This is a genomic window from Rhizobium sp. BK251, assembly GCF_004345245.1.
Classification (GTDB): Bacteria; Pseudomonadota; Alphaproteobacteria; order Rhizobiales; family Rhizobiaceae; genus Rhizobium.
Genome location: NZ_SLUQ01000001.1, coordinates 168,454 through 225,848, shown reverse-complemented (window position 1 = coordinate 225,848; position 57,395 = coordinate 168,454). Strand labels below are relative to the sequence as shown.

The following is a 57,395-nucleotide window of genomic DNA, read 5'->3' as shown; positions in this document are numbered from 1 at the left end:
CTTCAGGAGGTTCTCGGCGAAGTTCAGTTCGGCGTCCGGGAAGAACCGTGCCCGCAGCATATTGTCGCCGTCGACGAGGACGCGCTCGCCCCTGCTTCCCTTGACGCCGCAGAAATCCCAGAGCGCCACCCAGAAGGCCTCACGATCGGCGATCGACCAATGATGCAGATCCTCGTAGCCGGACAGACCAAGTCCCAGTTTCTGATTGCATTGCTGCATGAACGCAAACATCGGACTATGACTGCGAAGCTCTTGCGAGGGCACCCAGAGCGGCTCGTTATCCTGCATTCCATTCCTCCACCAATTCGGCCCTATATACCATGCTGCAACGCATTATAAAGTGACCTGGAAGACGCGCTGTCCCGCCGGCGGCATTTGCATATGTTCGCCATTTCAGATATCCGGGCAAGCAGGAAAAAAGTGCAGCGCGGCCGGTTCAAAACCCGGTGGAGGTCATGACGGCGTCAAGGAAAAGAAGATGGCCGCGGTCGGTGAGAGGAGCGTCGCGCTGGCTCGCCCCGCTCACTCGGATTTCGGTAATCACCCTGCTAGTCCTGCTGGGGCTGTTCGCCGCGTTTCGCATCGCCTCTCCTTTCCTGATCTCGACCGGTCTCGTCCGTGGCGGCATAGAGGATGCGCTGTCCAACTGGACTGGCTACACCGCCGAGATCGAGGGCACGCCGGTCCTCGAATTCTGGCCCACGCCGCGCATAACGTTGAACCAGGTGACCATCCGCAGGCGTCTTCCCGGGCCGGACAAGGTGCTCGGGCATGTGGACAGCCTGGCGGCCGACTTTAGCCTTCTTGCAGCCCTGCGCGGCCAGGTCGTGTTCCACGAATTTCATTTCACGCGCCCCAGCCTGCATCTTGTCCGGGACGAGAATGGCCTGATCGACTGGACGAACGAAGGCCTTTTGGCGCGCGCCATCGCCGGAGCCCGGGCAGGATCAGGCGGCGGCGAGACGCTGGACGCCGGCCTGGATGCAGAAATCGGCTCTCTGACTGTCGAGGACGGGACGCTCGACGTAACCGACCAGGTTACCGGCAAGGTCTATCGCTTCGACAGCGTCGCTGCAGACATCAACTGGCCAAGGCTTTCCGGAACGCTCGGCGCTGTCATCATTGCGCGCGTGAACGGCCTTGATCTGAAACTCGATTTCAGCTCGATGCAGCCGCTCCTTCTCTTTGCCGGAAAGAATGCCGACGTCAGGACTTCGCTCTCCTCCAACCTCGTCACGACCCATTTTGATGGAGTTGCGAACGTCTCGAGCGTCTCCTCCTTGGCCGGACATGTCGAGTTGAGCGTACCCGACGTGCCCGCCCTCCTTTCCTGGAGCGGCAAGCAGCTGCCGGTGGCGCAGAGCATTCGAAACGTCTCGCTGAGCGCGGACGTGTCGAGCATCGAGATGGGGCAGCGCTTCAGCAATCTCACCTTCGCAGTCAATGACGCGACCGCCACCGGCATCATGGATTTCACCTACACTTCAGCCGGCAAGCCAAAGATCGGTGCGACCCTGGCCTTCAACCAGATGAATCTGAGCCCATTCCTGGCGGCCTTCTCCCTGCGGCTCGCCGCCGATGGTGAACAGCCGGGTCTGCTGAACGGCGACCTGCTGAAGAGCCTGGAACTGGACCTGCGCCTTTCTGCCCGGCGCGCCGTGCTGGAGCCCTTCTCGCTCGACGATGTCGGAGCGAGCGTCCTGGTCACCGCCGGCAAGGCAACCTTCGACATAGGAGACAGCCAGTTCGAGAACGGCGAGCTCACGGCGCGGCTCGAAGTGACCGAACGGGATTTTGACGGCGGCGGAAAGCTGCAGCTTTCGGTGCACGATGCCGATTTCACCGCATTGATCGACCGGCTGGGGCTTGCAGGGCCGCTGCCGCGGGCAAACGGCTCGCTCGACCTTTCGCTCAGCACTTCAAAGCCGATCTGGAATGCCGGCATGAGCGACGTTTCCGGCAGGGTGCGCTTTTCCTCCGGTCCGGGCTTCATCCGCCAGCTGGATATCGGGATGTTTCGCACGCTTGCGGCCGAGAAGGCGTTCTTTTCGCTCAGCGATGCTGCAAGCGCATCCTTCGACTTCAACAGCATGAGCATCGACGCAAGCTTTGCCAACGGTTCGGCCGAGGTCCGCAAACTCGCCGTCAACGGGCCGGTTCAGAGCCTGACGCTTTCGGGTGTCGTTCCCTATCGAACGAACGGTCTTGCGCTTTCAGGCTCGCTCGAGGCAACCGACGTATCGCGCGCGGACGACCTGCCGATGCTGCCCTTCTTCGTGGGAGGCTCGTGGCCGGATCCGGTCATTTCCTCCCTCTCCGTCATGATGCAGCGGCCGGCTCAATAGGCAAACTCATTCAAGGTGCGGCCTCGGCTGCACGCTCGTCCCTCTCGCGCTGGACCTCGCGCCGCTTGGTGATAACAGAGGCACAGACTACGCCGACCGCCACGATCGCAATCAGGATGGTGCAGACCGCGTTGATCTCGGGCGTGACGCCAAGGCGGACCTGACTGTAGATCTTCATCGGCAGCGTCGTCGCCCCCGGTCCCGAGGTGAAGCTTGCGATCACGAGATCGTCGAGCGAGAGCGTGAACGCCAGTATCCAGCCGGAAAGCACAGCCGGTGCGATGATCGGCAGCGTGATCTCGAAGAAGGTGCGGATTGGCGGCGCGCCGAGGTCCATTGCCGCCTCCTCGATCGAGTGATCGAAGCTCAGCAGTCTGGACTGCACGACGACCGCGACGAAGCACATCGTCAGCGTGGTATGCGCGAGAGTGATCGTCCAGAAGCCGCGATCGAAGCCGATCGCAACGAAGAGCAGCAGCAGAGACAGCCCGGTTATGACCTCAGGCATCACAAGCGGTGCATAGACCATGCCCGAAAACAGCACGCGGCCACGGAAACGAGTGTAGCGCACCAGTGTCAGGGCCGCGAGCGTCCCGAGCACGGTCGCAAGCGTCGCGGAGATCACGCCGACACGGAGCGTCACCCAGCCCGCGTCGAGGAGGGCCTGATTGTTGAGAAGCTCCACATACCATTTGGTCGAGAAACCCGCCCAGACGGTCACCAGCCTCGATTCATTGAACGAGAAGACCACCAGCAGCACGATCGGCAGATAAAGGAAGGCAAAGCCGAGCGCCACGGAAACAACATTGAAGCGCGTCCATCTCAACATGGCCTATCTCCCCTGCTCGTCGGCTTTGGCCTGCACGTTCTGGAAGAAGACGATCGGGATCACCAGAATGAGAAGCAGGATGGTCGCCACCGCCGAGGAAACCGGCCAGTCGCGGTTGGCATTGAACTCGTTCCACAACGTCCTGCCGATCATCAGCGTCTGCGAGCCACCAAGCAGGTCCGGTATGACGAACTCACCGACGGCGGGAATGAAGACGAGCATGCAGCCGGCGATAACTCCCGGGATCGAAAGCGGGAACGTGACCTTCCAGAAGGCGGTGACCGGAGGGCAACCGAGATCCTGTGCCGCCTCGATCAACGTGCCGTCCATTTTCTCCAACGAGGAATAGAGGGGCAGCACCATGAATGGCAGGTAGGAATACACGATGCCGATATAGACCGCGATGTTGGTGTTCAGGATGACGAGCGGCGTGTCGATGATACCGAGCGACAGGAGCAACTGGTTGAGGAGCCCCTCCGGCTTCAGGATGGCAATCCACGAGTAGACGCGGATCAGGAAGCTCGTCCAGAACGGCAGGATCACCAGCATCAACAGCGTCGGCCGGATGGTGCGTGGCGCCTGCGCCATGCCGTAGGCGATCGGATACCCGATCAGCAGGGTCAGAAACGTGGAAATCGCCGCAATAACGACACTCGAGACATAGGCATTGAAATAGAGCGGGTCGTCGAGGAGCCAGGCATAGTTATCGAAGGAGAGCTGCTGCAGCTTCTCGACAAAGCCGCCCCAGCCATCCGCCAGCGCAAAGACCGGCTCATAGGGCGGCATCGCAATCGCCGTCGTGGACATGGAAATGCGGAAGACGATGAAGAAAGGCGCCAGGAAGAAGGCCAGCAGCCAAGCATAGGGAATGATGATGACGAGGCGGCTATAGAAGAAGGATGCGAGCTTTGCCATCGCCTCAATCCTTCAACAATACGCCGGCATCCTCGTCGAAGGACACCCAGACTTCCTGGTCATAGGTGAAAGGGTCCTCCACGGCGCGCTGTGCATTCAACGACGATGCCTTGATGACATTGCCACCCGCAAGCTTGACATGGAAAACCGTCATGTCGCCGAGATAGGCAATGTCCCATAGCTCGCCCCTGGCGGCGTTGACGGAGGCATTTGCCGGCGCTGCGCGCGTCACCCGGATCTTTTCCGGACGGATCGCGAAGCCGACGGAGCTCCCGGAAGCCGGCGTGTCGGAGGTTGCAGTCCTCAATGTCGGACCGCCTTCCACCGCGATTTCCACGACGCCGTTGCCGCCAGCCTTTACCTTGCCGTCAAAGATATTCACGTCGCCGATGAAGTCGGCGACGAAGCGGCAATTGGGCGCCTCGTAGATTTCGGCTGGCGTCGCTACCTGCACGACCTTGCCGTGGCTCATGACCGCGATGCGATCCGCCATGGTCATCGCCTCCTCCTGGTCGTGGGTCACGACCACGAAGGTGAGGCCCAGGTTCTGCTGCAGGTCCATGAGCTCGAACTGAGTCTCCTCGCGCAGCTTCTTGTCGAGAGCGCCGAGCGGCTCGTCGAGCAGCAGCACCTTCGGCCGCTTGGCGAGCGAACGCGCCAGTGCGACGCGCTGGCGCTGGCCACCTGACAGCTGGTTGGGCCTGCGTGTGGCGAACTTCTCCAACTTGACGAGCTTCAGCAGTTGGCCGACGCGATCGGCGATCTCGTCCTTCGGCATGCCGTCCTGCTTGAGGCCGAAGGCGATGTTCTTTTCCACCGTCATATGCGGGAAGAGCGCATAGGACTGGAACATCATGTTGACCGGGCGCCGGTAGGGCGGCATCCCAGTCATATCAGCGCCGTCGAGCACGATCTCGCCCGACGTCGGCTGTTCGAAGCCGGCCAGCATGCGCAAAAGTGTCGACTTGCCGCAGCCCGACGCGCCAAGCAGCGCGAAGAACTCGCGGTGGTAGATGTCGAGCGAGAGATCGTCGACTGCGGTAAAATCACCAAACTTCTTAGTGACATTCCTGAAGGAAATAAAAGGCTTGGAGGCCGGGTCCGCCCAAGGAGCGAAGGAACGCCGGATATTGCCGAGAGACTTCATCTTTGACCCCGAGATATGCGATACGCGCCGGCCTCTTCCCCAAAATCCGGCACCCCATCAAAGAAAAGCCCGAACATTGAAGTCCGGGCTGTTCTACCGTCTTACTGGCCGGTCACGACCTTTGTCCAAAGTCGCGTCACCAGCCGCTGCGTCTTCGAATCCCACGGCTTCACCGTAAACAGCTTCTGCATCACGTCTTCCGTCGGATAGATCGCCGGGTCTTCCAGGATCTCCTTGCTGACGAACTGCTGCGAGGCCTTGTTCCCATTGGCGTAGAACACATAGTCGGTCGCCTTGGCGATGACCTCCGGCTTCATCAGATAGTTCAGCAGTTCATGCGCCTCCGCCACATGCGGCGCATCGGCCGGGATCGCCATCATGTCGAACCACATCTGAGCGCCCTGGGAGGGGATGGAGTAGTCGACCTCAACGCCGTTGTTGGCTTCCGACGCCCGATCGCGAGCCTGGAGCAGGTCGCCGGAGTAGCCGAAGGCGATGCAGATATCACCGTTCGCAAGCGCATTGATGTATTCGGAGGAGTGGAACTTGCGGATATAGGGCCGGATGGACGTCAACAGTTCCTGGGCCTTCTGCAAGTCCTCCGCCGACGTCGAGTTCGGATCGAGCCCGAGATAGTGAAGCGCGGTCGGGATCACGTCCTTCGGCGCGTCGAGCATGTAGATGCCACAATCCTTGAACTTCTCGGCAACCTTCGGGTCGAAGATGACTTCCAGGCCGGGTCGTGCATCAGTACCGAGGATTTCCTTCACCTTGGCGACGTTGTAGCCGATACCGTCGGTACCCCACATGTAGTCGACCGCATATTCATTGCCCGGATCGTATTCCGCAGTGCGCTGCTGGATCACGTCCCACATGTTGGAAAGGTTCGGCAGCTTCGACTTGTCCAGCTTCTGGAAGACGCCGGCCTGGATCTGGCGCTGCAGGAAGTCCGCCGTCGGCACGACGACGTCATATCCGGTGCCACCCGCCAGGAGCTTGGTCTCCAACGTCTCATTGGAATCAAAGGTATCGTAAACGACCTTGATGCCGGTTTCCTTGGTGAATTCAGTCAGGATGGAATCGTCGATATAGTCGGACCAATTGTAGACGTTTACGACGCGCTCCTGCGCCGAGGCGGATGCGGCTATGCAGACGGCAGCGAGAGCCGTGGCTGCAAGACGAGCGATAGTGGATTTCATTTTATCTCCTGTTCCATTCGAGACCTGGCGGTCCCGACATGCCATTCCCTTTTTATTTTTCGTGAGATTAGAAAGGATTCGAGGTGCCGACAAGCGCAAAATCCCGCGCCGTCATCGACTTTTCGGCGATCACTGAAAATCGAAAACGCTGAGGCCCGTGGCCATCTCGTCGAGCCCGAGCGGTCGCGTCACCGGCGGCTCTGCCCGCGACAGACAACCCTGCCGGCCGCAGAGGCGACAGGAAGGACCGACTTCGACGCGCGAGCCGGCCGTATCGCCGTAGACCACGTCGCCGGCGACGGAGATGTCGCAGCCGAGCAGCAGCGCCGTTCGCCGAACCCTCTCGCCAAACCCGCCTTGCAGGCCTTCGATCGTGCGGGAGATGGTGAGGAAGCCTGCGCTATCAGGCATCTCCACCCGCTCGGCCAGGATCTGACCGGGCTGGGCGAACGCCGCGTGGATGCTGAGCTTGGGACAGTTGCCGCCGAAGCGCGACTGCGGGAAGCCTTGTGCCCCGGCCTTGCGAAGTCTGTTGCCCGCGAGATCGATCTCCATGAGGAAGAAGGGCACACCCGTCGCACCCGGCCTTTGCAGCATGGTCAGGCGATTTGCCGCCGCTTCGTATGAGACGCCGAACCGGGATCGAAGCAGATCGACGTCGAACCGCGTCCGTTGCGCGACCTGCAGGAAGGGACCGTAGGGCATGGTCAAGGCATGGGCGGCATAGCGCGCCAGCTCGAAACGCGCGATCCGCCTTGCCTCGGGCGTCGACAGGGCAAGGGCGTCAAGCTCGGCCGTGATCTCCTTACCAAGAGCAAGCAGGCAAACCTCGACTGCGATTTCATGCGACTGGCCGACCGGCGAAAGTCGCTCGGACAAAAAGAGCCGCATGGAGTGACGGTCGAAGCGGCGGCGAAGATGCGGCATGACGTGCACCGGCAGGGTGCGCACCGCAATTCCGTGCTCGCCGCGCAGCCAGCTCTTCAGCGCCGCGGGCATCTCATCCGCCGCATCGAGCTTCCCGGCGAAGGCTTCGGCCGCGTCCTCGATCAAGGCAAAGAAGTTCGGACGGTGCTCGAACTTCTCGCGGACCTCGTCCATCGGCAGCCGCGTGCCCGAAAGCGCGGGCGCCCGCCCCTCGCGCGCCAAAAGCTCGGCAAGATCGGCGAGCCTGGTAGCCTGTTCGCGATAGGCACGATAGAGCTTGACGACGCCATTGGCGGCATTCGGCGCCGCTTCCGCTATCTCCAGCAACTCTGTCTCGCCGGGCAACTCGCCGGCAAGAAGCGGATCGGCAAAGACTTCGCGCAGTTGGCTCGCCCCACCCGTTTCCGCTTGCAGTTCGTCGAGATCGACCTTGTAGACGGCCGAAAGCTTGAGCAGTAGCTGCACCGTCAGTGGCCGCTGGTTGCGCTCGATCAGGTTGAGGTAGGAGGGCGAGATCTCCAATGCTGCGGCCATTGCAGTCTGGGTCAGGCCCAACCCCATGCGAATGCGCCTCACCCGAGCCCCGGCAAAGATCTTGCGTTCCTGCATTTGTCATTTCCTTTACAGAGACCCAAGCGATCTGACTTTGACATCTTTTACAGATTTACAAGACGCGCAGTAAATTTCGCGACATCATAACCCTTTTAACTGCCTATTTCTACAGGATCTTCTTCGCCTTCTCGGCAGCGCAATGTAAATTCTGTCATAGCTCGGACGCACAGAATTGCACCGGATAGATCGAGGAGGACGCATATGACCGATTTTTACAATCTTGTTCCCGCCGCGCCGAGAGGCCGGTTCGACGGCATCGACCGGCCATACACGGCAGCGGACGTAAAGCGCCTGCGCGGCTCGCTGGAAATCCGCCATACCCTTGCCGAATTGGGTGCAAACCGTCTCTGGCAGCTGATACACGAAGAGAATTTCGTCAATGCGCTGGGTGCGCTCTCCGGCAACCAGGCGATGCAGATGGTGCGAGCCGGCCTGAAGGCGATCTACCTTTCCGGTTGGCAGGTGGCAGCGGACGCCAATACCGCGTCGGCGATGTATCCCGACCAGTCGCTCTACCCCGCCAATGCCGGGCCGGAGCTTGCAAAGCGGATCAACCGCACGCTCCAGCGCGCCGACCAGATCGAGACGGCGGAGGGCAACGGCCTTTCGGTCGAGACATGGTTTGCACCGATTGTCGCGGATGCCGAGGCAGGCTTCGGCGGGCCGCTCAACGCCTTCGAGATCATGAAGGCCTATATCGAGGCGGGTGCGGCAGGCGTGCACTTCGAGGACCAGCTTGCTTCGGAGAAGAAGTGCGGACATCTCGGCGGCAAGGTGCTCATCCCGACGGCGGCCCATATCCGCAACCTGAATGCCGCCCGCCTCGCAGCCGATGTCATGGGCGTGCCGACGCTCGTCGTCGCCCGTACAGACGCGGAGGCCGCGAAGCTCTTGACCTCTGACATCGACGAGCGCGACCAGCCTTTCGTCGACTATGAAGCAGGCCGAACGGTCGAGGGCTTCTACCAGGTGCGAAACGGTATCGAGCCCTGCATCGCCCGCGCTGTTGCGTACGCACCTTACTGCGACCTCATCTGGTGCGAGACATCGAAGCCGGATCTGCAACAGGCGCGGAGATTCGCCGAAGGCGTCCATCGGGCGCATCCCGGCAAGCTGCTCGCTTACAACTGCTCGCCTTCCTTTAATTGGAAGAAGAACCTGGACGATGCGACGATCGCGAAGTTCCAGCGCGAACTGGGCGCCATGGGCTACAAGTTCCAGTTCATAACGCTCGCAGGCTTCCACCAGCTGAATTACGGCATGTTCGAGCTGGCGCGCCGCTATCGGGACCGGCAGATGTCGGCTTACTCCGAGCTGCAGGAGGCCGAGTTCGCCTCCGAGCGCAACGGCTACACGGCCACCAAGCACCAAAGGGAAGTCGGAACCGGCTATTTCGACGCGGTTTCCCTCGCCATCACCGGCGGCGCCTCATCGACCACCGCCATGAAGGAATCGACGGAGCATGCGCAGTTCAAGCCGGCTGCGGAATGAAGATCAGAACGGAGGAACAGGACAATGGCTTCCATTGCACGCGTAAAGGAAAGAGCAGAACAACAGTCATCCGCGATGACGGCGGAGCAGCAGGCGACGATCCGGATGCTTGCGAACGACCTGCATCGTCTCAACCAGTCCGTCATGAAGGCGGTCGAAGTCGGCGTTTCGGTCGAGCTTGTCCGCTCCGCACGCCATCACGGCGGCGGCGGCAACTGGGGTGACCTGCTGATACCAGTCATCGTCACGAATGCGCCCGTGAACCTCTCCCCGCCGGATGCGAGTTGAGCTGAAACGACTATCCAGGCCCGGAGTGATACGAAAACGCCACTTCGGGCCTCGAATTGTTTGACACGACGCGGCAAGGGCGTCCCGAGATTGTAAATTCCAGCCCCGGCGGATATGGTAGCGTTGTCTGCAGATGGGACGACCCATGCCTACCCCGATAGACAAGCAGCTCGAGCCGTTGACGGATCTCGTCTATGGTGCCCTCCTTGGCGAGACGACGTGGCAGCATTTTCTCGATGCACTCAACGAGACGATGCCGGAAGGGCGTTCGACGCTTTTCTTCCACGATTCGGTGGCCAAGGCTGGCGCCGTGTGCCTTACTTCAGGGCTCACCCAGAAAGACAGCGAAGACTACAACAGCCATTACAGCAAGATTAATCCCTGGATGCCGCGCGCGGCTGTTCGCCCGGTCGGCCTCGGCGTCGTTGCCGAGCAGATGCTCGATCGCAAGCAGCTTCTGAAGACCGAGTTCTACCATGGTTTCGTCCAAGGCATCGGCTGCGAAAGCAGCGTGGGCGTGACGATCATGCGCGAGCACGGGCGCTCGTTCAATCTGTCGACTCTCACAGCCTCCCGCGATGTCGAGCTCAATCGCATCGGCGCCGACCGGCTGACCGCGCTCGCACCGCATCTGAAGCGGGCTTTCGAGTTTGTGCGGCGCCATCAAGCCTTGGGTCACGACCGGGCGGCGGCCGGGCAATCCTTGTTCGATGCGGTGGATGTGGGCCTTGTCTACGTTACCGAAAACCAGAAGGTCCGCTCGCTGAACAAGGTAGCCGAGCGGATCCTCGCTGCCTCCGGCGGGATAACCGTCAACCCCTCGAACCGTATCGTCTTCGAAAGCATGCCGACGAACGATCTGCTGGCAAGCCTGACACAGCGGATGCCGCCCGAGGCAGCGATGCCGCACAGCACGGTGGTGAAGGGACCATGCGGCACGCTGAAATGCACCTTCGTGCGGCTACAGTCGGATTTCATCACGGAGTTCCTCGACGGACCGACGGTTGCGCTCATCATCGAGCAGCTCGGCACCGCCGCCGAGCATGCATGGATAGGGGACGAACTTGTGCGGCGCTATCGCCTGACGAGCGCGGAGATGCGTATCGCGTCCGGCATCGTCGCCGGCATGCCGTTGCGCGAAGTGGCTCTCGCAAGCGACGTCAGCTACGAAACCGCCCGCTCGCAGCTCAAGAGCGTCTTCTCGAAACTCGGCGTCAACAGCCAGGTCGGGCTCGTTCGCCTGCTGATGCCCTGATCCTCAGATGCTGCTCGGCCGCTTGCCGGCAAAGACATCGCCCCCGCCCCGTTCCCCAAAATGAAAGGAGACCGGGCGGCATCCACCCGGTCTCCTCGCAATGATTGCCTGGAGGGCGATCCTCAGGCGGCGACACGCACAGTCCGCTGACGGGACGCCGATGCTGCCGCCTCGAGACGAAACTGCCGCACGAGCGACATCAGCATATCGGCCTCTCCCGAGAGCCTGCGGCTCGCCTGGGTCGTCTGCTCGACCATGGAGGCGTTCTTCTGGGTCATCTGGTCCATGGCATTGACCGAGCTGTTCACCTCCTGCAGGGCAACGGACTGATCGCGGCTTGCGATTGCGATGGTCTCGACATGCTTGCTGACCGCGACAATCTCCTGGCTGATCGACGCAAGCACAGCACCCGTTTCCTTGACGAGCTGGGAGCCTGCCGCGACCTCGCGGCTGGAACTCGTGATGAGATCCTTGATCTCTCTCGCCGCTTCGGCAGAACGCTGCGCCAGCTCGCGCACCTCCTGCGCAACGACTGCGAAGCCCTTGCCTGCATCGCCCGCACGTGCCGCCTCGATGCCGGCGTTCAACGCGAGAAGGTTCGTCTGGAAGGCGATGTCATCAATCACCTCGATGATCTGCTCGATCTTCTGCGAGGCCTGTTCGATGCGGCTCATGGCGCCGATCGCATTGTTTACCACGGTTCCAGAGCTATCCGCCGTCCTGCGCGTTGCATCCACGGCAGTATTTGCCTCGCGGGCGCGCTCGGCCGAAGAGCGAACCGTGACGGTGATTTCTTCGACGGCGGCGGCGGTTTCCTCGAGGCTTGCCGCCTGGGTCTCGGTGCGCTTGGAAAGCTCGTCGGCCGATTGCAACATCTGGCTGCCATTGCGCTGGATCGACTCGGCATTCTCGCGGATGCTGAAAAGCGTGTCCTGCAGTCGCGTCAGCGAGCCGTTGAAATCGACGCGGAGCTGTTCCAGTCGGCCGACGAAGGGCGTTTCAATGGTCTCGGAGACGTCGCCCTGCGCCAGTCGGCCAAGGCCGGCGGCAAGCTGGCTGACGGCAAAATCGATCTGATTATCGAGCGCCCGCTTCTCGGCGTCGTTGTGCGCGCGTTCTGCGTCGGCCTGGGCGCGATGTTCGGCGCTGTTCGCCTCGATCTCCTGCTTGGCGCGGGCATTGTCGCGAAAGAGGGAGAGCGCGCGGGCGATGTCGCCGAATTCGTTCTTCTTCTCCACGCAGGGAACGGCGCTCGAAAGGTCGCCCGCGGAAAGCCGGTCAATCGTTCCCGTCAAAGCCTGCAGCGGCCGGACGGACGCGCGAATGGCGATGAAGGCAAGAAGGCCGATCAGGAGCATGACGACGGCGCCTGCGCCGAGGACGAGGGCCTGAAGATGGTTCAGCCGCTCGAAGTAGACTTCCATCGGGATACCGATGAACATGATGCCGGTGTTGGCACCCGTGCTGCTCTTGATCGGGAAATAGCCGGTCATGAACTGGTGGCCGAAGAGTGCTGCCGGACCGTAATAGGCCTCGCCTTTTGCCAGAACGGGCTGGGCCGGATGGTCGGCCGCAAGCTTGGTGCCGACCGCGCGCTCTCCGTTTTCCTTCTTCACATTGGTCGAGACGCGGACATAGTCGCTGCCCTGCCTCTCGAAAACCGTTGCGACACCGGCAATCGACTGCGCAGTGCGGTCGACAAGCGCATGATCGGCGAGGGCCGGGATCTTTTCCTCGGTGATTGCCAGGAGCTCGTTGTCACGGATATCGACCTTCGCCTCCGCGTCGCCGACAGCGTAGAGGACAGCCATGGCTCGGCTCGCGTCCCTCGCTTCGCCGACCGCGCTCTCCATGACATAGTTGCCAAGGTTATAATAGGTCACCCCGACGATTGCTGCCGTGCTGACGAAAAGCAGTCCGAGAGTAATCGCAACGATCTGGCGGACAATGGATGTCGAGAACAGGCGAAGCATATCTTTCCCTTTTTAGATACAACCACTTGATTGTATGCGGAAAGAGTTAAGGAAGGCTTCTCCCGGCTCCGCCTTCTCGTGGCAAAGGCCCACGGCACAAGGATATTGGGCTGTGCTCTTGCCGGCAAGCCACCACTTCTAGAAGTTTCTCCAGTATCCGGTTTGATTTCCAGACGTGCAACCTGTGATTTCGCAGATGACGCGCTCACGAACTGAAATGGCCCCGATTTGACCGGGGCCATTTTTCATCGCGAGGATGGCGCGTTGATGCGATCAGGCTGCTCTGTGCAGCGCATAGTCGTGCGCATCGCTGTCGATCTTGAACTGGTGGATCAGGCGCAGCAATGAATCGGCCTCTTCGGCGAGTTCGCGGCTCGCGGCAGTGGTTTCCTCCACCATGGCCGCGTTCTTCTGCGTCATCTGGTCCATCTGGTTGACCGTGGAGTTCACCTCCTGAAGCGCGGTCGACTGGTCGTGGCTGGCGCGGGCAATCATTTCCACGTGCTGGCTGATCGTGACGATCTGCGAGCTGATCTTCGCCAGGACAGTTCCCGTCTCCTGTACGAACTGCGAGCCGGAGTTCACTTCCTGCGTCGACTTGTTTATCAGGCCCTTGATCTCCTGGGCGGCAGCGGCGGAGCGCTGTGCCAGTTCACGGACCTCCTGGGCGACGACGGCGAAGCCCTTGCCCGCATCGCCCGCGCGCGCCGCCTCGATACCGGCGTTGAGCGCAAGCAGGTTCGTCTGGAAAGCGATCTCGTCGATGACGCCGATGATCTGCTCGATCTGGCGCGATGCAGTCTCGATGCGGGCCATGGCGTCGATTGCATTGCCCACGACCACGGAGGAGTCGTCGGCGCTTCGCTTGGCTTCGCGAACGATGGTGTCGGCGTCCTTGGCGCGTTCGGCCGACGAGCGAACGGTGACGGTGATCTCGTCGACAGCAGCAGCCGTTTCTTCCAGCGAGGCAGCCTGTTGCTCGGTTCGCTTCGACAGGTCCTCTGCCGACTGCGCCATCTGGTTGCCGTTGCCCTGGATCAGTTCGACGTTGTCGCGGATCTGGCTGATGGTGCCGTGCAGGCGCGAGAGCGAGCTGTTGAAATCCTGGCGCAGCTGCTCGAGGCGGCCGATGAACGGCGTTTCGATTGCAGTCGAGATGTCGCCTTGCGCAAGACGCTCCAAGCCGGCGGCCAGCTGGTTGACGGCAAAGTCGATCTGTCGGTCGAGTTCCCGCTTCTCGACGTCGTTGCGCTGACGCTCGTCTTCGGCAGCGGCGCGTTCCGCCTCGCTCTGCTCCTCGATGCGAATCTTGGAGAGAGCGTTTTCCTTGAAGACGCCGAGCGCGCGGGCCATGTCGCCGATTTCGTCGATACGTTGCTCGCCGGAAATGCTGGTCTCCAGGAAGCCGTCGGCGATGCGGCGCATCGCGGCCGTGATCTGGCCGATCGGACGCTGAAGCGTGAGCACAAGCGCAATGCCGCCGACGATCGACAGCAGAATACCAAAGCCGGTCGTCAGCACCGAGATGCTGTTGGCTTCCTGGCGCTCGCTGCCGGCAGTCTGTTTCTGAAGCTCGGCGAAGTCGGTAAGCTTGCTCCAGATGCTGTCAAGCTCCTGGCGGGCGGCGGCATAGTCGCTTACGCGCTGGTTGATCGTCTCGACGATCTTGTCGCTGCTCGAGCCAATCTGATCGATCGCGGGCTTTATCGCATCCGTTATGCCTTCGGCGAAGCCCATGCCCTTGGCGCTCGTGACCATGATGGTCATGTCCTGGCCAACGGTCGTGACCGCCTGCTTCAGCCTTGCCAGGTTTTCCTTGCTGGCCTTGGCGAGGAAGTCGGAAAGAACGATCTGCAGCGAATAGACGGAGTTTTCCAGCCGGCGGGTATCTTCAAGCACCGAGTTGGCCTGCGCGACGCGTGAATCGAGCTGCGAGAAGATCTGCGTCGCCTCGCGCATCTTCTGGGTCGCCGTCAGCTGGGTGTAGGTCGAGGTCTGGCGGAAGCGGGAAAGCAGCCGGTTCAGGTCGGTGACCGTCTGGTCCGAGGGCTGCGCCGTCTCGGCGAGCGCCTTCAGGTCCTTGATGGTGGCTGCGAGGGATTCCACGACGCTCTTCTGATTGTCCGGCACCGAGATGCCGATGAGACGCTGCGACTTGATGACCTCCGGAAGCTGCTTCTTGATGAAGTTGAGCTTCTCCTCCGGCGTCGGCGCCTTCAGGAAGTCGCTTGCGACGCTGGCGAGGAAATCGCCGCCCTTCAGCAGGCGATCGGCGCTGCGAAGAATGCTGGTTGCCGCGTTCTCGTCGTTGCGGACGGATTCCTGCAACTGCTGGGCCTCGTAGGAAACGTTGAAACGGGCGCTGATCAGGACTTTCTGTGCTTCATTGATCTTGCCCTCGAGCGCCACCTCCTGCTCATGGAGCGTCCAGAGCTTGCTGACGACGTTGGAGATCGCCTTGGTTCTGGTGGCCGCTTCGGCGAGGCTCTCGCGGCCGGCGGCGTCTTCGCCGATCTGGCCGAGCGTTGCGCCGAGGACACCTTCTTGCGTCGAAAGATCGGCGAGAAGCTTGTCCCTCGCCTCCTCGTTGGTGTTGCTCAGGAAGTCGTCCATTGAGGAGTAGAGGTCTTTGAAGCCGCTCAACGATTGCAGGACGCTGTTGGAGATCTCCATGCGGCCCTGGAGCATGCCTGAGGCATAGAGCCCGGTCAGGCCGACGGCGGAAATGCTGACCACGAAGGGAAGGACGAAAATGACGACCTTCGTCTTGATCTTGAACCGGGATAGAATCTTGTCAATCAACATCGTGCCTCTGGCCCCTCGTGCACCACTCCCCCACCGGCGCAGTCATAGCGTCGGCCGAGTGCATCTTCTCAAAGCAATGGATTTTCAGACGGGAGCCTGAGTGCGTTGCAGGTGGCAATCATTGCCTGCGTTTTCCAGCATGCGCGTGGAAATGTCCCGAATTTACCGAGGCGGATTCTGGCTGGTATATCTTAATTTTCGGATAAGGCTTGCCTATGAGATGCCGGCGTAAGAGGCCGGTCGTTTGCGTCGCATGGTTGCGAGGCAAGTGACAGTGAACGGGCCCGTTCACGTCACGCGGGCCGCGAGGTGCGCGGCCGGAAAGCTGCGAAGACTGATTAGAAACTGCGAAGGACGATAAGAGCGATGCAAGCGGCTGTGGCGCCTGCTGCCAGCATCAGGCAGCGAGCCATGACGAGCTTGGCATTGTCTCTTGCTTGGGCGATTGCGATAGCACGGGCACGCGGTGTGTTTCTGTTCATAACCCTGTCTCACTTCTTTTGTAGAACAGCATGCCGCGAAAGCGGCCGCTGGTAAAGCTCTATATAGCGATTGCCTTTTCGAGCATCATTGAGACACGATGGCGCAGCGTCGTTAAGAAGTCTTGAATATTCCGATGGCGGTTTTCGTCTAAACGAATTCGCCTGCGGCAACGCCCGAGGCCCAGGCCCATTGGAAATTGTAGCCGCCGAGCCAGCCCGTCACATCGACGCATTCGCCGATGAAAAAGAGGCCGGGAATGGTCTTGGCCGCCATGGACCGCGAATCCAGGCAATCCGTGTCGACGCCGCCAAGCGTCACCTCGGCCGTGCGATAACCTTCGGAGCCCGAAGGCCTGATCCGCCAGTCCTGCACGGCGGCCGCGAGGCGCGATAGAGCCTTGTCGCCCAGGTCGGCGAGCTTTCCGTCGATCTGTTCGCTTTCGCCGAAGAACTGCGCGAGCCGCTTGGGCAGCGTTTCCGCGAGAACCGTCTGCGGCGACTGCCGGCCATTGCCCTGGCGGGCCCCCTTCAGACGCAGTAACAGGTCATGGTCCGGCTCGACGATGATCGTGATGTCGTCGCCCTCTCGCCAGTACGAGGAAATCTGCAGGATCGCCGGGCCGCTCAGGCCGCGATGCGTGAAAAGCAGTGCTTCGCGGAACGCAGTCTTGCCATGGCGGATCTCTGCCTCGACCGAGATGCCGGAAAGCGGCGCGAGGCGCTGCAGCAGGGCTGGATCGAGGGTCAGCGGCACCAGCGCGGGCCGCGTCTCCTTGATCGGCAGGCCGAACTGCTCGGCCAGGCGATAGGCAAATCCGGTCGCCCCCATCTTCGGGATCGACTTTCCGCCGGTCGCCACGACAAGGCTTTCGGTCTCGACGACGCCGTCCGAGGTTTCCACCCGAAAGCCTCCGACCGTCCTTGCAACGGAGGAGACCTCGACGCCAAGCCGCAGTTCCGCCCCCACTGCCCTCATCTCATCGAGCAGCATGCGGATGATGTCCTTGGCGCTGTTGTCGCAGAAAAGCTGACCGAGCGTCTTCTCATGCCAGGCGATGCCATGACGCTCCACAAGGGCGATGAAGTCTCTCGGCGTGTACCGGGCGAGCGCCGACTTGCAGAAATGCGGATTGCCCGAGAGGAAATTCGCCGGGCCTGCGTGGATATTGGTGAAGTTGCAACGGCCGCCGCCGGAGATGCGAATCTTCTCGCCGGGGGCTCGAGCGTGATCGAGGACAAGCACCGAGCGGCCACGCCTGCCGGCGCGAATGGCGCACATCATCCCCGCAGCGCCCGCGCCGATCACCACCACATCGCTTCTTTGCACCAAGAGCACATCCTTCCTGACGATGCGGCACTTCTTTTTTCATCAAACCACGAAAGTCAACGGCGCCTCCCCTCGCCAATTACGAAACTGTGACTATGATGCCTGCAAGATCAACGCAAACCGGTGTTTTATGTCCCCGAAAAAGACGACGCTGAAGCCTGCCAAAGCAATTTCAAAACCCGCCCCGCTTCCCAACGACCCGAGAGCCGCGCGCGGAGTTGCCAATTGGAAGGAGGCAGCACAGTGGCTGCGGCAACGCGGAATCGAGGACATAGAGTGCATCACGCCTGACCTTGCGGGTGTTCCGCGCGGCAAGATGATGCCGACGTCGAAATTCACCTCGAACACATCGCTCGCGCTTCCCTCCGCGATTTACCGCCACACCATCTCGGGCGAATATCCGGACGAGACGGAGAGCTTCCGCTATGAGCCGCGCGACAGCGACCTGAAGCTAGTGCCTGATCTCTCGACCCTTTCCGTGGTGCCGTGGGAGACGGATCCTACCGCGCAGGTGATCTGCGACATCGTCAATTCCAACGGCGAGGAAGTGTCCTACACCCCGCGAAACCTGTTGAAACGGATCATGGGCCTTTATGCCGATCGCGGGTGGAAGCCCGTCGTCGCGCCCGAGATCGAATTCTACCTTGTCGCGATGAACGACGATCCCGACTATCCGCTGCATCCGCCGAAGGGCCGCTCAGGCCGCTCCATTCTCGGCGGACAGGGATATTCGATCGCCGGCATCAACGAGTTCGACGAGTTGATCGACGACGTCTATCACTTTTCCGAGAAGCAGGGCCTGGAGATAGACACGCTCATTCACGAGGAAGGTCCAGCCCAGCTGGAAATTAACCTGCGCCACGGCAATCCGATCGAGCTTGCCGACCAGGTCTTCCTCTTCAAGCGCACGATCCGCGAGGCCGCGCTGAAGCATGATATCTATGCGACCTTCATGGCCAAGCCGATGCAGGGTCAGCCGGGCTCGGCCATGCATATCCACCAGTCGGTCGTCGATATCGAGACCGGCAAGAATGTGTTCTCCAACCCCGACGGCTCGGCATCCCGCGAGTTTTTCCATTTCATCGGCGGAATGCAGAAATACGTGCCGAGCGCGCTGGCCATGCTCGCGCCCTACGTCAATTCCTACCGGCGCCTGGCGCCCGAGATGTCGTGCCCGGTCAACAACGCCTGGGGTTACGACAATCGAACGACGGCATTTCGCGTTCCGGTTTCCGATCCCCAGGCGAGACGCGTCGAGAACCGGCTGCCGAGTTCGGATGCCAACCCGTATCTCGCCCTCGCCGCATCGCTTGCGTCCGGCCTTCTCGGCATCATGAAGGAGATCGAGCCGACGGCGCCAACCGAAGATGCTGCGAACGAGGGATCGATCGACCTGCCCCGCGGATTGCTGGAAGCCGTCGCGCTGCTTGAGGACGAGCCTGCCTTCGAGGAGGTATTCGGCAAGGAATTCATCGGCCTCTATGCCGGCGTGAAGCGCGGCGAATTCGAGACCTTCATGCAGGTCATCAGCCCGTGGGAGCGGGAATTCCTTCTGCTCAACGTGTGAAGGAGAGCTCCGATGACGAACGAGGCGTGGCAAAGCCCGATCGCCCCGGGCATCTCCTGGTACCAGGCGACGGCTGGCGAGCGTCCCGAATTTCCTGCCCTCGACGGCTCGCTCAAGACAAACGTTGCCATCGTCGGAGGCGGCTATACCGGCCTGCAGGCCGCTTATAACCTCGCCAAGGCCGGCGCTTCCGTCACTCTCATAGACGGTTGCCGTTTCGGGGACGGCGCCTCGGGGCGCAATGGCGGCCAATTGGGCACGGGCCAGCGCTGGTGGCCTGAAGAGCTCGAGGAAAAGATCGGCTACGAGCGCTCGAAGGCGCTGTTCGACATGGCCGAACGCGCCAAGCGCCACCTTTTCGATTTCGCAGAAAGCAATGCGATCGACATCGAGTACGTGCCGGGCCAGATGAATGTGGCGCACAAGCCGGGCTACAAGCGTGCCTATTACGAGAACGCCGAGATCGCGGCCCTGCGCTACGATTATCCGCATGTGCGCTTCATGGACGAAGAAGAGACGCGCGAAAGGCTGGGTTCGAAACGCTATTATTGCGGCGTGCGCGACATGGGCACCGGCCATATTCATCCGCTCAAGCTGCTCGCCGGGCTCGCCAAGGCGGCGCACGAAGCCGGTGCCGGACTTTTCGAGATGACGCGCGCGACCTCGATCCGCCGGGTGGGCGGCAAGACACTGGTCGATACGGCGAAAGGCACGATAAAGGCGGATCACGCGCTGATTGCCTGCAACGGCCATATCGGAAATCTAGAACCGATTACGGCAAGCCATGTGATGCCGATCCGTTCCTTCATCGGCGCCACCGCTCCTCTCGACGACTATCCGGCCGTGCTACCCGGCGGCGAGGCGGTTGCCGATTCGCGTTTCGTCGTTCGCTACTTCCGCAAGTCGAAGGACGGGCGGCTGCTCTTCGGCGGCCGCGAAGCCTATACGGCCGACAATCCGCTCGACATCAGCCGACATATCCGACGCCAGATCGCCGAGCTCTACCCCGCGCTCAAGAATATCGAGATCACGCACGCCTGGGGTGGCACGGTAGGGATCACCCTGCCGCGGCAGCCCTTCGTGCGCGAGGTCATGCCCGGCGTCACATCGATCGGCGGTTATTCCGGCCATGGCGTCATGTTGTCAAATTACTGTGGCAAGCTGTTCGCCGACCAGCTTCTTGGGCGATCGGAGGAACTGAGACTACTTGAATCCCTCAACATACCGCCGTTTCCCGGCGGCGCGCGCATGCGCGCACCCCTGCTTTTCCTTGCGCTCTCCTGGTTTGCGCTGCGCGACAAGTTTTAACGAGATTGCGGATTTCCACGCGCGGCAATTCGCTCTAAAACCATAGACGACCAGATTCATTGCATTGCACACTGGCTTTTTTAAATCGATTAGATTAAAAGAGCCGTCAACCATGACCGATTGAGAGACACCTCATGAGCAGCCAAATTATTCCCGTTGAACCCTTTGACTACGTCGTCTTCGGTGGCAGCGGCGACCTCGCGGAACGCAAGCTCTTGCCCGCACTCTACCATCGTCAGGTCGAAGGTCAGTTCACCGAACCGACGCGCGTAATCGGCGCTTCCCGCAGTGCCGTTTCGAACGAGGAATACCGGAAGTTCGCGCAGGAAGCCCTCAAGGAACACCTCAAGAAGGGCGAGTACGACGAGGAGCAGGTCGCAAAGTTCTGCTCGCGGCTCTACTACGTATCCGTGGACGCCAGGTCCGACCAGGGCTGGGATGAACTGAAGAAACTTCTCGAGGATGGCAAAGACCGCGTACGCGCGTTCTACCTCGCGGTTGCTCCCGGCATCTTCGGCGATATTTCCGAGAAGATCCGCGACCACAAGCTGATCACCAAGTCCACACGAATTGTCGTCGAGAAGCCGATCGGCCGCGACCTCGCCTCGGCGCTCGAGCTCAACGACACGATCGGCAAGGCCTTCAAGGAAGAGCAGATCTTCCGTATCGACCACTATCTCGGCAAGGAGACGGTGCAGAACCTGATGGCGCTGCGCTTTGCCAACGCGCTCTACGAGCCGCTGTGGAACGCCAACCATATCGACCATGTGCAGATAACCGTGGCCGAGTCCGTCGGGCTCGAGGGACGTGCCGGGTACTACGACAAGGCCGGCGCCCTGCGCGACATGGTGCAGAACCATATCATGCAGCTGCTCTGCCTCGTGGCGATGGAAGTTCCCTCCTCCATGGATTCCGAGGCGGTGCGCGACGAGAAGCTCAAGGTCCTGCGCGCGCTGAAACCGATTACCGCTTCCAATGTCGAGCACGCCACGGTGCGCGGCCAGTACCGCGCCGGCGCTTCGGCGGGCGGGCCGGTAAAGGGCTACCTTGAAGAACTCGAAGGCGGCGTCTCCGATACCGAGACTTTCGTCGCGATCAAGGCGGAGATCGGCAACTGGCGCTGGGCCGGCGTTCCCTTCTACATCCGCACGGGCAAGCGGCTCGCGGCGCGCATGTCGGAAATCGTCATCACCTTCAAGCCGATCCCGCACTCGATCTTCGATCAGGCGGCTGGCCGCATCGTTGCCAACCAGCTGATCATTCGCCTTCAGCCCGACGAAGGCGTGAAGCAGTCGCTGATGATCAAGGACCCAGGCCCGGGCGGCATGCGCCTGCGCAACGTTTCGCTCGACATGAGCTTTGCGGATTCCTTCCATGTCCGTAACCCGGATGCCTACGAGCGGCTGCTGATGGACGTCATCCGTTCGAACCAGACCCTCTTCATGCGCCGTGACGAAGTGGAGGCGGCCTGGCATTGGGTCGATCCGATCCTGAAGGGATGGGATGCGACCGGCCAGCGCGTGCAGGGCTATACCGCCGGCACCTGGGGCCCCAGCCAGGCGATCGCACTCATCGAGCGCGATGGCCGCACTTGGCACGACAACATCTAGGGTGAAGCCATGACGGCAACAATGCATGCCTTTGCGAACGGGGCCGAACTTGCCGGCAAGCTGGCCGACAGGGTGACCAGCGCACTCGCCAGCGCGATCGAAGCGCGCGGCGCGGCGAGCCTTGCGGTCTCCGGGGGATCGACGCCAAAAGCCTTCTTCCAGGTGCTTTCGGGGCGGTCGCTTGATTGGGAGAAAGTGACGATAACGCTCGTCGACGAGCGCTTCGTGCAGGCGGACAATCCGCGCTCCAACCACCTCCTCGTCAACACGAACCTGCTGCAGGGCAAAGCCAAGGCTGCGCGCTTCCTGCCGCTCTTCCACGAAGCGGGTTCGGCAGAGGCAGCAGCCAAGCTCGCAACGGCCGAAACGGCATCGATCGGAAATCCCTTCGATGTCGTCATTCTCGGCATGGGCGGCGACGGGCACACGGCCTCGTTCTTTCCAGGCGGCAACAATCTGAAGACGGCTCTCGACCCGAAGACGCCGCGCGGCATCATCACGATGGAAGCGGCAGATGCGGGCGAAGAGCGGCTGACATTTACGTTCTCCAGTCTTCAGGATGCCCGTCTTCTCGTGCTTCACATCGAAGGCGAGAGCAAGAAGGAAGTGCTCGCCAAGGCCCAGTCCGCGGGGGACGAAGCCGAAATGCCGATCCGCGCCGTTCTTCGGCACGCCACCTCCCCGATCGAAATCTACTGGGCTCCCTGACGCCGCGATCCGCCGCCGAGAGCCGAACACATAGCTAGCGAATAAGATAAGGCAGGATCCACCATGTCCGCTGACGCACGTATCTCCGCCATAACCGCACGTATCGTCGAACGTTCGAAGCCCACCCGCGAACGCTACATCGAACGCGTCAGGGCCGCCGCTTCGGAGGGGGTCCACCGCGCGGTACTTTCCTGCGGCAATCTCGCGCATGGATTTGCGGTCTGTTCCCCCGCCGACAAGGAGGCGCTCGCCGGCGAGCGCGTTCCCAACCTCGGCATCATCACCTCCTACAATGACATGCTTTCCGCGCATCAGCCGTTCGAGACCTATCCGGCGATCATCCGCGAGGCCGCAAAGGAAGCGGGCGGCGTGGCGCAGGTGGCGGGCGGCGTGCCGGCCATGTGCGACGGCGTCACCCAGGGCCAGCCGGGGATGGAGCTCTCGCTGTTTTCGCGCGACCTCATCGCCATGTCGGCCGGCGTCGGGCTCTCGCACAACATGTTCGATGCGGCAGTCTTCCTCGGCGTCTGCGACAAGATCGTCCCCGGGCTCGTCATCGCGGCCCTATCCTTCGGGCATCTGCCTTCGATCTTCGTACCTGCCGGCCCGATGACCTCCGGCCTGCCGAACGATGAGAAGTCGCGCATTCGCCAGCTCTATGCGGAAGGCAAGGTCGGCCGTGCCGAACTGCTGGAGGCTGAATCGAAGTCCTATCACGGACCAGGCACCTGCACCTTCTACGGCACGGCGAATTCCAACCAGATGCTGATGGAAATCATGGGCTTCCACATGCCGGGCGCATCATTCGTCAACCCCGGCACGCCGCTGCGCGAAGCGCTGACGCGTGAGGCGACCAAGCGGGCACTGGCCATCACCGCGCTCGGCAACGAATTCACGCCTGCCGGCGAGATGATCGACGAACGTTCGATCGTCAACGGCGTCGTCGGCCTGCATGCGACAGGTGGCTCGACCAACCACACTCTGCATCTCGTCGCCATGGCGCGCGCTGCCGGCATCATGCTTACCTGGCAGGACATTTCAGACCTGTCGGATGCGATCCCGCTGCTCGCCCGCGTCTATCCGAACGGCCTTGCGGACGTGAACCATTTCCATGCCGCCGGCGGCATGGGATTCCTGATCAAGGAACTGCTGAAGCACGGGCTTCTGCATGACGACGTCCGCACGGTCTTCGGCCAGGGCCTGGAGGCTTACACGATCGACGCCAAGCTCGGCGAAAACGGTGCCGTGGTCCGCGAGCCTTCGCCGGAAAAGAGCCATGATCCAAAGGTGCTCGCCAGCATCGAGACGCCCTTCCAGTCCAATGGCGGCTTGAAGATGCTGAAAGGCAATCTCGGCAGGGCCGTCATCAAGATCTCCGCGGTCAAGCCGGAGCGCCATGTCATCGAGGCGCCGGCGATCGTCTTCCATCATCAGCAGGAGCTGCAGGATGCGTTCAAGGCCGGCAAGCTCAACCGCGATTTCGTCGCGGTCGTCCGCTTCCAGGGACCTAAGGCGAACGGCATGCCGGAGCTGCACAAGCTGACGCCGCCGCTCGGCGTGCTCCAGGATCGTGGCTTCCGCGTCGCCTTGCTCACGGATGGACGCATGTCCGGCGCCTCCGGCAAGGTACCGGCCGCCATCCACGTGACGCCAGAGGCCGTCGAAGGCGGGCCGATCGCGCGCATTCGCGACGGCGACATCATTCGCCTCGATGCCGTCGCGGGCACGCTCGAACTGCTGGTGGATGCGGCCGAGCTCGCCGAGCGCGAGGCAGCCGAGACAAACCTATCCGACAACGAGTTCGGCATGGGCCGCGAGCTCTTCGCGCCGTTCCGCAGGGCCGCGGGTCCGGCCGATCACGGGGCAAGCGTTCTCTTCCACTAGGATGCTTCAACACGACAAGAAAAAGCCCCGCCGGCGGATGCCGCGCGGGGCTTTTTCTTTGATGATTGCCAGACCGGCGTCAGCCGCGGGCGTCGAGAACGCGGTCGCGATGGGCAGGATGGGTGCTGTAGACGAAGATCCGGTCCAGCTCCTTCTGCGTCAGCAGGCGAAGGAAGCGCACCTCGATGGTATTGTTGGCGTTCATTCGCATCAGCATGCAGCCGACCTTCATGATTCGGGCATCGGGTATATCAAGGTAGAATTGCCGCGGCACATTGAACTTCGTCATGATGGCAAGCGTGGCGCTGCTCAGCGAGATGCGGATTATGTCGCAACGGCGCGACGCCATGTGCATCACGCCCTTCTCGGTATACTCGATACGGGCGGCATTCATCGTATCCTCCATCCTGAACCGTCCTTCGCGGTCGTACATGAAGGACTCTTCCTTGTTCAGGAAATGGTTCGGTTGGCCGGAGGAGGAAATACCCATTACAATTTTCCCTGAAAATTCCTGTGCCGGAAACTAACAGGGCAACTCTTAACAGAAGGTATGAATCCGCGGCCCGAACTGGCCATTTAACGGATTGTTAACCACGTTTTATAAGTTACTTCCGATAGCTATGCCCTGTGCCGTCAAAGAGATGCAGCTTCTGCCTGGCGGCCGTGAAATGCATCTTGTGCCCCCTGTGGACATCGACGATGCCGGGTAGCTTGACGATGATCGGTTCGTCCTGGACGAGGCCCTCGATATAGAGAAGCGTCACTTCTCCAAGCGCCTCGACTATGGCGACCTCGCCTTCGAAGAGGTAGTCGTCGCTGTTAGAGACGATGAGATCCTCGGGACGGACGCCGAAGCTCGCGGTCTTGCCCTTTTCGGACGCAGGCGTCGGTATGTCCAGCGTTACAGACTTGCCGCCGGTAAGCTTCACGGTCGTCGTATCACCGGTCGCAGTGATCTCGGCCGGAATGATGTTCATTGCCGGGGAGCCGATGAACTTCGCGACGAAGAGATTGGCCGGCCGCTCATAGAGATCGAGGGGCGCACCCACCTGCTCGATGCGCCCTGCCGAAAGCACGACGATGCGGTCGGCGAGCGTCATCGCTTCGACCTGGTCGTGGGTCACGTAGATCATGGTGGTATCGGGCATCGAGTCGTTGAGCTTGGCGATCTCGATGCGGGTGGCGACACGCAGGGCTGCGTCCAGGTTCGACAGCGGCTCGTCGAACAGGAATACCTTGGGGTTGCGGCAGATGGCGCGGCCGATCGCAACACGCTGGCGCTGACCGCCGGAAAGCGCCTTGGGAAGGCGATCCAGATACTGGGTCAGCTGAAGGATATCGGCAGCGGAACGCACGCGTCTGTCGATTTCATCCTTGCTTTCCTTCGCGATACGCATGCCGAAGGCCATGTTGTCGTAGACCGTCATGTGCGGATAAAGCGCATAGGACTGGAACACCATGGCGATGCCGCGCCGGGACGGAGGAACCTCGTTGACCCGCTTTCCGTCGATGATCATGTCTCCGGCCGTGATGCTTTCGAGGCCGGCGATCATGCGAAGGAGCGTGGACTTGCCGCAGCCCGATGGGCCGACGAAAACGATGAACTCCCCCTGACCGATCTCGAGGTCGATGCCGTGCAGCACCTTTACCGAACCATAGGTCTTGCGAATATCCTTCAGTACAAGTGCCGTCATCTGCCTCTCCCCTCTTGATCCTTAAGCCAGGCGGGCGAAATACGCCCCCCACGCCGGAATATCGATCTTGTCGCCATAGCTGTTGCTGACGAAACCGTGGCCGGACAGCGCCTGCCATTCCCCGGCCGGCAGAACAATCGCGCTCTCGGCTGGGCTCATGTTGAAGACGCACAGGATCGTCTCGTTTCCATGCTCGCGCAGGAACATCAGCACATCATCCTGCGGTTCGAGAAACTCGATGCTGCCCTTGGCGAATGCCGGATACTGCTTGCGGAAGGCGATGAAGCGTCGGTACTGCTCGAGAACGGAGTTCTCGTCGCCCTGCTGCACGCTGACCGCCCGCAGAATATGCTCGACCGGCACCGGCAGCCACGGCTTGACCGTCGAGAAGGCGCCCTGTGCAACCTGAGAATCCCACACCATCGGCGTGCGGCAACCGTCACGGCCCTTGAACTCCGGCCAAAACTGGATGCCGTATGGGTCCTGGAGATCCTGATAGGCGAGATCGGCTTCCGTGAGGCCCAGCTCCTCGCCCTGGTAGAGGCAGACCGAACCGCGCAGCGTCATCAGGATCGCCGCATACTGCTTGGCGAAGGCATCATGATCGGCGACGAGGCCGCCCCAGCGGCTAACATGACGCATGACGTCATGATTGGAGAAGGCCCAGCAGGCCCAGCCATCGGGCGCTGCGGCGGCAAAATCCTCCATCACATCCTCGATGCGATGGGGAGAAAGCGGATCCGGCGAGAGGAACTCGAAGGCATAGCACATATGCATCTTGTCGTTGCCGGAGGTGTATTCGCCGACGATCTCCAGGCCACGCTGGCTGTCGCCCACTTCGCCGACAGCGGCGATCGCCGGAAATTCCTCGAGAACGGCGCGGAAACGCTTCAGGAACTCGAGGTTCTCCGGGCGGTTCTTGTCGTAGATGTGCTCCTGGAAGTTATAGGGATTGACCGCAGGCGCGGTCGAGGCATTGCGCCGTTCCGGGGCGAGCGCCGGGTTGTCGCGCAGAAGCTTGTCGTGGAAGTAGAAATTGATCGTATCGAGCCGGAAGCCGTCGACGCCGCGTTGCAACCAGAAACGGACGATATCCAGAAGCCTGTCCTGGACTTCGCGATTGTGCAGGTTCAGGTCCGGCTGCGAGGTCAGGAAGTTGTGCATGTAGTACTGCATGCGCGTCGGATCCCAGGCCCAGGCGGATCCGCCGAAGATCGACAGCCAGTTGTTCGGCGGCGTGCCATCCGGTTTCGCATCGGCCCAGACGTACCAGTCGGCCTTCGGGTTGGTCTTGCCGGCGCGGCTTTCGACGAACCAGGGATGCTGGTCCGAGCTGTGTGAGATGACGAGGTCGATCATGACGCGGATACCGAGGCGATGCGCCTCCGCGATCAGGCTGTCGAAATCCACCAGCGTTCCGAAGATCGGATCGACGTTCTCGTAATCGGAGACGTCATAGCCGAAATCCCGCATCGGCGAGGTAAAGAAGGGCGATATCCAGATCGCGTCGGCACCGAGGGCGGCGACATGCGGCAGGCGGGCGGTGATGCCCTTGAGGTCGCCGATGCCGTCGCCGTTCGAATCCTGGTAGGAGCGCGGATAAATCTGATAGATCACCGCGCCGCGCCACCAGTCCTTGTCCGCCGTCAATGTGGTTTGGGATGCAGTCGTCATTCTGAGTTCCTGTTTGATGCAAAGGGCAATTCTGGTCAGCCTCCCTTCACCGACCCAGCCAGCAGGCCGCGCACGAGGTAGCGCTGCAACCCGAAGAAGACGAGCAGTGGCACGATGATCGTGACGAAGGCCGAAGCCGTGAGGATTTCCCAGTTGCCGCCGCGCGAGCCGAGAAGCGCATTGAGCGCGCCGGTGAGCACGAGCTTGTCCTTGGTGGTGCCGAGGAAGACCATGGCGACGAGCAGGTCGTTCCACACCCAGAGGAACTGGAAGATCGCAAACGAGGCGAGTGCGGGAAAGGAAAGCGGGAGGATGATTCGGACGAAAATCTCGAAGTCGTTGGCGCCATCGACGCGAGCGGATTCGATGATTTCCTTCGGAAGGCCGGAGATGTAGTTGCGCAGCAGGTAGATCGCCAGCGGCATGCCGAACGCGGTATGCGCAAGCCAGATGCCGGCATAGGTTTTCGAGGGCACGCCGAAGAGGTTGCCGATCTCGTTATACATGCGCAACAGCGGTATGAGCGACATCTGCAGCGGCACGACGATGAGGCCGACGACAAGTGCGATCAGCAATGCCCGCCCGGGAAACTCCATCCATGCTAGCGCATAGGCGGCAAAGGCAGCAATCAGGATCGGAATGATCGTCGCCGGGACGGCTACGGTCAGCGAATTGATGAAGGACTGCCCGATGCCCTCCGAATTCAGCACGTTGTGATAGTTGTCGAGCGTGAATTCGGGTGGGGTCGCGACGGTGAGGTAGACGCGCCGGCCGCGTGAATCGTCGAAGGGCGCGTTCTTCGTGTAGACATAGGTCCCGTCGCTGTTAATGAGCAGCGTCTCGCCCTCCCCGAGATCGGCGGTCGTGCCGGCTTCGAAGGCCGACGGATCCTGCACACGGATGCCGAAGGACCGGACCACATGACTGCCGGACTCCAGCAGCGAACCGGAGATCACGTAGTTCGTACCATCCTGCTTCTGCTGATCCGCGGTGCCTAGGCGCAGGGCCTGGGTCTGGTTCGAGCCCGCAAAGGACGTCCACCAGCCGGAGACGACGATCTGGTCCTTGTCGCGCAAGGCGCTGACGAAGATGCCGAGCGTCGGCACGAGCCAGATCACTACAAGCACAAGGACCGCGGCGTGAAGGAAGAGGCGTGCGGGGCCAATTCGCGAAAGACGTTCGGACAGCGCCATTTCAATGACCTCCCAGTTCGCGATTTGCGCGGCGGATGTTCCAGACCATGATCGGTGTCACGGCCAGCATGATGATGATAGCGATGACCGCGCTGCGGCCGGAATCGCCGCCTCCGCGGAACATCCAGTCAAACATCAGGTTTGCGAGGACCATGGTACTCCACTGCCCGTTGGTCATTGTCAGGACGATGTCGAAGACCTTGAGAACGAGGATGGTGATGGTGGTCCAGACGACCGCGATCGTGCCCCAGACCTGCGGCACCATGATCTTCCAGAAGATCTGCCAGCCATTGGCGCCGTCGATGACGGCGGCCTCGATCGTCTCTTCGGGGATGCCGCGCAACGCCGCCGACAGGATGACCATCGCAAAGCCCGTCTGGATCCAGATGAGGATCACCATCAGGAAGAAGTTGTTCCAGAAGGGAACCGATATCCAGACCGCCGGCGATCCACCGAAAAGCTGGACGATGGCGTTCAGCAGGCCAATTTGCGTCTCGCCCTGGCCGCGATACTCATAGATGAACTTCCAGATCACCGACGCGCCGACGAAGGAGATCGCCATCGGCATGAAGACGATGCTCTTGGCGATGTTGCCCCACCAGATGCGGTCGGTCAGAACCGCAATTACGAGACCGAAGAACGTGCAGGCTGCAGGGACAACCGCAAGCCAGAGAATGTTGTTGAAGATCGACTGGCGAAACTCACGGTCGCCGATGGCCCACTGGTAATTTGCCAGGCCGACGAACTGCTCGCCGCTGCGATCGTAGAACGAAAGAATGAGGGTCGCGATGACGGGATAGACGAGATACACAACCAGAAGGAAGATGGCCGGGCCGAGGAAGAGCCATGGCCGGATAATGGCCCGTCGCCGCAGATTGCGGGAAGCGGCTTCGACGTCCTCCTCGCCTGCGGGAAGGACCCAATCGAGAATCTTGTTGGAAAGCACGAAATAGGCGGCGCACACAAACACGCCCGCGACCATGACGACCAGCGCCGACAACACCTGCGACAGCATTCTCCCCTCCCTGTTTCCCCTGATATTGTTTTCGAGGCATCGCCGGGATGGTCAAGCCACCCCCAGGCAAGGCCTTGCATCAACGCCGACCGGGATCATCCGGTCCCGGCCGTTATCTGTCTTGGCCGCCGGCGAAAGCCGGCGACCTCAAGGAGCGAAAGGCGAGTTACTTGATGCCGTCCCAGGCCTTCTGGATGTCGTCAGCAGACTGCTGAGCGGACTTTCCACCCACGAAATCGACCATCGACGACCAGAAGGCGCCGGCGCCGATCTTGCCTGGCATCAGGTCCGAACCGTCGAAGCGGAAGGTGGTAGCCGAAGTCAGGATTTCACCTTCCTTCTTCAGCGTCGGGTTGGCATAGGCCTCGATGTTGACACCCTTGTAAGGTGTGAGGAAGCCGGACTGTGCCATCCACACTTCCTGGGCGATCGGCGTCTGCAGGAACTCGATGAAGGCACGGGCAGCCTTCGAGTCCTTCGTGATCGTTGCAAGAGTACCTGCACCGAGGACGGGCTTGCCGAGTTCAGGATGCGAGGCGAAAGTCGGCATGTAGAAGAAGTCCGCATCCTCGCCAAGCTTCGTGCCCTCCGGGAAGAAGGAGGGGATGAAGGATGCCTGGTGATGCATGTAGCACTTCGGCGGAACGGAGAAGAGGCCCTTCGGGCTGTCGCGGAAGTCGGTGGAGGCAACCGCAGCCACGCCGCCGCTGACATACTTCTCGTTCTTGGCGAACTTGCCGAATTCCTCGATGACGCTGACGACCGCCGGATCGTTGAACTTCATGTCGTTGGAAACCCACTTGTCGTAGGCCTCCGGCGGCTGCATGCGCAGCATCAGGTCTTCGATCCAGTCGGTTGCGGGCCAGCCAGTCGCGCCGCCGGAGCCGAGGCCGATGCACCATGGCGTGCCGCCGTCGGCAACGATCTTGTCGCTCAGGGCCAGCAGCTCTTCCATCGTCTTGGGCACTTCATAGCCGGCTTCCTCGAAGTTCTCCGGGACGTACCAGACGAGCGACTTCAGGTCGGCCTTGTAGGGGAAGGCGTAGAAGGCATCCTTGCCGTCCTTGCCCTTGTAGGTGCCATAGGCCACCCAGGAGTCGCCGGCGCCGTAGTTGTCCTTGACCCACGTCGCCAGGTCGTCGCCGAGCGGCGTCAGGTAGCCCTGGCTCGCCAGATTGGCGAGCAGGCCCGGCTGCGGCAGGATCGCGATGTTCGGCGGCGAGCCGGCCTGCGTGTCGATGACGATCTGCTGCTCGTAGTTTTCCGAGGAGGAATACTTCAGATCGACCCCGGTAGCTTCAGTGAAATAGCTGAAGACGCTCGTAAACAGCGCTTCGTCTTCGCCGCGCCAGGGGCCGAAGATCGTCAGCGTCTCGCCCTTCAGGTCTGCGTGGCCGGCCTTGAAGTCCTCGTAGCTCTTCCAATTGAATTTGGCGTCTTCGCCCGGCGCGAACTTCAGGTCCGCGGCCGAGGCGACGTTGCAGAACAACGCGACCGCCGCAGCACCCGCCAAAAGTGTCTTCATCATTTGACAACCTCCCATGACAATCCCCACAGCTTCCCACCAACGGGAAATGACCAAATCTATCCCAGTCCAAAGCGCTTTGACTAGTCGTCACACCCAACTTGCATAAATTAAGTGAAATGTTCGCGCAATGCCTGTGCATAGAAGCCATAAATTGCGCAGTGCAGCATATTTTAGGATGTGAAACGGCGCGTTTTCGATTGAGTCCGCCACTTTTCATGTTGCATAATTAAAAGCGCTTTGGATGCCTTCAGGACGCATCCGGTAGCAGGCACCATTTCGGATGGTGCAGCAGGAGGAATAGCATCTCGTGAATCTGAAGCAATTATCAAAATTGCTGGGTCTTTCGCAGACGACCGTAAGCCGGGCCTTGAACGGATATCCGGAGGTCAACAAGGAGACCCGCGAGCGCGTGCTCAAGGCGGTCCGCGAAACCGGCTACCGACCGAACAAGGCAGCGCAACGGCTGGCGACGGGCAAGGCCGGGTCGATCGGACTCGTGATGCCGACCGCGCCCGGCCATCATTCCGACGTGCATTTCGGCGAATTTCTGAGCGGGCTGGGCGAAGAAGCAGTAAGGCACGACTTCCATTTCGTCATCACGCCGTCTGATCCCGATGACGAAGTCGGCGCATTGAGGCGGCTCGCCATGAGCGGCAATGTCGACGCCCTCTTCCTTGCCTATATGCGCGGCCATGACCCTCGCCTCGACATGCTCAAGACGCTTTCGGTCCCCTTCATCGTGCATGGGCGTTCCTTCGGGCGTGAGCCGGACTACCCTTTCCTCGACATCGACAACGAGGCCGCCTTCTACGACGCCACCAAGCTGCTGCTGCAGCTCGGGCACAGACGTTTCGCGCTGATGAACGGGCCTTCGCATCTGGATTTTGCCATTCGCCGGAAGAATGGCGTCGCCGCTGCCCTTGCCGAGCGCGATCTCTTGCTGGACGACGATTGCACGACTCATACGCCAATGACGGACGAGCACGGTCTTCTCGCGATGGAACAGTTTCTCCAGTTGGAAGACCGACCGACCGCGATCCTGTGTTCCAGCACCGTGCTCGCGCTCGGCGCCGTCAGGGCAATCAACCAGGCCGGGCTCAAGCTCGGGGAAGACATTTCGCTTATCGCCCATGACGACGTGCTGCCGTTGCTGAAGCCTGAAAACTTCTCCGTTCCGCTGACCACCACCCGCTCGTCGCTGCGTGCTGCCGGGGTGAGGATTGCCCAGCGCCTGATAGGCAGCCTCAAGCAGATCAACATCTATCCCCAGCAGGAGCTCTGGCGGGCCGAACTGATCGTCCGGGCCTCAACGGGCCCGGCACCCATGGGGCGATAGGACTTTCAGAATTTTGGCGCAGGCTTTCCGGCCGCTCGGTGGGCGGCGATGACGGTATTCGCCATCAGCATCGCAATGGTCATGGGCCCCACCCCGCCCGGCACCGGCGTGATGACGCTTGCGACCTTCGCACATTCCTCGAAGGCGACGTCGCCGACGAGGCGGCTCTTGCCTTCGCCCTTCTCCGGCGCCGGAACGCGGTTGATGCCGACGTCGATGACGGTGGCACCCGGCTTGACCCAATCCGCCCTGACCATTTCCGGACGCCCGACGGCAGCGACCAGGATATCGGCATTCCGACAAACGGCCCGCAGATCCTTTGTGCGCGAATGGGCGATCGTCACCGTGGCGTTCGCATTGAGGAGAAGCTGCGCCATCGGCTTGCCGAAGAGGTTGGAGCGGCCGATCACCACGGCGTTGAGGCCGGACAGATCCGCGCCATGCGTGCGCTTGACGAATATCATGGCGCCGGCGGGTGTGCAGGAGATGAGCCCCGTATCGAGATCGCCGATGGCAAGCTTGCCGGCATTGACGACATGGAGGCCATCGACGTCCTTTTCCGGCAGGATCGACTGGATGATCGGCTCCGATTTCAGATGCTTAGGCAAGGGCAGCTGGACGAGGATGCCGTGGATCGACGGATCGGCGTTGAGCGACTGCACCAAGGCAGCGAGCTCCTCCTGCGTCGTCTCTGCGGGCAGCGTGTGCTGCACGGACTTGAAGCCGCTTTCCTTCGCCATGCGGCTCTTTGCACCGACATAGGCATGGCTTGCCGGATCGTCGCCGACGATGATAACCGCAAGACCCGTCTTGATATGGCTTTCCGCCTCCAGCGCCGCTGTGGCGGATTTTACCGCCTCGATTACCGAAGCCGCTACCTGCTTGCCGTCGATCACTGTCGTCACGCGTTCCTCCTGCGCTTCAGGTCGGCCGCGAATCTATAGGCGTGCCGCCAGACAAGTTTGCCTGCCAACGCCCTATCATGTCTAAAAGCGGTAATTGCAAGGACAAAGCCAAAGGCGCCTGCGTGAAATCGACGGGCCGCGCGAGGAGCCGCGGCGCAAGCGATACTCAGCCCGCTGCGCGGTCCCGCTCGATGCGGCGCGGAGGCGCAACCGGTGCCGGCCTCGGCGGTTGCGGGACCCGGCTGCGGCGCGCGAAGCGATGGCGGGCCACCTGATAAAGGAACCGCGGTATGCCGAGGAGATAACGCCGCCAGAGACGCCGCGGCTCCTGAAGCAGGCGATAGCTCCATTCGAGGCGCAATGTGCGGACTACCTTCGGCGCGCGCGGCACGGCGCCCGAGGCAAAATCGAAGAACGCACCAACCGTCAGCACGAGTCGCGCATGCTCGGGTCGAATGTTGTTGTAGACCCATTTCTCCTGCAGGGGGGTTCCCATGCCGACGATGAGGATGTCCAGCCTTTGCCGCGCCACCTCATCGGTGACTGCACTGCTGTCATCCTTGTCGAAGAAACCGTCGGAGATGCCAATGAATTCGTGCCAGGGCGTATGCGCGCGCAACCGCTGGCCCGCGCTTTCGAGCACCTCCGGGCGCCCGCCGATCAGGCCGATGCGCCTGGGGCTCTCCATGAAGGTCAGCAGCGCCGGAACGAAATCGGTGCCGTTCAGGTTGGCCGGAAAGGAGGACCCATGGGCAACATGCGAAGCAAGATCCAGGCCGATGCCATCCGGCAGAACGAGCGTGCGTGACAGCACATCGCGATATTCCTCGTCCCGTACGGCCAGGAGCAGATTGTGCGCATTGACGAAGGAAATGATCGTCTGGCCGACGGGCAGGGAGGCGAGTTCGCTGGTGAAAGTCAGCGCTTCATCCCAGCCGAGGTCACAGACCGGGATGTCGAATATCGTTCGACGCGAGGCAAGCACCGCGAAATTTGCGATCAGATTCATCCCTACCCCCTGCCGAAGACGCAACGCGCGGCGACCTCGGAAAATGACCAGCACTCCTTCCGCCGTTTTCGGCGCCGGAGACGACCATTCCGCTCTTTCGGCTAGTTCTTGGGCAATCAGGCATGATCTGCAGCAAAAACCATTCACGATACATCGTATTTTATGAAAATACTTGCCGTGATGAAAATACCGGAATATTACATCCATCTATATCAGCCACGGACGAAATATTTCTTATGGAAATACTTTGTATTCGAGGGGAAGAGTTAGAACTGCATTAACCATGCAGATGCGTCTCCTTCCCGCGGTGAAACGCTTCGCAACAAACACGAAAAAGGGCCGCTCCTTTCGGAAGCGGCCCTCGAGACTGTTTGCGCAATGCGCAGCTTTCGGATCAGTGTCCTGCGGCAGCAGCGGGAGCCGCCTGCGACGGCTCGCCCACGATCGTCACCGGTTTGCCGGTCCGCATCGGTTTTGCCGAGCCGTCCGGGCGGATATCGTCCCGGGCGAGGTAATCCAGCTTCTCGACGAGGACGTCGGAGATGTAGTCGCCGCCCATGCGCTGGTTCATGTTCGTCTTGATCTGGTCGCGAAAGGCCTTCACGTCGAACGATGCAAGATGGGCAAAGTCGATCATCTTGTTGCCGACCAGAAGCGTGAAGAGTTCGTCGGTCGTCAACTCCGTCAGGGGCAGTTCGACGTCCTTGACCATTTCCTTGTTCATCATGAAGGAAATGCGGCCGAGGAAGTAGCCGCTGATCGCGCCGTTGGAGATGATGGGAACCGTGATCGATTCACCACGCACAAGCTCGAGCGCGTCCTTCTTCGCGGCATCCGGATCGGCGACGGGTGCCGTCGCCATTTCCACGGAAAAATAGACCGACGCCAATGTGATGGCGCAGACCCAGATGCCGGTCAGGACGAGCTTGATCATCAGTATCCACGCGCCGTGAACTGTTCCTGCGAATAGGTGCCGTCAGCATCGGCCTCCTGGGCAGCGCTCTTGAGCAGGTCGGCAACGGCCCGCACCGCTTCAAGGTGCGCTTCGACGCGGCGGGCGTTCAGAGCGAGCTTCTTCTTCAGCCCATGCAGCTGATCGATGTGGGTCTCCGCGAGCTCCTGGGGATCCGTGTCCTTGAAGAGCATCGACAGTTCATAGAGGCAACGGCTCTTGTGCGCGTTCGAGACCTTGAGGTCGAACTGCGGGTCCCGGCCGATCCGATCATTCTCGTTGTCGATGATCATCTCCAGGCGTCCGAGAACCGACTTGATCCTGTAGTCGTTCGAAATGATTTCCATGTCCCCCTCACGCGTCCTTTGTGGTTTTTGTTTCCGCAGTCGGTGTACCGAAAGTCTTGCGCTGGAACTCATCAATCATGCTGAGCGCGACCTTGCGATCGTTCTCGTCCGTGGATGCCTTCACCACGCCCGCACCACGCTCTCGCGCCAGCTGCTCGGAATACATCTGCTCGGCAATTCCGACGCCGCCACTCTTCGACAGGACATTCCCCAGCTGTTCTGCCATCATGCCCTTCCATATTTCGCCGGTCGCGCCCTTGCCGTAGACGTTCTCGCTTTCGGAGGGCAGCATCGACTTGACGAAGTTCTGGAGCACCATTGCCTCGAACTTGCGATAAGCCTCCGGCACCTCCTCGGATTTTGTACGATTCCGGATGTCGCCGAGGGGGCTCTTGGATTCGATGCGGTCCAGTACATCGACGGCATTTGCAAACCCGTTGCCATTTTCGGCAAGGCTGCTGGCGGCGAATGCCGCCTGGTTTGCCTTCAACTTCTCCTGAGCCGCCTGCACTTCGGCCGGATCGGCCGCCCTGACAACATCAAGGACCAAATCACTGGGGGGTGATATAGCCACGTCACTTCCTTTCATTGAATTTCGTGACGATTATGGTTTTTGAAGCTTGCTGGAGGCTGGCGTTGCGATCTGCTGGTCGATGATATCGTAGACGGCCTCGTCGTCCGCCTCACGCTGCTCCAGGCTGCGCGCCTCGCGCATGTTCTCTTCCAGCCTGTCGCCCTTGGTGCGCTCCCGCATCACCTTCATTTCATGCAGCTTCTGCATGCCGGATAGCTGCTGATCCTTGATCATCAGCCGCCCGAAGCGCTCCGCATAGTTCTGCGAGAACACCTGATGCACCGGATCGACCGAGCCGATGGCATCGATGACACGATCCATCGAGCGATTGACCTCTTCGCGCACCCGGCTCGTTTCGGCGAGTTCGTTCTCCGCCATGCGCTCCACATGGCGCTGCAACTCGACGAGGCGTTTGAGCTTTTCGGAACGGTTCTTCTCTGCCAATCGCGCCTCCGCCTACCTGCCGATGAAGACATTTCCGAACGCATCGGCGAACTGGCTGACCAACGCCGCGATGGAAAGGTAGAACATGAACAGCCCGCCCATGAGAAGGTAGGGAGTCGAGATGAAGTAGACCGGTATCTGCGGCGCGAGCTTGTTGATGAAACCGATGGAGACGTTGAACATCAGACCATACAGAATGAACGGGCTGGAGAGCCGCAGCATGATGTACGTCGTCGACTCCAACGTGTCTGTGATCGAGATCAGGTTGCTGCGCATCTGTATCTCCGCACCAAGCGAAACGACCGAATAGGAGTCGATGAGCGCGCGGAAGACGATGTGGTGAAAGTCGAGGATGAAGAGAAGCATGAGACCGGAGAAGGTGATCATGTTCGTCAGGCCGGTCTCAAAGGTATCCTCGACGATATCGACCGCACCCGGCGTGCTGTAGCCGATCATCATCGATATGATCGTGCCGGCGAATTGCAGGCCCAACGTGTAGAGGCGAGCAAGCATGCCGTACATCGCCCCCACCAGAGATTCGGTGAAGATGAGCCCTATATAAGTCGCGCCCGGAGCCGAGACGCGGGGATAGATGGTGTCCCAGAGGACCGGAAGCATCGCCATCGAAAGGGCCACTGCGATGAGGAGCCTGATCTGCACCGGTATCCGCGAAGAGGAAAAACCCGGCAGGATCATCACGCAGGTGCCGATTCGGCAAAAGGCGATGAAAAGCGCAAGGATGGTCCCCTGGGGATCCGAAATCATGAAATCGAGCCTAGAATCTTTATCTCGATGCCCTTTGCCAGCTCGACATGCGACAGAACCGGAAGCGTGGCGAACAGGCGCTCGATGATCATGCGCACATAGGAGCGTGTTTCCGGTGACGTGACAAGGGCGAATGGCAGGCCGCGATCCATGAATTCACGGATAACCTTCGTCGCCTGCTCGCTGAACTCCTCGAGGCTGCGCGGATCGATGTCAAACTCGACGACTTCACCCTTGGCGTCGCGTTTCAGCGCCTGGTGGAAAGCGAGGTCCCACTTGCTGCCGAGACGCAGGACGCGGAGCACGCCGTTGTCCGCCAGGTCCCCGCAAAGCTGTTGCGCCATGCGGATTCGCACATGCTCGACGATCTGTTCCGTCTTTCTGACATGCGGGGCGAGCTCCGCCACTGCTTCGAGGATGAGATGCAGGTTGCGGATCGAGACGCGCTCGGCGAGCAGCAGCTTGAGGACAGCCTGCAGGCCCGAATAGGACATGTGCGAGGAGCAAATCTCATCGGCGAGCTTCTTGTACTCGGGATCGAGGCGATCGATCAGGATCTTTACGTCCTTGTAGGACAGAAGCTGCGGCAGGTTGTTGCGGATGACTTCGCTCATATGCGTCAGGACGACAGAGACGTTGTCGATCGGCTGGAAGCCTTCGCGCTTCAGATCTTCGGTGAAGGCCTCGAGGATCGAGACGGCCGGCATGCCGAAGGCGGGTTCCCTGATTTCATCGCCCGGCACGCTCGGTTTGCGACCCGAGCCGGTGACAACGAGCACTTCGCCGACGCGGAGCATATTCGAAGCGACCGTCGTGCCATGGATACGTATCTGATAGGACTTTTCCGCGATCGAGATGTCGTCCGTGACCTTGATTTCCGGCACGACGAACCCGTACTGGGTCGCGAATTTCTTGCGCATCTTGCCGACGCGGAAAGCCAGCTCCTGATGCGCCCCGAGCAGGCGCGTAGAGACCATCTTGCCAAGCGCGAGCTCGATCTCCGCAGTCTTCAGGACCGACTTGACCGAATCCTTCTCCAACTCCTTGGACTGGACGACCTTCTTTTCCTCCTGCTCGCGACGCGCGTTGTTTTCCGCCTCGATCTGGCGCGGGATGAACCAGCTGCCGAAGGCAAGCACGCTACCGAGGGCGAGGAAGGGGAGTGTCGGCAGGCCTGGCATGATTGCAAGAATGCCCATCAGGACCGCGGAGACCGACAGCGCGCGCGGATAGCCGCTCAGCTGGTTGACGACCGCCTGGTCGGTGGAGCCGGACGTGCCGCCGCGCGAGACGAGAAGACCGGCCGCAAGCGAAACGATCAGCGCCGGCATCTGCGACACAAGACCATCGCCAACCGACAGCTTCACGAAGACGTCGGCGGCTTCGGAGATTGGCATCCCATGGCGGAAATAGCCGATGATGATGCCGCCGAAGACGTTGATCGCGGTGATGATGAGGCCGGCGACGGCGTCGCCGCGCACGAATTTCGAAGCACCGTCCATCGCGCCGAAGAATGAGGATTCTTCCTCGAGCTCCCGGCGGCGGCGCTGTGCCTCCTTCTCGTCGATGATGCCGGCCGAGAGGTCGGCGTCGATGGACATCTGCTTGCCGGGGATGGCGTCGAGGGTGAAGCGCGCACCGACTTCTGCAATACGTGTGGCGCCCTTGGTGATGACGATGAAGTTGATGGTGATCAGGATCAGGAAGACGATCAGACCGATCACGAAATCGCCCGACATCACAAGGCTCGCGAAGCCGGCAATGACGCCGCCGGCCGCATTATGACCCTCGTGTCCATGCGAGAGAATGACGCGCGTCGTGGCGATGTTCAGCGACAATCGCACCATCGTGGCGATCAGCAGCACGGTCGGGAATGACGAGAAATCGAGGGGTCTCTGGATCCATAGGGAGACCATGAGGATCAGGACGGAGAGCGCGATCGAGAATGCCAGGCCCATATCGATGAGAAAGGGCGGGATCGGCAGGAAGAGCACGCAGAGGATGACGACGATGCCCAGGGCAAAGCCGATGTCCCTCATGCTCGGCGTCACTTTAGGGAGAGGTATTGCGGGTGGTTGCGCCATCTCTGATCCGTCTCTTCATGAGAGGGAGGCAAACGGAGAACCCACTTGCCCAATTCAGATCGAGAACTAGAGGGCGAAGCTTGCGCGAGGGTGGCCGCGCGAGGCTGGCGGTCAACCACAAGGCGACTGAGCGCAACCGGTGAAGCGGCGCCCTCAGAAGCCGGATTGAATGCGGGAGAAGACGAGATTGGCGAAGATCGATATCTGCGCCCCGATAAAGGGCGCGGATACGCCGATGGCGATCATGATCGCGACGATCTTGGGCACGAAGGTCAGCGTGACTTCCTGCACCTGGGTCAGGGCCTGGATAAGCGCGATGATCAGGCCGACAACCATCGCCGCAAGGACGGCCGGGCCGGATGCAATCAAAACCGTCCAGACAGCCGCTTGCAGAATATCAAGCGCATCAGCTTCATTCATCCTCGGACCCTCCATCGAGCCGCGGAATTATAGCTCAGGCGCTGCTCGATTCGCCACCGTCATCGGGCGTTTCGGAAGCCGGCGGCGTGCCGATCGTGATGCCGGGCTGGATCAGGATGTTCTTGCCGTCCTTGGTCGTCGCGATAAGGCCGTCCGAATAGACCTTGACCGATTCCACGACGCCGGAAATGGTTCCGTCCGCGCTCGTCATCGTCTGGCCGATATAGGTAGCGGCCTGAGTCAGCGTCTGGCTCTGCAGGATAGTATCCAGCTTCGAATTCGTCTGGATCGTCTGCTCGACCTGCGAGAATGTCGCGAGCTGTGCGACCTGCTCGCTCGCATCCATCGGATCGGTCGGATCCTGCGTCTTCATCTGGGCGATGAGGAGCTTGAGGAAGCTGTTGTAATTCATGCTCGCCGCGCTTGCGGCGGGCGAACTGGAGCTCGACTTGTTCGTCGAAGTGCTTGAGCCGATTGGGTCTACCGCCATGGTGCGATCTCCTTGCGGATCTGCTCGACCGTGGCCGCCGGCATCTCCTGATTGTTCAGAATGTTGTCCTCGATCGGATAAAGGGTGCGAATGGCCTTCAGGGCTTCGAAGGCCCTGCCGCTCGCGACCAGGGCATCGATCCGCTTGAGTTCGGCCAGTACCGCTTCGTTCTTGAAGCAATTCAGCAGCATGACCACCGACTTGCGGAACAGCGCGACCGACTGCTCCTTGCCCTCGGGGTTGATGAGGATCATCTGCGCGATGAAATAGAGCTGGCGCAGCGGCGTCGTGGCGCCTTCCGGCTGCAGGACATGGTTTTCGAGAAGGAACGTCACATCATTCAGGAATTCCAACGCGACCTTGCGGTCGACTCTAAGCACGGCGCCGTTGATGAAAATCCGTTCACCGGCCTTAAGCGAAATTCGTAGGGTACTTTTCATTTCAATCCATCCCTGATGATGGTGGTGACGTCAATAATGCCCTGATAGTTCGTCGACTGGCGCCTTCTGATCTTCTCGCATTCCTTCAGTATCCAGATCGCGATGGAGATGAGATTGGCGCGCAGCTCTACTTCGAGCTGGTTCTCGGGGCTCTTCAAGTCTTCGATGAAGCCGGTCCATACGCGCCGCGTATAAAACAGTGCTTCGATGGCTTCGCGCGAATATTTTCCCTTGTCCCGCGCTATCGCCAGCAGCGATATCGACCGATCCAACACCTGGCGTTCGCGCTCCTTGGCGTCCGCCACGTCATCCTGCATGATCTCGGCATAGGAGAACTGATACATTCATGCATCCTTCTTGGTCATTGCCTGCCTTTGATCATCAAAGGTAGTTTACGAGGCTCAGCTGCTGGATCTTCGCCACGATGGTGTATGCTGTCTCCAACTGGGTTTCCAAAGTGTTTACCAGCGTGGATGCTTCGTATTGATCGACGCCCTCGAGGTCGACGATCTTGTTCTGGATGATGTCCTTCTGCGCATCGAGCGCATCATTCGCCTTCGTGACCCGCTCCTCAGAGAGGCCGAGCTGGCTCTGCTGATCGGTGAGGCCGTCGATTGCCTGGCGCGTGTAGCTGATCGCCTTGTCATTGACGGCGTTCAGAGCGCCGGTCGGAAGGCCCTGGCCCATGAGTGCAGTCGTCACGACCGATGCGAGCGCGAAGTAGCGCATGCCTTCGGAATTCGTGTTCGTCGAGGACTCGATGACTTCCGAGTTGCTGATCCGGCTCGTCATGTTCTGGCTAGAAGCGCTCGACCAGCTTGCCCAGTTGAAGGGTGCCGGTTGGCTGTCGTCGGTGAACATCGGCTCGACTTCAGTCTCGATGAAATCCGTCATCTGATCGCCGGTCAAGTCGGCCTTCGTGGCCACCGGCGGGGTCTGGGCAGCCATGTAGGCCGTCAGTCGAGCATTGATCTCGGTCGTGAAATCACTCGTCTTGTCTGTCAGCGGCTGCACATCGGTATTGATCCCAGCGAAAAGATACTCGCCGTTGACCATCGTGTTGCCATAGCTCATCAGCGTTGCGAGCGCAGACGTCGCCGTCTGGTTCGCAAGCTGGACGCTGCTCGAATCGTCGTTTCCGCGAAGCGCGATCAGCTGGTCGAGCATCTCCTGGCCGGCCTTGCCCATGGCAGAGAGTGCCACCTGGGAGGATTCGAGCCGCTGGCTGACGACGGAATTGCTCTTCACGATCGCGTCGATCCGCGAGACCTCGCGCGAAAAGTCGACGCTCTTGGCTGCGTGACCGCCGAGCGAGATACCGATATCCGCATAGCGGCCCGTCGTCGCTTCCTGCGAAGCCTTGATCATCTGGTTCTGAGACTGGCGGATCGTCAGCCTCATAGCATTCTGAATTGCCGAACTTGAAATAAATGATGATTTCATGACTTAGCTCGCAATCTCCAGCAGCGACTTCAACATTTCGTCGACCGCGTTAAGTATCTTTGTCGCAGCCTTGTAGGACTGCTCGATATCGAGAAGCAGTGACAACTCTTCGTCCAGGTTGACGCCGGTCTCGTTGGAATAGGCCTCGTTGGAGCGCGACAATTGCGCTGTGCTATTCTCGGCCGCGGCGGTCGCGTTGCTGCGCTTGTCTTCCACCCAGCCGATCGAATTCGAGGCGAAGTCCATGATGGTGGCGTTGGAGTCGACGCCCGCGGCGGGATCGAAGGCCATCTTCGTGCCCATCGCGCTAATGAAGGCGTCGAGCTGGTCAGAATAGCCGCTGCTTTTGTTTGGCGGCGGGTTTTTGTCGTAGGCTGTCCCGTTGATGCCCCCGTCGCGCAGCCGCATGGGATCGCCGCCCTCGGACGTGATGACGCCGGTCGGGCCACCAGCGACCTTGATGCTCGCCGCAATACCGTCGATGATCGTGCCGCCGGTTGTCGACGCGGGAGCGCCACCCCAGGTGAACAGTCCCGGCAGTGTCGTCGGCGGCGTGCCACCCGTTTCGGAGAACATATTGACGAGACCGCGCGCGATTTCGTCCAGCTGCGACTGGTAGGTCGGTATGACCTCGTCGCGCATCTGCAGCAAGGCCTGGATGGTACCCTGCCCAGTCGTGTTTGCACCCTTGCCCGCTCCGACAGCCACGCCGTCGATATAAACCGCGTTGCCTGCGGGACCATCGGCACTGAAGGCGTTGGTCGACTGGAACGAGACAGTGCGCGGGATCGTCTCGAACAGGGTGATCCCCTCGTTCGTGTAGATCGCGATGTCGTTGTTCGCGCGCGCATAGGTCTTGATGCCGACAATCTGCGAAATCTGCTTGAGCAGTGCGTCGCGGCGGTCGAGTGCGTCGTTCGGATCGCCGCCGGTCGCCGTCGCCGCCTTGACCGCATCGTTGGCGAGCTTGAACTCCGAGAGCAGCCCGTTCAGGTTATCGACCGCGGTCGAGATTTCCTTGTCAGCCTCGGTGCGCATCGTCTGGATCGATGTCGAGGCCTTGTTCAACGAATTCGCCACGTCCTGTGCGGCGGTAACCGCACTCTGGGCTGCGGTGATGCTGCCGGGCGAAGCGGCGAAGGTCTGGAGCGCGTCTTGCAACTCGGAAAGGTAAGTCGCAGGCGACGTTTCGTAGTCGTTGCCGCCGAGCGTGGCCTTGATGTCCGTCAAGCCCTTCAGAAGTCGCTGTTGGGCAGCATCAGCCGATTTCGCATCCAGAAACTGCCGCTGGAGCGCCTCTTCCTGCGCACGCGAGTTCCTGACGACCTGCGCGCCGTTAAGCGACGTGGAGATCATCGCCTGGCGTCGGACGTAGTCCGCATTGCCGGCATTCGCGATATTGTTCGATACCACGCTACTCTGGGTGCCGGTATTGTTGAATATGGACTGCGCGGTATTGAGTGCAGAAGTAAGCGACATGGCTGATGCGGCGCCCTAGTTATCTCTTCAGGTTGACGAGAACGTCCATGATGTCCGAGCCCGTCTGGAACACCTTCGAATTTGCGGTGTAGCTGCGCTGCGCTTCGATCATCTCGGTCAGTTCGCCGGCGAGGTCGACGTTCGAGCCTTCAAGCGCACCGGCCTGGATGGTGCCCATGCCGTTGGTCATGGGGAACCCGGTCACGGTAACGCCCGACTGGCCGTTCGCGCTGTAGACGTTGCCGCTCATCAGGGTCAGGTTGTCGGGGCTTGCAACGGTCGCCAGCGGAACGCGGTAGAGCGCCTTCGTGCTGCCATCCTTGTACTTGGCGTAGACGGTGCCGTCGGCGTCGATCTTTACATCCGTCACCGGGCTTGCTGCCTGGCCGTTCGGCGACCCGGTTCCCTGGAAGTCGGCGCCGAGCTGCGTGAAGTTCGAAAGATTCATGCCGATGCTGAGGCCAGTGGCCGGGTCGGCGATGGTCACCGAACCGCCGCTCGTAAGCTTGCCGTAGTCGTCGAAAGTCATGGCGCCCGTCGCGACTGGGCCGGTGCTGTAGGGGAAGGAGCTCGTACCGCCGGTCGCCGCATCCGCCGCACGATAGATCGCGACTTCCCAGGCGGCCTCGGTCGGAGGCGTGGCAGTCGGGTCCGCTTCAGCAGTCTTGGTGAAGTAGAGGTCGTAGGTTACGGTGTTGCCCAGCTTGTCATAGGCCACCATCGACGTCTTCCAGGTGCTGGACGTCACCGGCGGCGTACCGGTCGGGTTTTCGCTAGGCCGGTTCGCAAGCGGGACCGCCGGCGAGCTGGCTTTGAGGTTGCCGCTGAAGGTACCTGACGTAGACGCGATCGCAGTCAGGCCCTGCTGCATGACGTTGACCGGCACGAGGCCTTCGAAGCCGTTGACGACCACGGACGGCGCTCCAGAGCTGTAGGGGTAGCCCATCAGCGTGAAGCCGGCAGAGTTCACGAGGTTGCCCATGTCATCCGGCGTGAAGTCGCCGGCACGAGTGAGAACCGGAATGCCGTCACCGCCCTGCACGATGAAGAAGCCGTCGCCGGAGATCGCAAGGTCGGTGCTCGACGTCGTGTAGGAAATGTCGCCCTGCTGGGAAACCGCATAGCGAACCGTCGTCTGCACGCCGCCGGAATTGTAGTTGCCGGCAGTCGAAGGCAGGACGAGGGAGGAGAAGCTCGTCGAAGCGCCCTTGTAACCGGTCGTGTTAACGTTCGCGATGTTATCGGCGACGGTGCTGAGGCGGTTCGCCTGTGCGTTCATTCCCGAAACCGCGGTCTTCATGCTGCCGAAAATGCTCATCTGAAATCCTCATTTCGCTCGTTATGGAAAGAATATGATTTGGGCCTTGCGTGAGGCTGTCTGACGAGAGGCGGCGCGAAATATGCAACCGCGCCCCTGGCGCAAGGCACTGCTGAAATCAGTTCCAATCGATGCAGTAACCAAGGAAGCGCTTGGAATCGACGGGATCGAAACCAAGCTTCTTGCGCAATTTCTTGCGCAGCTTTGAGATGTGGCTTTCGACCACGTTCTCTTCGACTTCCTCGTCGAAGATGCCGTAGATCGCATTGAAGATCTGCGTCTTCGTGACCCGGCGGCCACGATTGGCAATCAGGTATTCCAGGATGCGGCGCTCGCGCCGTGGCAGAGCGAAGACCTCGCCGTTGATCTCCGGATCGCGGCCATCGGAATAGACCCGAATCGCGCCGATCTCGGTGTAGTTCGCGATCGCCTTCAGGCGACGGCGAATGGCAGCCGCCCGTGCCAGGATTTCCCGCGGATGAACCGGCTTGCGAACCACGTCGTCGACCCCGCAGTCGAACAGGGCAAGCGTATTTTCCAGCGAGGGCTGGTCGCTGACGGCGATCACCGGCGCCTGCGAGCGGTCGCGTATTGCACGCGGCAGCTCCAGGGAGTGCTGGCTCTGGCCGATCAGAAAGGCCTCAACTGCCGCGATATCCGAATCGGCGGCCGTCTGTACCCATTCGCCAAACTCAGAAGGATCAAACCCGGTCGAAGGAATTCCCTCGCGCCCAAAAAGAGAAGTATAGCCGTCTTTAACGAGCTCGCGCTCATCAACCACTACGATCATTCGTCCGCCTCCGAATCAGTGTGGTGCCTCGATATGCAATGGGTACGAATCGAGCGAATCAGCGGCAACTGGAGGAAGTTAATGGCGGGAATTAACAATTGATTAAGATCCGAGCGCCGATTTGCTCTAGATCTAGTATGTTCACAGCTTATATGCCACAAAAATTTCGTGGAGAAGTTAACAGCAACTTGACATGCCTATTGCGCAACACTTTTCCTCCGCATTCCTGCCATATTGTGGCACAAATGCGAAAACGGATTTATTCCATTTTTGGTTGCTTAATTTTGACAGAAATTTGCCGCGTTGGCTGTCCACTTGCCATAGCCCGTCGCGACCAGATTGGCTATGACCCGGCAGACATATTTCTTCTGCGCGGGATCGTTATTTGGCCCGGCGTGATATCTTGCAACAGCCATCGTCCAGGTCTCGTGGCGCGCATGTAGGTTCTGGAGAAACTTCGCCGCGTATTCTACATTGCGATGCGGATCAAACATGTCCTGCGCCGACGCGAAATTCTCGCCGTGGAAGTAGTGGTTGATCTGCATGCAGCCGATGTCGATCAATTTTGCGCCGCCCTGCCTGGCCGCAGCAAATTGCCGCAACGCATCCTGCTCGGAGGGCGGGAACACCGCCTTCCCCTCAATGTTCATCGCATACGGATAGAGGGAGCCTTTCCGCCCGGTCTCCGTGAGACCGACCGAGTAGAGGATACCTTCGGGAATGCCGTATTTTGCTGCGGCCGACTGTATCTCGCGCTCGCAAGCGCCGTTCGACGCCTTGACCTCAGAGGTAGACGTCGCCAGAGCTGCCGCGCCCAGCAAGGCCAGGAATGCGCTCCTCAGCACCGCCGCCATTCGCATTGCGTAAGCCGTCATTGTCACTTGTCCGCTGTTCTGCCCGGCCTTCTCCACGCGCCTGCGGTTCACTGCCCTGCCCCTGGTTGGCCGATGACTGCTGCTGCGAGGACTGTCCCTGGAAATTCGATTGCGCGCCGGCGTCCGAGCGATCGGTCGGAGCGATGCTCACTGTGATATTGTCGACGGCATAGCCCTGGGCACGCAGCGCCTCGACGATCTTCGTATGGTCTTCGCGCAACTGCCGGTATGCCGCTGGTGTCTCGACCTTGAGATCGACGCTGAGCTCGTCTCCCTTGAGGCGCATCGTTGCCGTAACGAGCCCGAGGTCGATCGGATGCATCTGGATCTTCAGCATATTGACGACCTTGCCCGTGCTTGTCCACGCCGCGGCGTTGGAGAGCGCCGAGCCCGGTTGCATCGAACTCGCCCATTCGGAATCGCCTGTCATCGCAGCAGCGACCGCTGCCGAATTGGAGCCCTGGGCCAGACCGATGAAGCGCCGGGATTCGAGCACGGAAACGTTTTCCACGTCGCCGCCCTGCGCCGACCGCGTCTCGGTCTCGACGCCGTCCTTGCCGGCGTTGATCGTCATATCCATTGACTTGCCGCGGCCATCGGCCCGGCTCAGCCTGAACGTCCTGCCCGCATCGCTTGTCTCGGCGCCAGGAACTGCTTCAGTTGCCTGCTGATCGACATTTGCGAGAGCGCCACTCGCTGTCAGATCGTCCTGGGTTCGGCGCGGGCCAAGCTCCTGGCCGTGACCATGTGCGGCCCCGGCGATCGTCTGCGCCGGAATGGCGCGGTCGGTTCCATCACCACCCTTGAGAAGCGTCAACACATCCGAGAGCGAGTCGTCGGCGGAATCCTTCTCGACCTTGTCCTTGGCATCCTTCTGGGTGCCGGTGGTCTTGGCGATATGCGGGAGATCTTTCTGGCCGGTCGCATCCTTGATGCTTTCCGCGGTAGCTGCCGCGTGCGGCAACGGCTTATTCGGTCTCGCATCGCCAAGAGCCGCCTCCGCTTCAGCAGTACTCCCGCGCGGCATATCGCCCGCAGCTGCAGGATCCGTTGCGATCGCGGTATTGCCGATATCGATCAGCGGCTTGGCGTGATGGGATGAGCCGGGCCCGCCCTTTACGCTGCCGGCCGGGGCACCGCCTTGCGAGCTTCCGCCTTGCGCAGCGTCCGCGCTTCCACCCTGACTTTCGCTCTCTCCGCCCTTGGCATTCGCGAGCGCTTCAAGGAAACCGCCGCCTTGCGGGGCGTCGCCGGCCCTGCTGCCGGCCCGCCCGGAATTCGACGCCGAGACTGCGTCTGCGCCTGTTGTGCTGCCTGAAACGCTCATATCCATGGTCAATTGCTTTCCTGCTCCAGCAGGCCATCGATCTCGTCCAGTTTGGATCGGCTCGTCGTGACGAACGAACTGAACGAGTTATCGGCCTCCTGCCCCTCCTGTGTGCTTCCGTGCTCGGCCCGAGGGGCCGTCTCGCCCCCACCGGCATCATTTACGGCAGGTGCCGCGGCGATGTCAGGGATCTGAGTTTCAGAAGCCTTTTCTTCATTAGCAGGAATAGAAGTTGAGCCTTGCGTCAGGCTTTTCGGATCGGGTGCCCGCAGGACGGCTTCAGCAACCGCCTTTGCCGCCGCACGCAGCGCACGGTCACGCGGCGAGAGTTCGCTTTCGGACACGTCGCTGATATCCTTCATGGCCGCCCCGACATTGGAGGTCGGGACGCTGGCCACGCCGCCGTAGAAACCCGCGAGCGTGCCGAACGCGTCGTCGCCACCACTTGTCAGCGCCCGGGCCTGTTCAGCGGCATGTCGTGCCAACTCGCCCTTGCCGGCGATCGCGGCGCTCCGCGCCAGCCGCAGATAGACCTCGCGCTGCCTGGCGTCATCCATGAACGAGAGGATGGTGGTTATATCGTCGTCCTTGACCTCGCCATAATGCTCAACAGCGAGCCTCACGAACAGATCGGCGAACTGGCTTGCGTAGGGTGAGTGCAGGAACCGGCGGACATATCGTCCCGAGTAGGACAGACCCTCTTTAGCCATGCCTGCATCGGTAGTGATTGCGATCGACCGGCGAAGTGCAGCTTCCTCCACGATAGTCCCGGGCGCAGAAAGCCTCGCCCAGTCATACAGCTGCAGGGCCTCCTTCGGGTCTGTCGCGATCATGACGTTGCCGCCGATCAGCGCCAGGTAGGGGCCTATCTTTTGCTCCCGGTATTCCTTGGCCATAGCCACAAGCGTCTTGCCGACGAGAAGGCCCTTGCCGCCGAGGTATTTCCTCAGGACATCGGTGACGCGGTTGTCAAAGTGACCGTCCACGTCGCGCGATACCAGATATTCCAGTGTCTCCGGATTGCCGCCGCTCATGCCATAGATCAGCGCCGCATCGACATTGCGCGGATCGTCGAAAGCCGCGGCTTCGACCGTGCGGAACCTGTTGTCGATCGTCGTCAGCATGAAGCGCTGCATCTCGGCGGCGGAGTGGTCGCCGAGCACGACGGAATCCTGAACGAACTGCAGCGAACGCAGCATCTTGTATGGCGCAAGCTCGCCCGCGTCCTCGGCAAGACTCGCGCCGGGTGCAAGCGTCGAAAGGCCAAGGGCGGCAAACAGCCAGAAGCGATGCTGCGGACGCGCCATGGGACTAGCCTTGATCTGCCTGTATCAATATCTCGATACGGCGGTTGGCAGGATTGAACGGGTCTTCCGGCATCTTCAGGCGGCGATCGGCAAAGCCGGAGACCTGGGATATCCGCTTTTCATCAAGCCCACCATGCACGAGCATGTAGTAGGCGCTCTGTGCGCGGTCCATCGAGAGGCGCCAGTTTTCGTTCAGGCTACCCTTGAACTGCCGTCCGTCCGTATGGCCGCGGATGAGAATAACACCGCTGCGGCTTGCGAGGATCTTGCCGATCTGTTCCATGGCGAGGACCATCTCCTTGCGCGGCACGGCCGATCCGACGTTGAACATCGGGTCGTCGCCCTGGTCGGAAATGCTGACCAAAAGGCCACCCTCCGACGGCGTGACGACGAGACTTTCCGCGAGCTTACCCGCTGCTCCGCCGATCTTCTGGATGATCTCGTCCTGGAGCTTCTTGGCTGCATCCTGCTGGGCGGCGTCCTGCGTCTTGGTCTGCTGCTCTGCTTGCTCGGGCTTTTGCTCGGCAGTCCCGGCGTTGGTAGCCGCATTGGCCGCCTGCGCGTCCTGTGTCCCGGTCGAATCTTCGGAGGAAGTCCCTGCGCTCTTGGCCAGCGCAGCGATCTCGCCTTCAGCCGGTGTCTCTGTCTTCTCCGCTGCCGTCGCCTCGTTTTTCTTTTCCGCGCTCGTCACCTCGATCTGCTTCGTCCAGAAGTCCGGATCGAACGGATCGCGATAGGCCTGGCCGCCATCTGCGCCGGTCGCCGGCCCAGAATCGCTCGCACCGCCCTCACCCTTGGCGCTGACATTGGCTTGTTGGCCGACTTCCTGGGCGATCTCGGCCAGGACGGAATAGGGGTTCTCGAAATAATCGGCTTCGGAATAGTTGGTCTGATCACCCGAGGACGACGTCTGGTCGTTGCCGTCTGCGGCGGCGGCGCCCTGTGTCTCCTCCTCCGCCTTCTGTTTGGACCGCTCTCGGGTCTCTTCGCCGTCTGCATCGTCGACGGGCTTTTTCAGGCCCTTTGCTGTCGGCTTTTCGTCCGCAAGCTTGATGGGGTTGAAATAGGATGCGACCGACGCCTTCGTCTCCTCGTTGGCGGCATTCACGAGCCACATCACCAGGAAGAAGGCCATCATAGCCGTCATGAAGTCCGCATAGGCAATCTTCCACGAGCCGCCATGATGAGTGTCATGATCGCCGCCGCTGTGCCGCTTGACGATAATGATCTCGTTCTTTCCGTGGTGGTGGTTTTCCGTCTCGCTCATTCCAGAACTTTCTTCAGGCTGGCGGTCCATGCAGAGATCCGCGTCACGAGAGCGGCTTCACCGACGTCCACCGACAGGTCCAGGTCATCGGCCTCAACGTGACGCAGCAGACCTGAGCCGCTGGCGATTTCACTCTGAAGGCGTTCGAAGAGGGCTGCAGGGCCCTTGACCGTGATCGGTCCGGCCGCGCCTTCAAGGATCGCCTCCTCGAGCAGCCGCGCGAGGTTCGCAATGGATGCCTGCGCCACGGATTCGCTCAGCACCGGAGCAATCGCCGTCGCTGCCCCATCGCTCACGGCACGGGCGACTTCCGCCGCGATCTCGCGGAATTTCACGGCCATCAGCGCCGCCACCTCCGCCTCGTGCTTCTGCTTCAGCGCGTCCAGCTCGCCACGATGCGCCTCCGCCATCGCCTCGATCTCGGCCTCGTGCGTTTCAGACAGGCCACGGGTTGCTGCCTCCTGGCCTTCCGCATAGGCCTGCTGGCGCTCGGCCTCGATATCCGCCGGCGGCTCGTCGGGGAAATCGTTGAGGCCCATGGAAATATCGTCTTCGAGCGGATCCGGCACAAAGGTATGGGCCGCAGGCGCCATCTGGCCAAAATCCTTCAGGTACCGGGCAAGCGGGCTGTTCATATGTCAAACCTGCGCTGCGTGTTGGAACCGCAGGTCTCCCAATAGACTTGATTGAAAATCAATTCCGTTTCCAAAACGTTAATCATTACGTTTTCCGGTATCCGTCGCGCGAAACGCGCCCCGATGTTGCTGAGACGCCGGCAAACGGGCACCTCTGGCGTGCAGACTAGGAATTCAAACTTGTGCGAGGATGAATGGGGCCGGCGCTCAACCGCCGGCCTCATGCGCGACTATTCGAGCAATAGCAGCAGCTTGTTTGACGCATCGTTGGCGATGGCGATTGCCTGGACGCCCATCTGTTTCTGCGTCTCCACCGCCTTCTGCCGGGCCGATTCCTCATCCATGTCGGCGTCGACGAGACGGCCGACGCCCTTGTCGATGATGTCTCCGAGATCGGTAACGAACGTCGCCTGGCTTTCGATGCGCGACTTCATCGTCCCGAGCTTCGAGGCCGAGGTAGTGACTGTCTTGAGGATCGCATCGGTGACGCTGATCATGTCGTCGATGTCGGCCGAAGTCGTGTTCTCGTCGAGCGCGATTTCCTTGCCGCCGGCCGGGATCGTGGATCCGTCATCGACAAGGTAGTAGTTGCGGGGCGTCGTCGTCCCGTCCGGCCAATAGGCATTGGCGTCGTAATCCCTTGTCAGGATGCCGCGACCCGCATTTGCCGTATCGATGAGCAGGGAGTCGGCCGCAGGAAAATCGGCCGTCTGAACATAGACCTCGCCGCTCGGCCCGCGCGTGAAGGAGCCGACGACCGAGTTCTTTGCCGGCATGTTCGTATTCGTATTGAGGAGCCAGTTCTCACCGGCGAAGGTAGAGGAGTGGGTCACCGACTTCAGCTGTTCCTTGAGCGCGGTGATTTCGGCGTTGACCTGGTCCATGCTGACGCCGGGCTCGCGCGCGGCGACGAGCTTCGTACGTATTTCGGTAACAAGATCGACCGCATTGCTCATCGCCGTATAAGCGATATCGACCTTGGACGACCCCATCCCCAGCGCGTCGGAGATGGTTGAAAGGTTGCTGCTGTCGGATCGCATCGTGGTCGCCATCGACCAGTATGTCGCATCGTCGGCGGCGGTCTCGACGCGATAGCCAGAAGCGACGTGCTTCTGCGTGATCTCGGATTCCTTGTTGACGCCGCGCAGAACGATGAGAGCCGACAGCGCGGCCGCGTTCGTAATCGAAGTGGTCATCGACTAGCCTATGGATGATGAAGGGAACCAGGCCGGAAACACCGGCTGCGACCATACGGCGTCATGCCTCCGCCAGCACTTCGGCCACCGGTGCGTCGCTCGCAGCAAATCAGCTGTTGCACGGAGTTAACAAAAGATTGACCCGCCGCGCAAGCTGTAAGCCGTTCGCCGCAGCGCGACAGCAAGCTTCGGTAAAGCTTCGCGAATTTGCCAACCGAACAAAAGCAAAAGCCGCGCTCGAAGGCGCGGCTCGACTTGCTTTACGGTGTCTTGCCTTAGTTGCGGAACAGCGTGAGCAGGTTCTGGGCGCTGCTATTGGCGATCGACAGCGACTGGACGGCGAGCTGTTGCTGCGTCTGCAAAGCTGTCAGCCTGCTCGATTCCTCTTCCATGTCCGCGTCGACGAGACGGCCCACACCGGACTCGATCGAATCACTGAGGGAGGCAACGAAGGTCTCCTGCAGGCCGATACGGGTCGAGATCGAGCCGAGCTGCGAAGCAGCCTTTGTCAAGGCGCCGAGGGCCGATTCGACATCGCTGAGTGCATTGGCAATATCCCCGTCGGTTCCATTGGTGATGTCGGTATCGAAGACGGAAACACCCGACGCGCCACCGGTGCTGCCCAGGATACCGCCGGTGCTGCCACTTACGAACAGGACGTTGCCGTTCGTTCCGTCGGTGAGAATATACTGTGTCGTCTGGACCTGCACCGTACCGTCAGCATTGCGGACGAAGGACGAAACGACGCTCTTCGTGCCGATCCCCTGGACCCAGTTTTCGCCCGAGAATGAAGCTGACTGCGCGATGCTGAGAAGCTGTTCCTGCAGCTGGTCGATTTCTTCCTGTATCTTCGTCTGGTCCACGCCCTGCTCGGTCGCTGCTACCAGCTTCGACTTGATCTGCGTGACGACATCGATGGCGCTGTCCATCGCGGCATAGGCAGTATCGACCTTCGCGGCGCCGAGGCCCAACGCGTCGGAAACGGCGGAAAGCGCGCTGTTGTCGGAGCGCATCGTGGTCGCGATCGACCAGTAGGCGGCGTTGTCGGAAGCCTTCTCGACGCGGTAGCCAGAGGACACCCGGTTCTGTGTTTCCTCCAGGCTGTTGTTGATCGAGCGCAATGTCTGAAGCGCGGCCATCGCCGCAACATTGGTCAATATGCTTGACATAAGAATTCGTGCCCCTGTCGCAATGATTATTTGGGAAAGGACAGACCGGAGCTCCTCCGGGTACGGCATTCGGCCTCATGCCCGCTAACCAAGCGTTAGGATTGGTTAACTCACCGTTGCGTTGAGGCGTAGAGAAACCGATTATAGTTAATCGAGTGTTAACGGCACAAAAAAACCGCGCCCCGAGGGACGCGGTTTCTTAATGATCGGTGCGGCGCGAGGCGATCGCGCCGCTGATTATTGGACGACCTTAGCCGCGGAAGAGCGTCAAGATGTTCTGCGACGAGCTGTTTGCGATCGAGAGAGACTGGATCGCGAGCTGCTGCTGCGTCTGCAGAGCCGTCAGCTTGCTCGATTCTTCTTCCATGTTGGCGTCGACGAGACGGCCAACGCCCGAGTCGATCGAGTCGCTAAGCGAGGAGACGAAGTTGCTCTGGATGTCGATGCGGGTTGAGATCGAGCCGAGCTTCGAGCCGAGCGAGGTCATGCTCTTGAGCGCGGTTTCGACGTCCGTCAGCAGCTTGTCGATGTCAGCCTTGCTCGTGGTGTTGTCGATCGTGAAGCTGACGATCGATTCGCTGGAGGCAGCGCCGGTTGCGCCGAGGATGCCGCCCGTGCCCGTGTCGTCGAGCAGGAGGTCGGTCGCCGTGGAGGTGTATTCGGTCGTCTTGACCGAGATGCCGCCGCTGGCGTCACGGACGAAGGACGAGACAACGCTCATCGTCGTGCCGATCGTGTTCTGGACCCAGTTCTGGCCGTTGAACGAAGCCGATGCAGCAATGCTTTCCAGCTGGTCCTGGAGCTGCGTGATTTCGTCCTGGATCTTGAGCTTGTCAACGCCTTCTTCGGTAGCGGCAACGAGCTTGGCCTTGATCTCGGAGACGACGTCGATGGCGCTCTGGACGGCGGTGTAGGCGGTGTCGACCTTGGCGGCGCCCATGCCGAGGGCGTCGGAAACAGCCGAGAGAGCGCCGTTGTCGGAACGCATGGTGGTTGCGATCGACCAGTAGGCAGCGTTGTCAGCAGCCTTGCCGACGCGAAGGCCGGAAGAAACGTGGTTCTGCGTGGTGCTCAGGTTGCTGTTGACCGACCGCAGCGTCTGGAGAGCGGCCATAGCGGAGTTGTTGGTCAGAATGCTGGTCATAATAGGTTGCCCCTTGTTGGCTATGTGATGAAGGGCATTCCGGGCTCACCGGGGAACGACGTTCAGCTTCATGCCTGCCACCCTTTCGTGTTGGGGTAGGCTCGTCGTTTCGATGTCCCTAGATGACCGCAAGATGGTTAAGGAAAACTGAACTGGAAACCGAAAAAACATAAAAAAAACCGCATCTTAACCAAGAGTGCGGTTAACCGGATTTTAATAGATAAAGCGGCCGGCGTTGGCCGACCGCTTCGATTTCTTCGACTGGGCTCGTCCGGCTTAGCGGAAGAGCGACAGGATGTTCTGCGTCGAGCTGTTTGCGATCGAGAGAGACTGGATCGCGAGCTGCTGCTGCGTCTGCAGAGCCGTCAGCTTGCTCGATTCTTCTTCCATGTTGGCATCGACGAGACGGCCAACACCGGAGTCGATCGAGTCGCTGAGCGCGGAGACGAAGTTGCTCTGGATGTCGATGCGGGTTGCGATCGAGCCGAGCTTCGAGCCGAGCGAGGTCATGCTCTTGAGCGCGGTTTCGACGTCCGTCAGCAGCTTGTCGATGTCACCCTTGGTCGTGGTGTTGTCGATGCTGAAGCCGACGATCGAGTCGCTGGAGGCAGCGCCGCTTGCGCCGAGGATGCCGCCCGTGCCCGTGTCGTCGAGCAGGAGGTCGGTCGCCGTGGAGGTGTATTCGGTCGTCTTGACCGAAACGCCGCCGCTGGCGTCACGAACGAAGGACGAGACAACGCTCATCGTCGTGCCGACAGTGTTCTGGACCCAGTTCTGGCCGTTGAACGAAGCCGATGCAGCAATGCTTTCCAGCTGATCCTGGAGCTGCGTGATTTCGTCCTGGATCTTGACCTTGTCAACGCCTTCTTCGGTAGCGGCAACAAGCTTGGCCTTGATCTCGGTAACGACGTCGATGGCGCTGTCGACAGCGGTGTAGGCGGTGTCGACCTTGGCGGCGCCCATGCCGAGGGCGTCGGAAATAGCCGAAAGAGCGCTGTTGTCGGAACGCATGGTGGTTGCGATCGACCAGTAGGCAGCGTTGTCAGCAGCCTTGCCGACGCGAAGGCCCGAAGAAACGTGGTTCTGGGTGGAGGTCAGGTTGCTGTTGACAGACCGCAGCGTCTGGAGAGCGGCCATTGCAGCGTTATTGGTGTTAATGCTCGTCATAGGTGATTGTCCCCGAAAACTGAATACAAAAGGAGGACATTACCGGACTTGATACCGGCGATGACAGTTCAGCTTCATGCTCCTCGGTCCCTCGAATTGCTTGGACCAAACCCGTCATGTCGAGAGACAATCTTACATTGAAGTCTTGCAAACTCCTTAAGATCGAAACGCGAGATTGATAGCAATTGCAAATGGTTAATTGCTGATGAAGGCCCCAAAGCGCATGTCTCCGCGTGCAACATGCCCGATGCGGACGCTCCGGCTTCAAGCAAGCTTCACATGCGAAGGTTGACGCCTATGGGTCCGCGAGCACGGGATTTGTGGCGTTCGGCACGAACGCTGCGAGTTCGCCTCGGCATTCGCGGGTGGATTTCAAGCGGGGTCGATTTTGAACAACAATGCTTCATTCGCGGCGGCATCGAAGGACTATCAAGGCGGCCGCTATGTCCAATCCCTCGAAAAGCTGAACATGCTTCTGAACGACCAGAAGGATGCGAAGACATATGCCCTGCTCGCGAAGAACCTCGTGAAGCTCGGCATGAAGGGTGACGCCGCCAAGGCATTTGCGCTTGCGGGCAACCTGGATGGACAGGGTGGCATCGAATACATGCGCAGGGCCGCGATGCTTCACTTCGAGTGCGGCCACGAGGACGACGCGCTTCTTCTAGGGCTTCGCCTGATGGCACGTGCCCAGAACGACGCCGACATTGCCTTCATCCTGGCATCCATCTACCTG

Annotated in this window: 51 protein-coding genes (2 of these 51 only partly in view); 11 read left to right on the top strand and 40 right to left on the bottom strand. The window is 60.7% G+C overall.

Annotation, left to right across the window (positions count from 1 at the left end; translation table 11 throughout):
- Positions 1-288, bottom strand: partial view of an acetoacetate--CoA ligase gene (locus tag EV286_RS01085; protein ID WP_132955153.1) — the 5' portion only. 1,665 nt of this gene lie to the left of the window's left edge; only the first 288 of its 1,953 coding nucleotides appear in the window; the start codon lies at positions 286-288; its stop codon lies off the left edge, out of view.
- A gap of 167 nt (positions 289-455) precedes the next feature.
- Between EV286_RS01085 and EV286_RS01080 the strand changes: the two genes are divergently transcribed.
- On the top strand, positions 456-2,345 hold the full coding sequence (locus EV286_RS01080; RefSeq protein WP_132955152.1) for an AsmA-like C-terminal region-containing protein: 1,890 nt from the start codon (positions 456-458) through the stop codon (positions 2,343-2,345).
- A gap of 10 nt (positions 2,346-2,355) precedes the next feature.
- On the opposite strand, the gene EV286_RS01075 is transcribed toward EV286_RS01080, so the two are convergent.
- From EV286_RS01075 to EV286_RS01055, 5 genes are all read right to left on the bottom strand, one after another.
- Positions 2,356-3,174, bottom strand: a complete 819-nt coding sequence (locus EV286_RS01075; protein WP_132955151.1) for an ABC transporter permease subunit — start codon at positions 3,172-3,174, stop codon at positions 2,356-2,358.
- 3 nt (positions 3,175-3,177) lie between these two features.
- Positions 3,178-4,089: an ABC transporter permease subunit gene (locus EV286_RS01070; protein WP_132955150.1), complete on the bottom strand. Its 912-nt coding sequence runs from the start codon at positions 4,087-4,089 to the stop codon at positions 3,178-3,180.
- Positions 4,090-4,093: 4 nt separating this feature from the next.
- Positions 4,094-5,236 (bottom strand): ABC transporter ATP-binding protein, encoded by a 1,143-nt coding sequence (locus EV286_RS01065; RefSeq protein ID WP_132955149.1) that lies wholly within the window; start codon positions 5,234-5,236, stop codon positions 4,094-4,096.
- A 101-nt stretch (positions 5,237-5,337) separates the two neighbouring features.
- On the bottom strand, positions 5,338-6,435 hold the full coding sequence (locus EV286_RS01060; protein ID WP_132955148.1) for a polyamine ABC transporter substrate-binding protein: 1,098 nt from the start codon (positions 6,433-6,435) through the stop codon (positions 5,338-5,340).
- A 129-nt stretch (positions 6,436-6,564) separates the two neighbouring features.
- A complete protein-coding gene (locus EV286_RS01055) occupies positions 6,565-7,971 on the bottom strand; it encodes a helix-turn-helix transcriptional regulator (RefSeq protein WP_132955147.1) in 1,407 nt (468 codons plus the stop codon).
- Between the two features lie 204 nt (positions 7,972-8,175).
- On the opposite strand from EV286_RS01055, the gene aceA reads away from it, so the two are divergent.
- The 3 genes from aceA to EV286_RS01040 all read left to right on the top strand — a co-directional run bounded on the left by aceA (position 8,176) and on the right by EV286_RS01040 (position 11,008).
- Positions 8,176-9,465: an isocitrate lyase gene (gene aceA / locus EV286_RS01050; protein WP_132955146.1), complete on the top strand. Its 1,290-nt coding sequence runs from the start codon at positions 8,176-8,178 to the stop codon at positions 9,463-9,465.
- A gap of 24 nt (positions 9,466-9,489) precedes the next feature.
- Entirely contained in the window at positions 9,490-9,753 is a 264-nt protein-coding gene (locus EV286_RS01045) for a hypothetical protein (protein ID WP_132955145.1), read from the top strand.
- A 145-nt stretch (positions 9,754-9,898) separates the two neighbouring features.
- Positions 9,899-11,008: a helix-turn-helix transcriptional regulator gene (locus tag EV286_RS01040; RefSeq protein WP_132955144.1), complete on the top strand. Its 1,110-nt coding sequence runs from the start codon at positions 9,899-9,901 to the stop codon at positions 11,006-11,008.
- 122 nt (positions 11,009-11,130) lie between these two features.
- Here EV286_RS01040 and EV286_RS01035 read toward each other — a convergent pair whose 3' ends face one another.
- The 3 genes from EV286_RS01035 to EV286_RS01025 all read right to left on the bottom strand — a co-directional run bounded on the left by EV286_RS01035 (position 11,131) and on the right by EV286_RS01025 (position 17,550).
- On the bottom strand, positions 11,131-12,981 hold the full coding sequence (locus EV286_RS01035; protein ID WP_132955143.1) for a methyl-accepting chemotaxis protein: 1,851 nt from the start codon (positions 12,979-12,981) through the stop codon (positions 11,131-11,133).
- Positions 12,982-13,254: 273 nt separating this feature from the next.
- Complete coding sequence (locus EV286_RS01030) at positions 13,255-15,786, bottom strand: HAMP domain-containing methyl-accepting chemotaxis protein (RefSeq protein ID WP_132955142.1); 2,532 nt, start codon at positions 15,784-15,786, stop codon at positions 13,255-13,257.
- 630 nt (positions 15,787-16,416) lie between these two features.
- The gene (locus tag EV286_RS01025) at positions 16,417-17,550 is read right to left on the bottom strand and encodes an NAD(P)/FAD-dependent oxidoreductase (RefSeq protein WP_245500597.1); all 1,134 of its coding nucleotides are present in this window, start codon (positions 17,548-17,550) and stop codon (positions 16,417-16,419) included.
- 175 nt (positions 17,551-17,725) lie between these two features.
- Between EV286_RS01025 and EV286_RS01020 the strand changes: the two genes are divergently transcribed.
- The 5 genes from EV286_RS01020 (at position 17,726) to edd (ending at position 24,672) form a co-directional block, all read left to right on the top strand.
- Positions 17,726-19,162 (top strand): glutamine synthetase family protein, encoded by a 1,437-nt coding sequence (locus EV286_RS01020; RefSeq protein WP_132955140.1) that lies wholly within the window; start codon positions 17,726-17,728, stop codon positions 19,160-19,162.
- Between the two features lie 12 nt (positions 19,163-19,174).
- Positions 19,175-20,470, top strand: coding sequence for an FAD-binding oxidoreductase (locus tag EV286_RS01015; RefSeq protein ID WP_132955139.1), 1,296 nt, complete (start codon positions 19,175-19,177; stop codon positions 20,468-20,470).
- Between the two features lie 134 nt (positions 20,471-20,604).
- On the top strand, positions 20,605-22,080 hold the full coding sequence (zwf, locus tag EV286_RS01010; RefSeq protein ID WP_132955138.1) for a glucose-6-phosphate dehydrogenase: 1,476 nt from the start codon (positions 20,605-20,607) through the stop codon (positions 22,078-22,080).
- Between the two features lie 9 nt (positions 22,081-22,089).
- Complete coding sequence (pgl, locus tag EV286_RS01005) at positions 22,090-22,788, top strand: 6-phosphogluconolactonase (protein WP_132955137.1); 699 nt, start codon at positions 22,090-22,092, stop codon at positions 22,786-22,788.
- Positions 22,789-22,851: 63 nt separating this feature from the next.
- Entirely contained in the window at positions 22,852-24,672 is a 1,821-nt protein-coding gene (gene edd / locus EV286_RS01000) for a phosphogluconate dehydratase (protein ID WP_132955136.1), read from the top strand.
- A 79-nt stretch (positions 24,673-24,751) separates the two neighbouring features.
- Here edd and EV286_RS00995 read toward each other — a convergent pair whose 3' ends face one another.
- The 6 genes from EV286_RS00995 to EV286_RS00970 all read right to left on the bottom strand — a co-directional run bounded on the left by EV286_RS00995 (position 24,752) and on the right by EV286_RS00970 (position 31,776).
- A complete protein-coding gene (locus EV286_RS00995) occupies positions 24,752-25,105 on the bottom strand; it encodes a hypothetical protein (protein WP_165932774.1) in 354 nt (117 codons plus the stop codon).
- Between the two features lie 172 nt (positions 25,106-25,277).
- Entirely contained in the window at positions 25,278-26,366 is a 1,089-nt protein-coding gene (gene ugpC / locus EV286_RS00990) for a sn-glycerol-3-phosphate ABC transporter ATP-binding protein UgpC (protein WP_132955134.1), read from the bottom strand.
- A 21-nt stretch (positions 26,367-26,387) separates the two neighbouring features.
- On the bottom strand, positions 26,388-28,040 hold the full coding sequence (locus EV286_RS00985) for an alpha-glucosidase family protein (RefSeq protein ID WP_132955133.1): 1,653 nt from the start codon (positions 28,038-28,040) through the stop codon (positions 26,388-26,390).
- 35 nt (positions 28,041-28,075) lie between these two features.
- Positions 28,076-29,233 carry a carbohydrate ABC transporter permease gene (locus tag EV286_RS00980; RefSeq protein ID WP_132955132.1) on the bottom strand — a complete coding sequence of 386 codons (1,158 nt, stop codon included), beginning with the start codon at positions 29,231-29,233 and terminating at the stop codon, positions 28,076-28,078.
- Between the two features lies 1 nt (position 29,234).
- Positions 29,235-30,248: a sugar ABC transporter permease gene (locus EV286_RS00975; RefSeq protein WP_132955131.1), complete on the bottom strand. Its 1,014-nt coding sequence runs from the start codon at positions 30,246-30,248 to the stop codon at positions 29,235-29,237.
- A 166-nt stretch (positions 30,249-30,414) separates the two neighbouring features.
- On the bottom strand, positions 30,415-31,776 hold the full coding sequence (locus tag EV286_RS00970; protein WP_132955130.1) for an ABC transporter substrate-binding protein: 1,362 nt from the start codon (positions 31,774-31,776) through the stop codon (positions 30,415-30,417).
- A gap of 307 nt (positions 31,777-32,083) precedes the next feature.
- Here EV286_RS00970 and EV286_RS00965 point away from each other — a divergent pair, with 307 nt between their 5' ends.
- A complete protein-coding gene (locus EV286_RS00965) occupies positions 32,084-33,112 on the top strand; it encodes a substrate-binding domain-containing protein (protein ID WP_132955129.1) in 1,029 nt (342 codons plus the stop codon).
- A gap of 5 nt (positions 33,113-33,117) precedes the next feature.
- Here the strand turns inward: EV286_RS00965 and folD are convergent, their stop codons facing one another.
- The 25 genes from folD to EV286_RS00840 form a co-directional block, all read right to left on the bottom strand.
- Positions 33,118-34,017, bottom strand: coding sequence for a bifunctional methylenetetrahydrofolate dehydrogenase/methenyltetrahydrofolate cyclohydrolase FolD (folD, locus tag EV286_RS00960; RefSeq protein ID WP_132955128.1), 900 nt, complete (start codon positions 34,015-34,017; stop codon positions 33,118-33,120).
- A gap of 166 nt (positions 34,018-34,183) precedes the next feature.
- Positions 34,184-35,026 carry a WecB/TagA/CpsF family glycosyltransferase gene (locus tag EV286_RS00955; RefSeq protein WP_132955127.1) on the bottom strand — a complete coding sequence of 281 codons (843 nt, stop codon included), beginning with the start codon at positions 35,024-35,026 and terminating at the stop codon, positions 34,184-34,186.
- Positions 35,027-35,420: 394 nt separating this feature from the next.
- Positions 35,421-35,960 (bottom strand): hypothetical protein, encoded by a 540-nt coding sequence (locus tag EV286_RS00950; protein ID WP_132955126.1) that lies wholly within the window; start codon positions 35,958-35,960, stop codon positions 35,421-35,423.
- On the bottom strand, positions 35,960-36,325 hold the full coding sequence (locus EV286_RS00945) for a hypothetical protein (protein WP_132955125.1): 366 nt from the start codon (positions 36,323-36,325) through the stop codon (positions 35,960-35,962). The genes EV286_RS00950 and EV286_RS00945 overlap by 1 nt, the downstream gene beginning before the upstream one ends.
- Positions 36,326-36,332: 7 nt before the next feature.
- Positions 36,333-36,899: a rod-binding protein gene (locus tag EV286_RS00940; RefSeq protein ID WP_132955124.1), complete on the bottom strand. Its 567-nt coding sequence runs from the start codon at positions 36,897-36,899 to the stop codon at positions 36,333-36,335.
- 30 nt (positions 36,900-36,929) lie between these two features.
- A complete protein-coding gene (locus EV286_RS00935) occupies positions 36,930-37,343 on the bottom strand; it encodes a hypothetical protein (RefSeq protein WP_132955123.1) in 414 nt (137 codons plus the stop codon).
- Positions 37,344-37,355: 12 nt separating this feature from the next.
- Complete coding sequence (locus tag EV286_RS00930) at positions 37,356-38,108, bottom strand: flagellar biosynthetic protein FliR (protein WP_132955122.1); 753 nt, start codon at positions 38,106-38,108, stop codon at positions 37,356-37,358.
- Positions 38,105-40,192, bottom strand: a complete 2,088-nt coding sequence (flhA, locus tag EV286_RS00925) for a flagellar biosynthesis protein FlhA (RefSeq protein ID WP_132955121.1) — start codon at positions 40,190-40,192, stop codon at positions 38,105-38,107. Before flhA ends, EV286_RS00930 begins: the two co-directional genes overlap by 4 nt.
- A 153-nt stretch (positions 40,193-40,345) precedes the next feature.
- Complete coding sequence (gene fliQ / locus EV286_RS00920; protein WP_132955120.1) at positions 40,346-40,612, bottom strand: flagellar biosynthesis protein FliQ; 267 nt, start codon at positions 40,610-40,612, stop codon at positions 40,346-40,348.
- Between the two features lie 34 nt (positions 40,613-40,646).
- A complete protein-coding gene (gene flgD, locus EV286_RS00915) occupies positions 40,647-41,102 on the bottom strand; it encodes a flagellar hook assembly protein FlgD (RefSeq protein WP_132955119.1) in 456 nt (151 codons plus the stop codon).
- Positions 41,093-41,542: a flagellar biosynthesis repressor FlbT gene (gene flbT / locus EV286_RS00910; protein ID WP_132955118.1), complete on the bottom strand. Its 450-nt coding sequence runs from the start codon at positions 41,540-41,542 to the stop codon at positions 41,093-41,095. Before flbT ends, flgD begins: the two co-directional genes overlap by 10 nt.
- On the bottom strand, positions 41,539-41,886 hold the full coding sequence (gene flaF / locus EV286_RS00905; protein WP_132955117.1) for a flagellar biosynthesis regulator FlaF: 348 nt from the start codon (positions 41,884-41,886) through the stop codon (positions 41,539-41,541). The genes flbT and flaF overlap by 4 nt, the downstream gene beginning before the upstream one ends.
- Positions 41,887-41,923: 37 nt before the next feature.
- Positions 41,924-42,985: a flagellar hook-associated family protein gene (locus EV286_RS00900; RefSeq protein ID WP_132955116.1), complete on the bottom strand. Its 1,062-nt coding sequence runs from the start codon at positions 42,983-42,985 to the stop codon at positions 41,924-41,926.
- Between the two features lie 3 nt (positions 42,986-42,988).
- Positions 42,989-44,464: a flagellar hook-associated protein FlgK gene (flgK, locus tag EV286_RS00895; protein WP_132955115.1), complete on the bottom strand. Its 1,476-nt coding sequence runs from the start codon at positions 44,462-44,464 to the stop codon at positions 42,989-42,991.
- A gap of 19 nt (positions 44,465-44,483) precedes the next feature.
- Positions 44,484-45,782, bottom strand: a complete 1,299-nt coding sequence (locus tag EV286_RS00890) for a flagellar hook protein FlgE (RefSeq protein ID WP_132955114.1) — start codon at positions 45,780-45,782, stop codon at positions 44,484-44,486.
- 118 nt (positions 45,783-45,900) lie between these two features.
- Positions 45,901-46,572 carry a winged helix-turn-helix domain-containing protein gene (locus tag EV286_RS00885; protein WP_132955113.1) on the bottom strand — a complete coding sequence of 224 codons (672 nt, stop codon included), beginning with the start codon at positions 46,570-46,572 and terminating at the stop codon, positions 45,901-45,903.
- A 278-nt stretch (positions 46,573-46,850) separates the two neighbouring features.
- Entirely contained in the window at positions 46,851-47,426 is a 576-nt protein-coding gene (locus EV286_RS00880; protein WP_132955112.1) for a transglycosylase SLT domain-containing protein, read from the bottom strand.
- Positions 47,356-48,780, bottom strand: coding sequence for a flagellar hook-length control protein FliK (locus tag EV286_RS00875; RefSeq protein WP_132955111.1), 1,425 nt, complete (start codon positions 48,778-48,780; stop codon positions 47,356-47,358). The genes EV286_RS00880 and EV286_RS00875 overlap by 71 nt, the downstream gene beginning before the upstream one ends.
- Before the next feature lie 2 nt (positions 48,781-48,782).
- The gene (gene motC / locus EV286_RS00870) at positions 48,783-50,081 is read right to left on the bottom strand and encodes a chemotaxis protein MotC (protein WP_132955110.1); all 1,299 of its coding nucleotides are present in this window, start codon (positions 50,079-50,081) and stop codon (positions 48,783-48,785) included.
- A 4-nt stretch (positions 50,082-50,085) separates the two neighbouring features.
- Entirely contained in the window at positions 50,086-51,348 is a 1,263-nt protein-coding gene (locus EV286_RS00865) for a MotB family protein (RefSeq protein WP_132955109.1), read from the bottom strand.
- On the bottom strand, positions 51,345-51,887 hold the full coding sequence (locus EV286_RS00860; RefSeq protein WP_245500581.1) for a hypothetical protein: 543 nt from the start codon (positions 51,885-51,887) through the stop codon (positions 51,345-51,347). Before EV286_RS00860 ends, EV286_RS00865 begins: the two co-directional genes overlap by 4 nt.
- 326 nt (positions 51,888-52,213) lie before the next feature.
- Positions 52,214-53,179, bottom strand: a complete 966-nt coding sequence (locus EV286_RS00855; protein WP_132955107.1) for a flagellin — start codon at positions 53,177-53,179, stop codon at positions 52,214-52,216.
- Between the two features lie 275 nt (positions 53,180-53,454).
- Positions 53,455-54,348 carry a flagellin gene (locus tag EV286_RS00850; protein WP_132955106.1) on the bottom strand — a complete coding sequence of 298 codons (894 nt, stop codon included), beginning with the start codon at positions 54,346-54,348 and terminating at the stop codon, positions 53,455-53,457.
- A gap of 250 nt (positions 54,349-54,598) precedes the next feature.
- Positions 54,599-55,492 (bottom strand): flagellin, encoded by an 894-nt coding sequence (locus EV286_RS00845; RefSeq protein WP_132955105.1) that lies wholly within the window; start codon positions 55,490-55,492, stop codon positions 54,599-54,601.
- A 276-nt stretch (positions 55,493-55,768) separates the two neighbouring features.
- On the bottom strand, positions 55,769-56,659 hold the full coding sequence (locus EV286_RS00840) for a flagellin (RefSeq protein ID WP_132955104.1): 891 nt from the start codon (positions 56,657-56,659) through the stop codon (positions 55,769-55,771).
- A 388-nt stretch (positions 56,660-57,047) separates the two neighbouring features.
- Here EV286_RS00840 and EV286_RS00835 point away from each other — a divergent pair, with 388 nt between their 5' ends.
- Positions 57,048-57,395: the 5' portion of a glycosyl transferase gene (locus EV286_RS00835; protein ID WP_132955103.1), read on the top strand. The gene runs 1,656 nt beyond the window's last position; only the first 348 of its 2,004 coding nucleotides appear in the window; its start codon is at positions 57,048-57,050; the stop codon falls past the right edge of the window.

What these genes read in the sequence shown, in the direction of transcription:
- EV286_RS00840 (WP_132955104.1), bottom strand. Translation starts at nt 56,659, where the DNA reads ATGACGAGCATTAACACCAATAACGCTGCAATGGCCGCTCTCCAGACG.
- flaF (WP_132955117.1), bottom strand. Translation starts at nt 41,886, where the DNA reads ATGTATCAGTTCTCCTATGCCGAGATCATGCAGGATGACGTGGCGGAC.
- EV286_RS01040 (WP_132955144.1), top strand. Translation starts at nt 9,899, where the DNA reads ATGCCTACCCCGATAGACAAGCAGCTCGAGCCGTTGACGGATCTCGTC.
- EV286_RS00975 (WP_132955131.1), bottom strand. Translation starts at nt 30,248, where the DNA reads ATGCTGTCGCAGGTGTTGTCGGCGCTGGTCGTCATGGTCGCGGGCGTG.
- EV286_RS00850 (WP_132955106.1), bottom strand. Translation starts at nt 54,348, where the DNA reads ATGTCAAGCATATTGACCAATGTTGCGGCGATGGCCGCGCTTCAGACA.
- flgD (WP_132955119.1), bottom strand. Translation starts at nt 41,102, where the DNA reads ATGGCGGTAGACCCAATCGGCTCAAGCACTTCGACGAACAAGTCGAGC.
- EV286_RS00980 (WP_132955132.1), bottom strand. Translation starts at nt 29,233, where the DNA reads ATGGCGCTGTCCGAACGTCTTTCGCGAATTGGCCCCGCACGCCTCTTC.
- EV286_RS01070 (WP_132955150.1), bottom strand. Translation starts at nt 4,089, where the DNA reads ATGGCAAAGCTCGCATCCTTCTTCTATAGCCGCCTCGTCATCATCATT.
- aceA (WP_132955146.1), top strand. Translation starts at nt 8,176, where the DNA reads ATGACCGATTTTTACAATCTTGTTCCCGCCGCGCCGAGAGGCCGGTTC.
- EV286_RS01015 (WP_132955139.1), top strand. Translation starts at nt 19,175, where the DNA reads ATGACGAACGAGGCGTGGCAAAGCCCGATCGCCCCGGGCATCTCCTGG.
- EV286_RS00890 (WP_132955114.1), bottom strand. Translation starts at nt 45,782, where the DNA reads ATGAGCATTTTCGGCAGCATGAAGACCGCGGTTTCGGGAATGAACGCA.
- fliQ (WP_132955120.1), bottom strand. Translation starts at nt 40,612, where the DNA reads ATGAATGAAGCTGATGCGCTTGATATTCTGCAAGCGGCTGTCTGGACG.
- edd (WP_132955136.1), top strand. Translation starts at nt 22,852, where the DNA reads ATGTCCGCTGACGCACGTATCTCCGCCATAACCGCACGTATCGTCGAA.
- EV286_RS01020 (WP_132955140.1), top strand. Translation starts at nt 17,726, where the DNA reads ATGTCCCCGAAAAAGACGACGCTGAAGCCTGCCAAAGCAATTTCAAAA.
- EV286_RS00900 (WP_132955116.1), bottom strand. Translation starts at nt 42,985, where the DNA reads ATGAAATCATCATTTATTTCAAGTTCGGCAATTCAGAATGCTATGAGG.
- EV286_RS00880 (WP_132955112.1), bottom strand. Translation starts at nt 47,426, where the DNA reads ATGGCGGCGGTGCTGAGGAGCGCATTCCTGGCCTTGCTGGGCGCGGCA.
- motC (WP_132955110.1), bottom strand. Translation starts at nt 50,081, where the DNA reads ATGGCGCGTCCGCAGCATCGCTTCTGGCTGTTTGCCGCCCTTGGCCTT.
- EV286_RS00875 (WP_132955111.1), bottom strand. Translation starts at nt 48,780, where the DNA reads ATGGATATGAGCGTTTCAGGCAGCACAACAGGCGCAGACGCAGTCTCG.
- EV286_RS00950 (WP_132955126.1), bottom strand. Translation starts at nt 35,960, where the DNA reads ATGATCAAGCTCGTCCTGACCGGCATCTGGGTCTGCGCCATCACATTG.
- EV286_RS00865 (WP_132955109.1), bottom strand. Translation starts at nt 51,348, where the DNA reads ATGAGCGAGACGGAAAACCACCACCACGGAAAGAACGAGATCATTATC.
- EV286_RS00885 (WP_132955113.1), bottom strand. Translation starts at nt 46,572, where the DNA reads ATGATCGTAGTGGTTGATGAGCGCGAGCTCGTTAAAGACGGCTATACT.
- EV286_RS01075 (WP_132955151.1), bottom strand. Translation starts at nt 3,174, where the DNA reads ATGTTGAGATGGACGCGCTTCAATGTTGTTTCCGTGGCGCTCGGCTTT.
- flhA (WP_132955121.1), bottom strand. Translation starts at nt 40,192, where the DNA reads ATGGCGCAACCACCCGCAATACCTCTCCCTAAAGTGACGCCGAGCATG.
- EV286_RS01025 (WP_245500597.1), bottom strand. Translation starts at nt 17,550, where the DNA reads ATGATGTGCGCCATTCGCGCCGGCAGGCGTGGCCGCTCGGTGCTTGTC.
- EV286_RS00985 (WP_132955133.1), bottom strand. Translation starts at nt 28,040, where the DNA reads ATGACGACTGCATCCCAAACCACATTGACGGCGGACAAGGACTGGTGG.
- EV286_RS01080 (WP_132955152.1), top strand. Translation starts at nt 456, where the DNA reads ATGACGGCGTCAAGGAAAAGAAGATGGCCGCGGTCGGTGAGAGGAGCG.
- EV286_RS01030 (WP_132955142.1), bottom strand. Translation starts at nt 15,786, where the DNA reads ATGTTGATTGACAAGATTCTATCCCGGTTCAAGATCAAGACGAAGGTC.
- EV286_RS00845 (WP_132955105.1), bottom strand. Translation starts at nt 55,492, where the DNA reads ATGACCAGCATTCTGACCAACAACTCCGCTATGGCCGCTCTCCAGACG.
- EV286_RS00995 (WP_165932774.1), bottom strand. Translation starts at nt 25,105, where the DNA reads ATGTACGACCGCGAAGGACGGTTCAGGATGGAGGATACGATGAATGCC.
- flbT (WP_132955118.1), bottom strand. Translation starts at nt 41,542, where the DNA reads ATGAAAAGTACCCTACGAATTTCGCTTAAGGCCGGTGAACGGATTTTC.
- flgK (WP_132955115.1), bottom strand. Translation starts at nt 44,464, where the DNA reads ATGTCGCTTACTTCTGCACTCAATACCGCGCAGTCCATATTCAACAAT.
- EV286_RS00855 (WP_132955107.1), bottom strand. Translation starts at nt 53,179, where the DNA reads ATGACCACTTCGATTACGAACGCGGCCGCGCTGTCGGCTCTCATCGTT.
- EV286_RS00955 (WP_132955127.1), bottom strand. Translation starts at nt 35,026, where the DNA reads ATGAATCTGATCGCAAATTTCGCGGTGCTTGCCTCGCGTCGAACGATA.
- EV286_RS00930 (WP_132955122.1), bottom strand. Translation starts at nt 38,108, where the DNA reads ATGATTTCGGATCCCCAGGGGACCATCCTTGCGCTTTTCATCGCCTTT.
- EV286_RS00945 (WP_132955125.1), bottom strand. Translation starts at nt 36,325, where the DNA reads ATGGAAATCATTTCGAACGACTACAGGATCAAGTCGGTTCTCGGACGC.
- EV286_RS01055 (WP_132955147.1), bottom strand. Translation starts at nt 7,971, where the DNA reads ATGCAGGAACGCAAGATCTTTGCCGGGGCTCGGGTGAGGCGCATTCGC.
- EV286_RS00970 (WP_132955130.1), bottom strand. Translation starts at nt 31,776, where the DNA reads ATGATGAAGACACTTTTGGCGGGTGCTGCGGCGGTCGCGTTGTTCTGC.
- EV286_RS01065 (WP_132955149.1), bottom strand. Translation starts at nt 5,236, where the DNA reads ATGAAGTCTCTCGGCAATATCCGGCGTTCCTTCGCTCCTTGGGCGGAC.
- pgl (WP_132955137.1), top strand. Translation starts at nt 22,090, where the DNA reads ATGACGGCAACAATGCATGCCTTTGCGAACGGGGCCGAACTTGCCGGC.
- EV286_RS01045 (WP_132955145.1), top strand. Translation starts at nt 9,490, where the DNA reads ATGGCTTCCATTGCACGCGTAAAGGAAAGAGCAGAACAACAGTCATCC.
- ugpC (WP_132955134.1), bottom strand. Translation starts at nt 26,366, where the DNA reads ATGACGGCACTTGTACTGAAGGATATTCGCAAGACCTATGGTTCGGTA.
- EV286_RS01035 (WP_132955143.1), bottom strand. Translation starts at nt 12,981, where the DNA reads ATGCTTCGCCTGTTCTCGACATCCATTGTCCGCCAGATCGTTGCGATT.
- EV286_RS01060 (WP_132955148.1), bottom strand. Translation starts at nt 6,435, where the DNA reads ATGAAATCCACTATCGCTCGTCTTGCAGCCACGGCTCTCGCTGCCGTC.
- zwf (WP_132955138.1), top strand. Translation starts at nt 20,605, where the DNA reads ATGAGCAGCCAAATTATTCCCGTTGAACCCTTTGACTACGTCGTCTTC.
- EV286_RS00860 (WP_245500581.1), bottom strand. Translation starts at nt 51,887, where the DNA reads ATGGGCCTCAACGATTTCCCCGACGAGCCGCCGGCGGATATCGAGGCC.